The organism is Streptomyces sp. NPDC021562 (genome assembly GCF_040640875.1).
Lineage (GTDB): Bacteria > Actinomycetota > Actinomycetes > Streptomycetales > Streptomycetaceae > Streptomyces.
In genome coordinates this window covers 173,015-228,884 of record NZ_JBFACN010000005.1, presented here as the reverse complement: position 1 = coordinate 228,884, position 55,870 = coordinate 173,015, and the positions used below count along the sequence as shown (strand labels likewise).

Annotated in this window: 53 protein-coding genes (2 of these 53 cut by a window edge); 27 read left to right on the top strand and 26 right to left on the bottom strand. The window is 72.5% G+C overall.

Translation table 11 applies throughout. The features are described from left to right. Both AB0G52_RS10005 and AB0G52_RS10000 read left to right on the top strand, forming a co-directional pair. Window positions 1-672, top strand: the final stretch of a protein-coding gene (locus tag AB0G52_RS10005) for an aldehyde dehydrogenase family protein (protein WP_361335489.1). 789 nt of this gene lie to the left of the window's left edge; only the last 672 of its 1,461 coding nucleotides appear in the window; its start codon lies off the left edge, out of view; its stop codon occupies window positions 670-672. Between the two features lie 211 nt (window positions 673-883). Next, on the top strand, window positions 884-1,438 hold the full coding sequence (locus AB0G52_RS10000) for a DUF3455 domain-containing protein (protein ID WP_361335486.1): 555 nt from the start codon (window positions 884-886) through the stop codon (window positions 1,436-1,438). 22 nt (window positions 1,439-1,460) lie between these two features. Here the strand turns inward: AB0G52_RS10000 and AB0G52_RS09995 are convergent, their stop codons facing one another. Then, complete coding sequence (locus tag AB0G52_RS09995) at window positions 1,461-1,847, bottom strand: nitroreductase/quinone reductase family protein (RefSeq protein ID WP_132891589.1); 387 nt, start codon at window positions 1,845-1,847, stop codon at window positions 1,461-1,463. 166 nt (window positions 1,848-2,013) lie between these two features. Between AB0G52_RS09995 and AB0G52_RS09990 the strand changes: the two genes are divergently transcribed. After that, complete coding sequence (locus AB0G52_RS09990) at window positions 2,014-3,663, top strand: alkaline phosphatase family protein (RefSeq protein ID WP_361335483.1); 1,650 nt, start codon at window positions 2,014-2,016, stop codon at window positions 3,661-3,663. A gap of 52 nt (window positions 3,664-3,715) precedes the next feature. Here the strand turns inward: AB0G52_RS09990 and AB0G52_RS09985 are convergent, their stop codons facing one another. Both AB0G52_RS09985 and AB0G52_RS09980 read right to left on the bottom strand, forming a co-directional pair. Further along, window positions 3,716-3,898 carry a DUF397 domain-containing protein gene (locus AB0G52_RS09985; protein WP_361335480.1) on the bottom strand — a complete coding sequence of 61 codons (183 nt, stop codon included), beginning with the start codon at window positions 3,896-3,898 and terminating at the stop codon, window positions 3,716-3,718. 9 nt (window positions 3,899-3,907) lie between these two features. Continuing rightward, on the bottom strand, window positions 3,908-4,762 hold the full coding sequence (locus tag AB0G52_RS09980; protein WP_361335477.1) for a Scr1 family TA system antitoxin-like transcriptional regulator: 855 nt from the start codon (window positions 4,760-4,762) through the stop codon (window positions 3,908-3,910). A 201-nt stretch (window positions 4,763-4,963) separates the two neighbouring features. Between AB0G52_RS09980 and AB0G52_RS09975 the strand changes: the two genes are divergently transcribed. From AB0G52_RS09975 to AB0G52_RS09965, 3 genes are read left to right on the top strand one after another with little or no spacing between them, the layout of a single operon-like run. Next, window positions 4,964-5,404, top strand: a complete 441-nt coding sequence (locus tag AB0G52_RS09975) for an ATP-binding protein (protein ID WP_361335474.1) — start codon at window positions 4,964-4,966, stop codon at window positions 5,402-5,404. Window positions 5,405-5,430: 26 nt separating this feature from the next. Continuing rightward, the gene (locus AB0G52_RS09970; RefSeq protein ID WP_361335471.1) at window positions 5,431-5,730 is read left to right on the top strand and encodes a hypothetical protein; all 300 of its coding nucleotides are present in this window, start codon (window positions 5,431-5,433) and stop codon (window positions 5,728-5,730) included. Next, window positions 5,727-6,008 carry a hypothetical protein gene (locus tag AB0G52_RS09965; protein ID WP_361335468.1) on the top strand — a complete coding sequence of 94 codons (282 nt, stop codon included), beginning with the start codon at window positions 5,727-5,729 and terminating at the stop codon, window positions 6,006-6,008. Before AB0G52_RS09970 ends, AB0G52_RS09965 begins: the two co-directional genes overlap by 4 nt. Window positions 6,009-6,052: 44 nt before the next feature. Here the strand turns inward: AB0G52_RS09965 and AB0G52_RS09960 are convergent, their stop codons facing one another. Beyond that, complete coding sequence (locus AB0G52_RS09960; protein WP_361335465.1) at window positions 6,053-6,637, bottom strand: 3'-5' exonuclease; 585 nt, start codon at window positions 6,635-6,637, stop codon at window positions 6,053-6,055. A gap of 68 nt (window positions 6,638-6,705) precedes the next feature. Between AB0G52_RS09960 and AB0G52_RS09955 the strand changes: the two genes are divergently transcribed. Continuing rightward, window positions 6,706-7,308 carry a hypothetical protein gene (locus tag AB0G52_RS09955; protein WP_361335462.1) on the top strand — a complete coding sequence of 201 codons (603 nt, stop codon included), beginning with the start codon at window positions 6,706-6,708 and terminating at the stop codon, window positions 7,306-7,308. Between the two features lie 136 nt (window positions 7,309-7,444). Here the strand turns inward: AB0G52_RS09955 and AB0G52_RS09950 are convergent, their stop codons facing one another. Next, the gene (locus AB0G52_RS09950; RefSeq protein ID WP_361335459.1) at window positions 7,445-8,029 is read right to left on the bottom strand and encodes a helix-turn-helix domain-containing protein; all 585 of its coding nucleotides are present in this window, start codon (window positions 8,027-8,029) and stop codon (window positions 7,445-7,447) included. Window positions 8,030-8,223: 194 nt separating this feature from the next. Between AB0G52_RS09950 and AB0G52_RS09945 the strand changes: the two genes are divergently transcribed. Further along, window positions 8,224-8,988 carry an SDR family NAD(P)-dependent oxidoreductase gene (locus AB0G52_RS09945; protein WP_361335456.1) on the top strand — a complete coding sequence of 255 codons (765 nt, stop codon included), beginning with the start codon at window positions 8,224-8,226 and terminating at the stop codon, window positions 8,986-8,988. Window positions 8,989-9,051: 63 nt separating this feature from the next. Here AB0G52_RS09945 and AB0G52_RS09940 read toward each other — a convergent pair whose 3' ends face one another. Beyond that, window positions 9,052-10,554 carry a CehA/McbA family metallohydrolase gene (locus AB0G52_RS09940; protein WP_361335453.1) on the bottom strand — a complete coding sequence of 501 codons (1,503 nt, stop codon included), beginning with the start codon at window positions 10,552-10,554 and terminating at the stop codon, window positions 9,052-9,054. A gap of 154 nt (window positions 10,555-10,708) precedes the next feature. On the opposite strand from AB0G52_RS09940, the gene AB0G52_RS09935 reads away from it, so the two are divergent. From AB0G52_RS09935 to AB0G52_RS09925, 3 genes are all read left to right on the top strand, one after another. Beyond that, window positions 10,709-11,554: an LLM class F420-dependent oxidoreductase gene (locus tag AB0G52_RS09935; protein ID WP_132891575.1), complete on the top strand. Its 846-nt coding sequence runs from the start codon at window positions 10,709-10,711 to the stop codon at window positions 11,552-11,554. Between the two features lie 272 nt (window positions 11,555-11,826). Then, complete coding sequence (locus tag AB0G52_RS09930; protein ID WP_361335450.1) at window positions 11,827-14,412, top strand: bifunctional FO biosynthesis protein CofGH; 2,586 nt, start codon at window positions 11,827-11,829, stop codon at window positions 14,410-14,412. An 88-nt stretch (window positions 14,413-14,500) separates the two neighbouring features. After that, complete coding sequence (locus AB0G52_RS09925) at window positions 14,501-15,067, top strand: hypothetical protein (RefSeq protein ID WP_361335447.1); 567 nt, start codon at window positions 14,501-14,503, stop codon at window positions 15,065-15,067. A gap of 18 nt (window positions 15,068-15,085) precedes the next feature. Here the strand turns inward: AB0G52_RS09925 and AB0G52_RS09920 are convergent, their stop codons facing one another. Both AB0G52_RS09920 and AB0G52_RS09915 read right to left on the bottom strand, forming a co-directional pair. Continuing rightward, window positions 15,086-16,099 carry a hypothetical protein gene (locus AB0G52_RS09920; protein WP_361335444.1) on the bottom strand — a complete coding sequence of 338 codons (1,014 nt, stop codon included), beginning with the start codon at window positions 16,097-16,099 and terminating at the stop codon, window positions 15,086-15,088. A gap of 134 nt (window positions 16,100-16,233) precedes the next feature. Further along, entirely contained in the window at window positions 16,234-16,683 is a 450-nt protein-coding gene (locus AB0G52_RS09915; RefSeq protein ID WP_132891571.1) for a peptidase inhibitor family I36 protein, read from the bottom strand. Window positions 16,684-16,919: 236 nt separating this feature from the next. Between AB0G52_RS09915 and AB0G52_RS09910 the strand changes: the two genes are divergently transcribed. After that, window positions 16,920-17,894 (top strand): helix-turn-helix domain-containing protein, encoded by a 975-nt coding sequence (locus tag AB0G52_RS09910; protein ID WP_132891570.1) that lies wholly within the window; start codon window positions 16,920-16,922, stop codon window positions 17,892-17,894. Window positions 17,895-17,918: 24 nt separating this feature from the next. Here the strand turns inward: AB0G52_RS09910 and AB0G52_RS09905 are convergent, their stop codons facing one another. Next, window positions 17,919-18,434, bottom strand: coding sequence for a DUF2165 domain-containing protein (locus AB0G52_RS09905; RefSeq protein ID WP_132891569.1), 516 nt, complete (start codon window positions 18,432-18,434; stop codon window positions 17,919-17,921). 129 nt (window positions 18,435-18,563) lie between these two features. On the opposite strand from AB0G52_RS09905, the gene AB0G52_RS09900 reads away from it, so the two are divergent. Further along, entirely contained in the window at window positions 18,564-20,990 is a 2,427-nt protein-coding gene (locus AB0G52_RS09900) for a tetratricopeptide repeat protein (RefSeq protein WP_361335440.1), read from the top strand. Window positions 20,991-20,994: 4 nt separating this feature from the next. On the opposite strand, the gene AB0G52_RS09895 is transcribed toward AB0G52_RS09900, so the two are convergent. Both AB0G52_RS09895 and AB0G52_RS09890 read right to left on the bottom strand, forming a co-directional pair. Beyond that, the gene (locus AB0G52_RS09895) at window positions 20,995-21,351 is read right to left on the bottom strand and encodes a hypothetical protein (RefSeq protein WP_132891567.1); all 357 of its coding nucleotides are present in this window, start codon (window positions 21,349-21,351) and stop codon (window positions 20,995-20,997) included. A 197-nt stretch (window positions 21,352-21,548) separates the two neighbouring features. Then, the gene (locus AB0G52_RS09890; protein WP_132891566.1) at window positions 21,549-22,145 is read right to left on the bottom strand and encodes a L,D-transpeptidase family protein; all 597 of its coding nucleotides are present in this window, start codon (window positions 22,143-22,145) and stop codon (window positions 21,549-21,551) included. Window positions 22,146-22,442: 297 nt separating this feature from the next. Here AB0G52_RS09890 and AB0G52_RS09885 point away from each other — a divergent pair, with 297 nt between their 5' ends. From AB0G52_RS09885 to AB0G52_RS09875, 3 genes are all read left to right on the top strand, one after another. Further along, the gene (locus AB0G52_RS09885; RefSeq protein WP_361335436.1) at window positions 22,443-23,207 is read left to right on the top strand and encodes a peptidoglycan-binding protein; all 765 of its coding nucleotides are present in this window, start codon (window positions 22,443-22,445) and stop codon (window positions 23,205-23,207) included. Further along, complete coding sequence (locus AB0G52_RS09880) at window positions 23,204-24,094, top strand: DUF2690 domain-containing protein (protein WP_361335433.1); 891 nt, start codon at window positions 23,204-23,206, stop codon at window positions 24,092-24,094. The genes AB0G52_RS09885 and AB0G52_RS09880 overlap by 4 nt, the downstream gene beginning before the upstream one ends. A 170-nt stretch (window positions 24,095-24,264) precedes the next feature. Beyond that, a complete protein-coding gene (locus AB0G52_RS09875) occupies window positions 24,265-25,377 on the top strand; it encodes an ADP-ribosylglycohydrolase family protein (protein WP_361335801.1) in 1,113 nt (370 codons plus the stop codon). 25 nt (window positions 25,378-25,402) lie between these two features. On the opposite strand, the gene AB0G52_RS09870 is transcribed toward AB0G52_RS09875, so the two are convergent. From AB0G52_RS09870 to AB0G52_RS09860, 3 genes are all read right to left on the bottom strand, one after another. Beyond that, complete coding sequence (locus AB0G52_RS09870; RefSeq protein ID WP_361335430.1) at window positions 25,403-26,191, bottom strand: hypothetical protein; 789 nt, start codon at window positions 26,189-26,191, stop codon at window positions 25,403-25,405. 94 nt (window positions 26,192-26,285) lie between these two features. Then, on the bottom strand, window positions 26,286-27,851 hold the full coding sequence (locus AB0G52_RS09865) for a sodium:solute symporter family protein (RefSeq protein ID WP_132891563.1): 1,566 nt from the start codon (window positions 27,849-27,851) through the stop codon (window positions 26,286-26,288). Window positions 27,852-28,068: 217 nt separating this feature from the next. Continuing rightward, complete coding sequence (locus AB0G52_RS09860) at window positions 28,069-28,854, bottom strand: SDR family oxidoreductase (RefSeq protein WP_132891562.1); 786 nt, start codon at window positions 28,852-28,854, stop codon at window positions 28,069-28,071. 74 nt (window positions 28,855-28,928) lie between these two features. Between AB0G52_RS09860 and AB0G52_RS09855 the strand changes: the two genes are divergently transcribed. After that, on the top strand, window positions 28,929-29,777 hold the full coding sequence (locus AB0G52_RS09855; protein ID WP_361335425.1) for a hypothetical protein: 849 nt from the start codon (window positions 28,929-28,931) through the stop codon (window positions 29,775-29,777). Between the two features lie 309 nt (window positions 29,778-30,086). Here AB0G52_RS09855 and AB0G52_RS09850 read toward each other — a convergent pair whose 3' ends face one another. Beyond that, window positions 30,087-31,952, bottom strand: coding sequence for an MFS transporter (locus tag AB0G52_RS09850; RefSeq protein ID WP_207921853.1), 1,866 nt, complete (start codon window positions 31,950-31,952; stop codon window positions 30,087-30,089). A 197-nt stretch (window positions 31,953-32,149) separates the two neighbouring features. Then, window positions 32,150-34,846 (bottom strand): D-alanyl-D-alanine carboxypeptidase, encoded by a 2,697-nt coding sequence (locus tag AB0G52_RS09845; protein ID WP_361335798.1) that lies wholly within the window; start codon window positions 34,844-34,846, stop codon window positions 32,150-32,152. A gap of 192 nt (window positions 34,847-35,038) precedes the next feature. On the opposite strand from AB0G52_RS09845, the gene AB0G52_RS09840 reads away from it, so the two are divergent. The 3 genes from AB0G52_RS09840 to AB0G52_RS09830 all read left to right on the top strand — a co-directional run bounded on the left by AB0G52_RS09840 (window position 35,039) and on the right by AB0G52_RS09830 (window position 37,336). Further along, window positions 35,039-35,791 (top strand): GPP34 family phosphoprotein, encoded by a 753-nt coding sequence (locus tag AB0G52_RS09840; protein ID WP_361335422.1) that lies wholly within the window; start codon window positions 35,039-35,041, stop codon window positions 35,789-35,791. A 293-nt stretch (window positions 35,792-36,084) separates the two neighbouring features. Next, window positions 36,085-36,942: a Scr1 family TA system antitoxin-like transcriptional regulator gene (locus AB0G52_RS09835; protein ID WP_132891558.1), complete on the top strand. Its 858-nt coding sequence runs from the start codon at window positions 36,085-36,087 to the stop codon at window positions 36,940-36,942. A 202-nt stretch (window positions 36,943-37,144) separates the two neighbouring features. Next, window positions 37,145-37,336 carry a DUF397 domain-containing protein gene (locus AB0G52_RS09830; RefSeq protein WP_132891557.1) on the top strand — a complete coding sequence of 64 codons (192 nt, stop codon included), beginning with the start codon at window positions 37,145-37,147 and terminating at the stop codon, window positions 37,334-37,336. A gap of 138 nt (window positions 37,337-37,474) precedes the next feature. Here AB0G52_RS09830 and AB0G52_RS09825 read toward each other — a convergent pair whose 3' ends face one another. The 3 genes from AB0G52_RS09825 to AB0G52_RS09815 all read right to left on the bottom strand — a co-directional run bounded on the left by AB0G52_RS09825 (window position 37,475) and on the right by AB0G52_RS09815 (window position 40,674). Beyond that, window positions 37,475-38,344 (bottom strand): MerR family transcriptional regulator, encoded by an 870-nt coding sequence (locus tag AB0G52_RS09825; protein WP_361335795.1) that lies wholly within the window; start codon window positions 38,342-38,344, stop codon window positions 37,475-37,477. 817 nt (window positions 38,345-39,161) lie between these two features. Beyond that, complete coding sequence (locus tag AB0G52_RS09820; RefSeq protein ID WP_361335418.1) at window positions 39,162-39,668, bottom strand: glutathione peroxidase; 507 nt, start codon at window positions 39,666-39,668, stop codon at window positions 39,162-39,164. Further along, entirely contained in the window at window positions 39,655-40,674 is a 1,020-nt protein-coding gene (locus tag AB0G52_RS09815; RefSeq protein ID WP_361335415.1) for a winged helix-turn-helix domain-containing protein, read from the bottom strand. Before AB0G52_RS09815 ends, AB0G52_RS09820 begins: the two co-directional genes overlap by 14 nt. Before the next feature lie 115 nt (window positions 40,675-40,789). Between AB0G52_RS09815 and AB0G52_RS09810 the strand changes: the two genes are divergently transcribed. After that, window positions 40,790-41,992, top strand: a complete 1,203-nt coding sequence (locus AB0G52_RS09810) for an MFS transporter (protein WP_361335412.1) — start codon at window positions 40,790-40,792, stop codon at window positions 41,990-41,992. Here the strand turns inward: AB0G52_RS09810 and AB0G52_RS09805 are convergent. Continuing rightward, complete coding sequence (locus AB0G52_RS09805) at window positions 41,937-42,977, bottom strand: slipin family protein (RefSeq protein ID WP_361335409.1); 1,041 nt, start codon at window positions 42,975-42,977, stop codon at window positions 41,937-41,939. The two genes, AB0G52_RS09810 and AB0G52_RS09805, sit on opposite strands and share 56 nt — an antisense overlap. Before the next feature lie 468 nt (window positions 42,978-43,445). Here AB0G52_RS09805 and AB0G52_RS09800 point away from each other — a divergent pair, with 468 nt between their 5' ends. Beyond that, window positions 43,446-44,015: a GNAT family protein gene (locus AB0G52_RS09800; protein WP_361335406.1), complete on the top strand. Its 570-nt coding sequence runs from the start codon at window positions 43,446-43,448 to the stop codon at window positions 44,013-44,015. Between the two features lie 261 nt (window positions 44,016-44,276). Here AB0G52_RS09800 and AB0G52_RS09795 read toward each other — a convergent pair whose 3' ends face one another. The 3 genes from AB0G52_RS09795 to AB0G52_RS09785 form a co-directional block, all read right to left on the bottom strand. Continuing rightward, complete coding sequence (locus tag AB0G52_RS09795) at window positions 44,277-45,461, bottom strand: flotillin family protein (protein WP_132891551.1); 1,185 nt, start codon at window positions 45,459-45,461, stop codon at window positions 44,277-44,279. A 12-nt stretch (window positions 45,462-45,473) separates the two neighbouring features. Then, window positions 45,474-45,725, bottom strand: coding sequence for a hypothetical protein (locus AB0G52_RS09790; protein ID WP_132891550.1), 252 nt, complete (start codon window positions 45,723-45,725; stop codon window positions 45,474-45,476). A gap of 136 nt (window positions 45,726-45,861) precedes the next feature. Further along, complete coding sequence (locus AB0G52_RS09785) at window positions 45,862-46,431, bottom strand: ATP-binding protein (RefSeq protein ID WP_361335402.1); 570 nt, start codon at window positions 46,429-46,431, stop codon at window positions 45,862-45,864. Window positions 46,432-46,649: 218 nt separating this feature from the next. On the opposite strand from AB0G52_RS09785, the gene AB0G52_RS09780 reads away from it, so the two are divergent. Continuing rightward, a complete protein-coding gene (locus AB0G52_RS09780) occupies window positions 46,650-47,243 on the top strand; it encodes a TetR/AcrR family transcriptional regulator (RefSeq protein WP_361335399.1) in 594 nt (197 codons plus the stop codon). 138 nt (window positions 47,244-47,381) lie between these two features. Continuing rightward, on the top strand, window positions 47,382-48,629 hold the full coding sequence (locus AB0G52_RS09775; protein ID WP_361335397.1) for a serine hydrolase domain-containing protein: 1,248 nt from the start codon (window positions 47,382-47,384) through the stop codon (window positions 48,627-48,629). A gap of 47 nt (window positions 48,630-48,676) precedes the next feature. Here AB0G52_RS09775 and AB0G52_RS09770 read toward each other — a convergent pair whose 3' ends face one another. After that, a complete protein-coding gene (locus AB0G52_RS09770) occupies window positions 48,677-48,841 on the bottom strand; it encodes a hypothetical protein (protein WP_165939484.1) in 165 nt (54 codons plus the stop codon). A gap of 243 nt (window positions 48,842-49,084) precedes the next feature. Here AB0G52_RS09770 and AB0G52_RS09765 point away from each other — a divergent pair, with 243 nt between their 5' ends. Next, entirely contained in the window at window positions 49,085-50,125 is a 1,041-nt protein-coding gene (locus AB0G52_RS09765) for a substrate-binding domain-containing protein (protein ID WP_361335394.1), read from the top strand. 148 nt (window positions 50,126-50,273) lie between these two features. Continuing rightward, window positions 50,274-53,012 (top strand): protein kinase, encoded by a 2,739-nt coding sequence (locus tag AB0G52_RS09760; RefSeq protein ID WP_361335391.1) that lies wholly within the window; start codon window positions 50,274-50,276, stop codon window positions 53,010-53,012. Here the strand turns inward: AB0G52_RS09760 and AB0G52_RS09755 are convergent. Beyond that, entirely contained in the window at window positions 52,981-53,559 is a 579-nt protein-coding gene (locus AB0G52_RS09755; RefSeq protein WP_361335388.1) for a fasciclin domain-containing protein, read from the bottom strand. The two genes, AB0G52_RS09760 and AB0G52_RS09755, sit on opposite strands and share 32 nt — an antisense overlap. A gap of 243 nt (window positions 53,560-53,802) precedes the next feature. After that, entirely contained in the window at window positions 53,803-55,086 is a 1,284-nt protein-coding gene (gene eno, locus AB0G52_RS09750) for a phosphopyruvate hydratase (protein ID WP_361335386.1), read from the bottom strand. A gap of 100 nt (window positions 55,087-55,186) precedes the next feature. Here eno and AB0G52_RS09745 point away from each other — a divergent pair, with 100 nt between their 5' ends. Then, window positions 55,187-55,870, top strand: partial view of a winged helix-turn-helix transcriptional regulator gene (locus AB0G52_RS09745; protein ID WP_361335383.1) — the 5' portion only. The gene runs 207 nt beyond the window's last position; 684 of the gene's 891 nt are visible here — the first part of the coding sequence; it begins with the start codon at window positions 55,187-55,189; its stop codon lies beyond the right edge, outside the window.

The following is a 55,870-nucleotide window of genomic DNA, read 5'->3' as shown; positions in this document are numbered from 1 at the left end:
GGCGCGGCGGTGGTCTTCGACGACGCGGACGTCGGCTCGGCCGTCGCCGGGATCGGCACCACCTACTCCTTCTACAGCGGGCAGATCTGCACGGCGCCGACGCGGGTGCTCGTGCAACGCGGCCTGTACGACCGGCTGGTGACCGAACTGGCGGCGTACGCGCGCCGGTTGCCGGTCGGGGACCCGGCGCGACCCGGCACCGTGGTGGGGCCGGTGATCACCTCCGAGCACCGGGCGCGCGTCGAGTCGTACGTCGAACTCGCCCGCAAGGAGGGGGCGACGGTGTTGGCCGGTGGCGAACGCCCCTGTCTGGACCGCGGGTTCTATGTCGCCCCCACCCTCCTCGCCGACTGCACCAACGACATGCGGGCGGCCCGTGAGGAGATCTTCGGCCCGGTCGTCTCCGTGGTCCCCTTCGACGACGAGGAGGAGGGCATCGCCCTCGCCAACGACTCCGACTACGGCCTCATCGACTACGTCTGGTCGGGGGACGTGGCGCGGGCCTTCCGGGTGGCGCGGCGGCTGCGGGCGGGCGGGGTCGGCATCAACACGGTGGGCCGGAACATGGAGGCGCCGTTCGGCGGGTTCAAGAAGAGCGGGGTGGGCCGGGACGTGGGCTCGTACGCGCTGCACGCCTACAGCGAGGTGCAGGCGATCGTCTGGCCCGGATGAGGTGTTACCGGCCGGTCACCTGCCCCTTCGGGCTCGGGGAGGTGTCCTCGGCGGGCAGAGATCGTGAAAGTGGCCGCACGGGCGGGAACGGGTCCGTAGCGTCCGGGGCACAGGGGGGACGGCTGGTTTCCGGTTGATCGACGTCCGGCCGTCCCCTCCCCTGCACACGCACGTCCCTTGCACACGCACGGAATCCTCCGGAGACCACTCCATGAAGCTCGCCAAGAGAATCGCCCTGACCACCACGGCCGTCGCCGCCACCGCGGCCGCCACCGCGCTGGGTACGACCGCCGTCCAGGCCTACTCCGCCCGGCCCGCCCACTTCCCGGCCGTCCACGCCCCCGCCGCCCTCGCGGTGCCCGACGGCAACAGGCTGACCGGCGTCTACGCCGCGCACGGCGTGCAGACCTACACCTGCACCGACGGCGCCTGGAAGCTCCTGGAGCCCGCCGCCACCCTCTCCGACAAGCGTGACCGCGCCCACCGCCCGGTCGCCCTGCACTCCCGTGGCCCGGTCTGGGTCTCCACCGTCGACGGCAGCGCGGTCAACGCCTCGGCGATCGCCAACTCCCCCAAGGACGGCGCCGTCCCCGAGCTGCTCCTGAAGGCCACGGCCACCCGCGGCGCCGGCACGTTCGAGGGCGTCACCTACGTCCAGCGCCTCGACACGGAGGGCGGCGTGGCCCCGGCGGCCGCCTGCACCGGCACGGACCAGATCTCGGTGCCGTACGCGGCGACGTACGCGTTCTACAAGGCCGCCAGCTGAACCAGCGGCCGTCCTGGTCGTCCTAGTCGGTGAGATCGACCCGGATCGTCAGGAGCTGCGTGCCCAGGGCCTTCACGGCCATGCTGTTGCCCTTGGGCAGGGTGCGCAGCCGGGCGACCGGGTCGTCGTCGGGCAGCAGGTGGGCGGTGCCGTGGTGCCACCGCCCGCCGATCCGCACCCGTACCCGCGGATCGGCCTGGATGTTCCGCACGTACTGCGACTTCGTCCCGAACTCCGACACCAGCCAGAAGCTGTCCCCGACCCGCCGCCCGCCGAGTGGCGTCCGCCGGGCCTGCCCGGACACCCGCCCGGTGGTCTCCAGCAGGGTCTGGAAGGGCATGAGCCGGGTCAGCGGGTTGGCGACGTGCCGCTGGAAGGCGGTGGTGATCCGGAATCTGCGGTCGGACATCGTTCCCCTGCCTACAGGTTGGTGAGCCGGTGGGCTTTGCGCGCCGACATGACGTTCTTTGACAGAATCGGGCACGCAGGCCCGGTTCCGTACACGTTCTCCTTCTCGAATGTCGGTGCGCCCCCCGCAGGATCACAAGCTCCGCACAGTTTCGAGGAGAACCACCGTGTTCCGACACCCCCTCCGTCCTGTCGCGGCCGCCGCCGCCGCGCTCGCCGCCGTCGGCGGCCTGACCGCCGCGACAGCGGGCCCCGCCTCGGCCTCCCCGGCGTCCCGTTCCCGGCACGTGCTGCTGCTGTCGGTGGACGGCCTGCACCAGTCCGACCTGGCCTGGTACGTGGCCCGGCACCCGCGTTCCGCGCTCGCCCGGCTGGCCGGCGGCGGCGTGGAGTACACCCATGCGAGAACCACCGTCCCCTCCGACTCCTTCCCCGGCATGGTGGGCCAGCTGACCGGCGGCGACCCGGGCGTCACGGGCGTCTACTACGACGACACCTACAGCGACGCCCTGCTCCCGGCCGGCACCACCCACTGCGCGGGCGTCAGGCCGGGCGCCGAGGTCGACCTCACGGAGGACCTCGACAGGAACCAGAACTCCCTCGACGCGGGCCAGGGCCTGTCCGACCTGCCCGGCGGCATCCTGAACATGACCGGTGACGCCGCCCGCCTCATCGACCCGGCGAAGCTGCCCGTCGACCCGAAGACCTGCAAGCCGGTCTACCCGCACTCCTACCTCAAGGTGAACACGGTCTTCGACGTGGCCCGCGAGGCCGGGCTGCGCACCGCGTGGTCGGACAAGCACGTCGCCTACGAGATCCTCGACGGGCCGTCCGGCAAGGGCGTCCAGGACCTGTTCGCACCCGAGATCAACAGCCAGGCCGTCGGCTACCCGGCCGGCCAGGACTGGACGAAGGACAACGCGGCCACCGAGCAGTACGACGCGTACAAGGTGAAGGCCGTCCTCAACGAGATCGACGGCCACGACCACAGCGGCGCCCACCGCACCGGCGTCCCGGCGGTCTTCGGGATGAACTTCCAGTCGGTGTCCACCGCCCAGAAGCTGCCGGCCTCCGACGGCCTGCCGGGCGGTTACACCGCGCCCGGCACCCCCGGCCCGCTCCTCGCGAAGAACCTCGCCTTCGTCGACCGGGAGGTCGGGGCGTTCCTCGCCGAGATCCACCGGCGGGGTCTCGACGGCAGCACGACCGTCATCCTGTCCGCCAAGCACGGCCAGTCGCCCACCGACCCGAAGGCGCTGACCCGCATCGACGACGGGCCGCTGCTCGACGGGCTCGACGCCGCCTGGAAGGCCGCCCACCCCGGCGCCGGTGACCTGGTCGCCCACGCCGTGGACGACGACGCCATGCTGCTGTGGCTCAGCGACCGTTCCCAGGCGGCCACCGCGTTCGCCAAGGCCTACCTGCTCGCCCGGTCCGGCACCGGCAACGGCATCGACGGAGCGGCCAAGCCGTTCACGGCGAGCGGCCTGAAGACCGTGTACGCCGGTGCGGCCGCCGCCCGGTACTTCCACGCCCGGCCCGGCGACCCGCGCGTGCCCGACCTGTTCGGCATCGCCCAGTACGGCGTGGTGTACACGGGCGGCAAGGGCAAGATCGCCGAACACGGCGGAGCAGCCGCCGACGACCGCGACGTGCCGCTCGTCGTCTACGGCGCCGGCACCCCGCACGCCGTGCGCGTCGACGCCCCGGTGCGGACCACGCAGATCGCACCGACGATGCTGCGCCTGCTCGGCCTGGACCCGCACGCCCTGGACGCCGTCCGCATCGAGCACACCCGGTCGTTGCCGGTCCGCTGACCAGGCAGGGGAGCGCCTCGCCGGCCGCCGTCGTCTCCGGCGGCCGGCACGGTCACCGTCCGCCGGACGACTTCACCATGTCGAGCAGACCACCGAAGGCCTTGGCACCGACGGTGAGGACGCTCCGGGGCGGGTCGGCGTCGGCTATGCGGACGAGGGCGGGGGTGGTGGATATGTGGACGCAGGCCTCTCCTTCTTGGCAGTAGGACGACTTCCGCCAGGGGGGTGTGGGCATGCCGACTCCTCACATGTTCTGGATGATGGCGTGGATCAGGTCACGGGACTTCTCGGGGCTGAGGGCGGTGGCTTCGACGACGTCCAGGAGGCGTCGGTACTTCTCCAAGTGGGCCTCGGCGTCGAGCAGTACGGGACCGTGGAACTGGTCGAGTTGGACCGTGTCCAGCTCCGCCACGGGACCGCACAGGTAGTTGATGGACTGTCCTGATCCCGGGAAGGCGCCGACGTCGAAGGGAAGCACCCGCAGGGTGATGTGATCCCGCAGGCTCATGCTGATCAGGTGCCTGAGCTGGTCGCGGGCCACTTTTCGGCCGCCCACCCGCATGTGCAGGGCGGCTTCGTGGATGACGGTGCTGTACGGGTTCGGGTCCTTCCGGAACACCACGTCCTGGCGTTTGATCCGGTGTGAGACGCGGTGCTCCACTTCCGGCGGGGTGGGAGCCGGGATCGCCTTGCTGAAGATCTCCCGGGCGTGTTCGGCGGTCTGGAGCATGCCCGGGATGTGAGCCGTGAAGGCGGTACGGACAGCTGTCGCGTGGTGTTCCAGTTCGGCGAGGGTGAGCAGTCCGGAAGGAAGCACCTCGCGGTACGTCTCCCACCACCAGCCGCGTGTCTTCTCCGCGGCCATGTCGGCGAGGGCGTCGACGTAGGGCTGGTTCGTGCACGAGTAGAGGTTGGCCATGGCCCGGACACGGTCAGGGCTCACTCCGAACCTGGCCGACTCCACATTGCTGAGTTGACCCGAGCTGGTACCGAGCATCTGGGCCGCCTCCGTGGAGGTCAGGCCCGCCCGCTCACGGAGTTTGCGCAGCTCGGTGGCGAGCCGGACGCGTCGGGCCGTCGGCGCGGGCCGTGGCGTCATGAGTGCTTCCTCCTAGCGGACGTACAGCGAGCTTGTCACTCACACGAGGGAGATGAGGGCGAGATCCTTCGAAAGCTCGCAAAGCTGCTTTGCGGAGCCCCTATCTTCGTCTCAGGCGCCACGCCTGGAAGCGCTCCGTGGGACGCCACGGCACAGACACCAGGCATCTGTGGAACTCCCCTCTGCGACCGGAGACTTCCCGTGGCCACCGTATCCCCGTCCTGGGCGTACACCCTGCACCTTCCGCACGATCCACGCGCACCGGGTATCGCGCGGGGCACCCTGAGACTGGTCCTCGCCGCGCACGGGCTCCCGGAGCTGGCCCCGACCGCGGAGCTGGTGGCGGCGGAGCTCCTCGCGAACGCGCACTGTCACACGAAGGGACCGTACGCGCTCCGGCTCCGCTCGGCCGACAACGGCCGCCTCCGCGTGACCGTATGGGACACGGATCCCCACCTCCCGCCCGGTTTCTCGACCGCCCCCGCCCCACCACCCCCACCCGACGCCGAGCACGGCCGCGGCCTGCCCCTGGTGCGGGCCTGTGCGGACCGGTGGGGCGCGTCGGTCCTGCGTGAACTGGGCACGTCGAAGGGCGGCAAGGTGATGTGGGCGGAGTGCGGAGCCGGGGCGGGGGCGTGGTGACCAGGGCCATACTGGGAGCTGGAGCGATGTCCGTCCCTCAGGAGCTGATCATGAGCGCACAGCCCGAGCACGGCTGGGGAGCGATGCCCCTCCCGGAGATCCGGACCGTGGACGACCTGCGCAGCGCGCTCAGCCGCTACGGCTTCCCAGGCGATCGCGAGCGCTTCGAAGCGGAGCTGGCGGCCGCCATAGGAGCCTCCCCGACCAATGACTTCGCAGGCGCGGCGGCGGTGGTCCGCGCCTATCGGCACCGCGTCCTGATCAGGAACTCGGCCGAGATCATGACGGCTCTGGAAGAGGCGCGAGCCGAAGGCGGCGACGGGTGAAAGAGGTCCCGCTGGAGGAGGCCGAGCCCGCGAGGAAGGCGTTCGGGGACCTCACGGAGGGGGAGCGGGAAGTGGTCCGGGAGGCGCTCGCCGCCATCGCCCAGAACCCGGCGACAGGCCGCGAGATCCCCGGGTGGCGGCCTCCGTCCGTGGAGTACACGTACACCACTCCGCTTGCCCGCGACTCCGCAGAGGCGATTACGGTCGTGTACACGCACACCCCGGGCATGGGCGTGACCGTCGTGTACTACTTCCGAGATCCACAGGTAGTGGACTGACACCGTGACCCGTTCCGCGAACTCCCCCGGTTCTTCTCATGGCGTCACGCGAGGTGTTCCACCTGGGCCGGCCAATGGCCGCGCGCGGAGAGGAGAAGCACGAGGGACGCGATGTTCCAGGCGTCGTCCTCGCCCCGGTGGTGCCGTCCTTCGAGCGGCAGCCCGGCGATCTCCAGGGCCTGGGCCATACCGGGGCGTCTGCGCAGGCCGTACGCCTCGGTGAAGACGGCCTTGGCGTTGGTGTGGCGGTGGTTGAAGGGATAGGGCGTCCGGGTGGCCTGGCACTGCCGGGTGAACTGGTGGCGGTCGTAGTCGCCCCAGCTGGCCCAGGGCCGGACGCCCGCGTGGTGCTCGGCCGCCAGCAACCGGCACGCCTCCGCGAAGCCGACCCCCTGGTCGACCTCGGACTGGGTGAGGCCGGTCAGCTCCGTGCAGAACGCGCTGACCGCCGACCGGGCGGGCCGCACCAGGATCCGGTGGCGGGCCGGCCGCTCGCCGGCCGCCAGGTCGACGACGGTCAGCCCGACCTCGATGATCTCGCTGACCTCGCCGGGCGGCGGGGCCCCGGTCCAGCAGGTCGCCTCGACGTCCACGACGTTGACGAGCCCCTCGGCCCGGGCGCTGTCCATGACGGGCAGCGTAGGACGGCGCGGCGACCGGGGCACGCGGGTTTCGGCGCGGATGGCACGATGCCCCGGTGAGCTACTTCTCGTATCACCGTGTCGGTCCTGGTGACGACCGGCCGCGTCGCCCGGAACCCAGGGCGGCCGAGCCCGGTGAGTGGCCGAAGCTGGAGGCCGCGCTCGCCGTGGTGAACCGCGACCTGACGGCGACCCTGCCGGGGCAGGACGCGCTGATCCTGATGGTCGACCCATCGGAGTCCGAGAGGGGGCAGGTCCACGTGGCGATGTCCGACGGCCGTTGGCAGGGCAACCAGGTGAACGCGTGGGACCCCGAGGAGGGCGACCCGCTGGAGCCGGACGACGAGGCGACGGTGCTGACCGTGGTGGCGGACGCGGCGCAGGAGACCCTGGTGGAGCTGCTCTGGCAGGTCTGGCCGGTCTGCGGGGAACACAAGCTCGGCATGCACTCGCGTCCCGCGGGGACCGCCGACGACTGGTACCCGGGTGCGACGGACGCGGCGGGGCCGCCGGTGTGGTGGTGCCGGGGCGGCCGGGACGGCGAAGGTCACGACGTCGCCCCGGTGGGCGAGCTGGCCGCCACCCTGCCGGGAAAGCAGCGGCGCGCGCTGCGGCGCGAACTGCGGCGCAGCGCGCGCGGACGGGACGGCCGCCGATAGCCGCCTGCCCGGACGTCGAGCGCCCCGTCATCCCTGGGACGGACCGTCGGGCCGGGCGTTGCGGCGGGGGCGGCGGTCCCGGGCATGCCGGGCGTGCCGGGCGTGTGGCGGAGTCGCCCGGAGAACACGGGGTGCGTCAGTCCGCGATGATGCCGTGCAGGAGGAGGTCGATCAGTCTGGTGGCCAGGGCGCGCTGCTCCTCGTTGGCGGCGATGAGACTGATCCCGCCCAGGGCCATCAGCACGTCCTGCGCGGCGACGCCCGGCCGGGTCACCGACTCCCCTTCAGCTGCGGTCAGCAGGTGCGTGAGCGCGTCGGCGAGCAGAGCCCGGGTGTGCAGCTTGTCGCTCTCGTCGGTCAGCACCACGGCCAGCGCCTCGGCCATGCCCTGCTTGGCGGCCATGAAGTCGATGAAGCGCTCCATCCAGGCCCGCAGCGCCTCCGCCGGTGGCTGTACGGCAGTGAGCTCCGGTGCCGCCTCGCACAGGCGCCGCACCTCCTGCCGGTAGGTCGCCTCGACGAGGAGCTCCTTGGACGGGAACCGGCGGTAGAGGGTGCCGACTCCCACCCCTGCCGCGCGGGCGATGTCCTTGACCGAAGCCCCCGCCCCCTGGCTGGCGAAGGCGGCCGCGGCCGCCTCCAGCAGTCGGTCCTCGTTGCGTTGCGCGTCCGCGCGCAGCGGTCTGTGAGGCCGCGCCGTCTCCTCTTCGTGGCCGGTCACCGCCGACTCCCTTTCTGCCGCCCTTGCAAAGCGGAACTGGTTCCGCTTACTCTCCGAAAGGTGAACCGGAACCGGTTCCGGATGTGAGGGTACGGCGGCCCGCGTGCGTGCGCCACCGGCTGCCCGGACCCACCCCTCCTCCATCACCCGCCCTTTCGCACCGAACCCTCCTGACCCGAACCAAGGAGACAGCCATGCCCCCACGTCTGCAGAACACTGTGGCCCTCGTCACCGGCGCCAGCAGCGGTATCGGCGCGGCGGTCGCCGTGGGCCTCGCCGCCGAGGGCGCCGCCGTCGCGGTCGTCGCCCGGCGCCGCGACCGGCTGGAGGAGCTGGCCGGGAAGATCCGCGCCGAGGGCGGATCGGCGTTCGTGGTGGCGGCCGACATCACGGAGCGGGAGCAGGCGGCGGCCGCCGTGGAACACGTGGTCGGCGAACTCGGCCGCCTGGACGTCCTGGTCAACAACGCCGGTACGGGGCTGCCCGGACCGGTCCTCGACGCGCCTGCCGGGGAGTGGGACCGCATGGTGGCGGTGAACGTGCACGGCCTCCTGTACGTCACCCGAGCCGCACTGCCGCATCTGCTGCGTGCGGCGCAGGACTCGCCCCGGCGGGTGGCGGACCTGGTCAACATCAGCTCCACCGCCGGGCGGGTGGCCCGGCCGGGCACGGCGGTGTACAGCATGACGAAGTTCGGCGTGAACGGTTTCACCGAGGCCCTGCGCCAAGAGGTCATGCGACAGCGGCTGCGGGTGAGCGTGATCGAACCGGGGACGGTGGACACCGAGTTCGTCACGCACTCGCGGGACGACATCAGGGCGTCACTGGATCAGCAGCTGGCCGGGATGGAGATGCTGCGTCCCGAGGACATCGCGGACACGGTCTCCTACGTGGTCACCCGCGACCGCCGGGTCTCCGTCAACGAGGTCCTCGTCCGCGCCTCCGAGCAGACCTGGTGATTCCTGCGCCACCTCGTGCCCCACGTCCGGGGCCGGATGCGGGGGTGCCGAGGTGAGGCGCCGTCACCGTCCCAGGAAGATCGGGTTCGTCAGGGCCGCCAGGGCGCCCGGGACCGGGCCCGCTGCCGTCTCGTGGCGGATCTCGGCGCGGACGTACGCGGCGTAGGAGGGCGTGGTCCTCCATTCGACCGTGCCCGAGCCGGTCACCGGGAAGGGGTCGGTGGTGAGCAGGACGCCCTCGTCGGTGACGAGGCGGACCGTGCAGCGCGGGACGCCGGAGGCCTCCAGGCGGACGGTCACCGGGGTGTCGGGGGCGACGGCGAGCCGTTCGCCGATGCCCGCGCGCTCGCCCCGCCCGCCCGTCGCCGTGAAGCTCAGCGTCACGTTCTTCGACTCGGCGATGTAGGAGCGGCCCGCGCGCAGGCCCTCCTGGATCGCCTCGCGGCTCAGGTCGTCGGCGAGCACGACGGTCTGGGGTGAGCCGACGGCGTCCGGGTCGCGGTGCGCGTCGCTGTTGCCCATGCCGGGCAGCCACCGCCGGTCGTTCCGGACCGAGGCGACGAGCGTGGCGTCCCAGGCGGCGAGGGCCACCTCGTCGTCGGGGGTGTACGGCCCGTTCCAGACCTCGACGGCGTCCGCGTCCCCGAACCCGAACTTCCAGGCGCAGCCCACGCACGTGGCGTGCGGGTGCGCCGGTACGACCAGGCCGCCGGCCCGGTGGATCTGCTGGGCGAAGTGGCCGAAGCGGTTGTCCCGGGCCCGGTAGCGCCAGTCGACGAACGTGCCCGGGTCGGTGCCGAGGGCGACCACGTGGCCGTTCCTCGTGGTGATCTCCTCGCCGAGCATGATCAGCAGGTCGTCGCCGGCCTGGTCGGCCCAGTGCGCGTGCGCCGCGTGCGTGTTGTGCTCGGAGGAGTTGATGAAGTCCAGGCCGGCGGCCCGGGCGAGGGCCGCGATCTCGGCGGGGGTACGGCGGCCGTCGGAGTACCAGGAGTGCAGGTGGCAGTCGCCCCGGTACCAGTCCCGGCCGCGCCCCTTGGCCCGCTGCGGCGGGTAGACCGGGCGGACGGGGGTGCCGGGTGCGCCATAGGTCAGGGTGATCGTCAGCTCGTACGACAGTCCCTGCGGGGCGACCGTGTAGGGGCCCAGCGCGATGTGCCAGGTACCGGCGCCCACCGGGCCGGGGAGGTAGCCGGGGGTCGCGTCGTCGGCGCGGACGAAGAACTCCGTGCGGGCGCCGCCGGACCAGCCCCGGAAGCCCTTGCCGCCCAGCTCGGTGCCGCGCTGGTCGAAGACGCCGATGTCGAGCGCGTTGCCCGGGGTGCCGGCCGGGACGCTGGGTCGGTCGTAGGTGTAGGAGACCTTGATCTCCCGTACGCCGGGCGGTACTTCGACCGGCACGTACACGAAGTCCGGGCAGCCGGGTGGCAGCGTGCCGCGTACCGTGCGGGTCTCCTGGTGTTGACCGTCCGCCGCTGCGAAGCTCACGGTTCCCAACGTAAGGGCTGTGGTGGCGCCCGTCACGATCAGCGCGCGTCTGCGGATGCCGTGCGTGTCCTCACACATGCCGCTCACTCTCCCCGCCGGACGTGAACTCCCCCGGAAGGGCAGGGAATCCCGAGGCATCCGTACGCCGTGTGCCGGGCGGTGTGACAGGTGGGGAAGGTGATGCCGACCAGTCGGTATGGACAGATCGAGCCACCACCGGTACAGATGGGGCATGCGTATAGCCGTCACGATCTTCCTCACCGACGAGACCGTCGCCCCCGTCCGCCTCGCCCGGGAGCTGGAGGCGCGCGGTTTCGCCGGCCTGTACCTGCCCGAGCACACCCACATCCCGGTCGAGCGGACCACCCCGTACCCGGCGGGCGGGGAACTGCCGCGCGAGTACGGCCGCACCCTCGACCCCTTCGTCGCCCTCGGCCAGGCCGCCGCCGTCACCGAGCGCCTCGGTCTCGGCACCGGCATCACCCTGGTCGCCCAGCACGATCCGATCGACCTCGCCAAGCAGATCGCCACGCTCGACCACCTCTCCGGCGGCCGTTTCACCCTCGGCGTCGGCTTCGGCTGGAACGTGGAGGAGGCCGCGGACCACGGCGTGACCTGGCGGACGCGGCGGGAGCTGACCCGGGACCGGATGGCCCTGATGCGGGCGCTGTGGGCGGCGGAACCGACCGGGTACGAGGGCGAGTTCGGGAGCGTACGGGCCTCCTCCGCGCACCCCAAGCCGGTGCAGAAGCCGCGCGGGCCGGTGGTCGGTCCGCGCACGCTGGTCGGCGGGGCGGCGGGGCCGAAGCTGTTCGCGCACATCGCGGAGTACGCGGACGGGTGGCTGCCGATCGGCGGGCGCGGGCTGACGGAGTCGCTGCCGGTGCTGCGGGGCGTGTGGGAGGACGCGGGGCGGGACCCGGCGGCGCTCCAGGTGGTGCCGTACGCCGTGTGGCCGACGCCGGGGAAGCTGGCGCACTACGCGGAGCTGGGCATCGAGGAGGTGGTGGTGCAACTGCCGCCGGCGGGGGAGGGGGAGGTGCTGGGCGTGCTGGACGCGTGCGCGCAGTATCTGTGAGCGGGGGAGCCGTCGCGGCTGCCGGGCCGGGGTGACGGGGGAGTGCGGGTCCGTCGTGGTTCCTCGCGCAGTTCCCCGCGCCCCTGAGGGGGCGCTCATCGTGGCGCCTGTTCTTCCGCCGGGTCCGCGCCCCTGAAAGAAGGGCGCCGCAGTAGGCGCCCCTTCAGGGGCGCGGGGAACTGCGCGAACGGCCACGACGCACCCGCACCCGGCCCCGCACCGCACGCCCCCGGCCCCACCGGCCCCGCGGAGCCCCTACGTATGCTCAAGGAATGACGACTTCCGCGACCTCCGGAACCGGCCCCACCGAGAACTCCATGCGTCGCGCCCTCAAACGCGCCCGGGACGGCGTCGCCCTCGACGTCGCCGAGGCCGCCGTACTCCTCCAGGCGCGCGGCGAGGCCCTGACCGACCTCGCCGCCTCCGCCGCCCGGGTCCGGGACGCGGGCCTCGAAGCGGCGGGCCGCCCCGGCGTCATCACGTACTCGAAGAGCGTCTTCATCCCCCTCACCCGCCTGTGCCGGGACAAGTGCCACTACTGCACGTTCGTCACCGTCCCCGGCAGGCTGCGCCGGGCCGGGCACGGGATGTTCATGTCCCCCGACGAGGTCCTGGACGTGGCCCGCAAGGGCGCGGCCCTCGGCTGCAAGGAAGCCCTGATCACCCTCGGCGACAAGCCCGAGGACCGCTGGCCGGAGGCGCGCGAGTGGCTCGACGCGCACGGGTACGACGACACGATCGCCTACGTCCGCGCCATCTCCATCCGCATCCTGGAGGAGACCGGCCTGCTGCCCCACCTCAACCCGGGGGTGCTGTCCTGGACCGACTTCCAGCGCCTGAAGCCGGTCGCCCCGTCGATGGGGATGATGCTGGAGACGACCGCGACCCGGCTCTGGTCCGAGCCCGGCGGCCCGCACCACGGCTCCCCGGACAAGGAGCCCGCCGTCCGGCTGCGGGTCCTGGAGGACGCGGGCCGCTCCTCCGTGCCGTTCACCTCCGGGATCCTGATCGGCATCGGCGAGACGTACGAGGAGCGCGCCGAGTCGCTCTTCGCGCTGCGCCGCGTGGCCCGGTCGTACCACGGCGTCCAGGAACTGATCATCCAGAACTTCCGGGCCAAGCCGGACACGGCGATGCGCGGCATGCCGGACGCCGAACTGGACGAGCTGGTGGCGGCGGTGGCGGTGGCCCGGCTGGTGATGGGCCCGGCCGGCAACATCCAGGCCCCGCCGAACCTGGTGGACAGCGAGTACGAGCGGCTGATCGCGGCCGGGATCGACGACTGGGGCGGGGTCTCCCCGCTCACCATCGACCACGTCAACCCCGAACGTCCCTGGCCGCAGATCGAGGAACTGGCCGCGAAGTCGGCCGCCGCCGGTTTCGAACTGCGCGAACGCCTCTGCGTCTACCCGGAGTTCGTCCGACGCGGCGAGCCCTGGCTGGACCCGCGGCTGCGCCCGCACGTCGCCGCCCTGGCCGACCCGGCCACCGGCCTCGCGGTGCCGGACGCGGTCGTCGAGGGGCATCCGTGGCAGGAGCCGGAGGAGGTCTTCGTCGCCACCGGCCGCACCGACCTGCACACCGCGATCGACACCGAGGGCCGTACGGCCGACCGCCGCGACGACTTCGACGAGGTGTACGGCGACTGGGGAGCCCTGCGCGAGGCGGCGGCTCCCGGCATGGCACCGGAGCGCATCGACACCGACGTCCGGGCGGCCCTGGCCACCGCCGCCGACGACCCCACGAAACTCACGGACGCCGAGGCCCTCGCCCTCCTGCACGCGGACGGCCCGGCGCTGGACGCGCTGACCCGGATCGCCGACGACGTCCGGAAGGCGGCCGTCGGCGACGACGTGACGTACATCGTCACCCGCAACATCAACTTCACCAACGTCTGCTACACCGGCTGCCGGTTCTGCGCCTTCGCGCAGCGCCGTACCGACGCCGACGCGTACACGCTCTCCCTCGACCAGGTCGCCGACCGGGCGCAACAGGCGTGGGACGTCGGCGCGGTGGAGGTCTGCATGCAGGGCGGGATCCACCCCGACCTGCCGGGCACGGCCTACTTCGACATCGCGAAGGCGGTGAAGGAGCGGGTCCCCGGCATGCACGTGCACGCCTTCTCGCCGATGGAGGTGGTGAACGGCGCGACCCGCACCGGCCTGTCGATCCGCGAGTGGCTGACGGCGGCGAAGGAGGCGGGCCTGGACACCATCCCCGGCACCGCCGCCGAGATCCTGGACGACGAGGTCCGCTGGGTGCTGACCAAGGGCAAACTGCCCACCGCCACCTGGATCGAGGTCGTCACCACGGCCCACGAGGTGGGCATCCGGTCCTCGTCCACGATGATGTACGGGCATGTCGACCAGCCCCGGCACTGGCTGGGCCACCTGCGCACCCTGGCCCGCATCCAGCAGCGGACCGGCGGTTTCACGGAGTTCGTGACGCTCCCCTTCATCCACACCAACGCGCCGGTCTACCTGGCGGGCATCTCCCGTCCGGGACCGACGATGCGCGACAACCGCGCGGTGACGGCGATGGCCCGGCTCCTCCTGCACCCCCACATCCCGAACATCCAGACGAGCTGGGTGAAACTGGGCACGGAGGGGGCGGCGGAGATGCTCCGCTCGGGCGCCAACGACCTCGGGGGCACCCTCATGGAGGAGACGATCTCGCGGATGGCGGGGTCGTCGTACGGCTCGTACAAGTCGGTACGCGACCTGGTCGCGGTGGCGCGGGCGGCGGGCCGTCCGGCGCGGCCGCGGACGACGCTGTACGGCGAGGTGTCCGAGGAGCGGCGGCGGGCGGCGGAGGCGTCCGACGGGCACCTGCCGGAGCTGCTGCCGGTGCTGGACTGAGCGGCCGGGTGCCCGCGCACGGCCCGGTACGATGATCCGACCTCTGTCGTCTGTACAGGGGGCCTCACAGCGGAGGAGATACGTACCCGTGGCTGCCCTACTGCCCTCCTGGGTCACGGTCACCGGACTGACGGCGGGGGCGACGGTGGCCGTCGCCTTCCTCGCCGTACAGGCCGACAAGGGGCCGCACCCCACGGCCGCGCAGGTCCGGCCGTCGGCGAGCGCGTCGGCGGGCGTCCATCCCTCCGCGTCCCCGGCCCCGGCGAAGACCCCGGACGTCCCCGCGGCCTCCGGCACCGGCCGCCGGGTCGTCTACGCGCTGGGCGACAAGCGGGTCTGGCTGGTCGACGCGAGCGACAAGGCGACCCGTACGTTCACGGTGTGGCCGGGGACGGTGAGCCCCGACCCCGGCACCTACACGATCTCCAAGACCCTGGCGTCCACGACCGGCTCGGACGGCGTCCAGATCGAGCACATCCTCTACTTCGCCGCGAAGTCGGGCCTGTCGATCGCCTTCTCCAACGCGGTCGACGGCGCCTCCCCGCCCCCTGCCGCCGGCAAGCAGACCAGCGGCATCCGCATGCGCAAGGCGGACGGCACGGCCCTGTGGACCTTCGGCACGGAACCGGACACCAAGGTGACGGTGGTCAAGTAGACGGTGGTCACGTAGGCGTCAGCCGGCGGCGCCGGACCGCCGGACGATCCGTCGCGCGGTCGCCGTCGCCCGCTGCCAGTCCTCCGTCAGCGCCGCCATGGCGGCCCGCTGCCGTGCGGTGAGCGCGGAACCGGCCAGCCGCTTCCTGATCGTGACGACCTCGGCGGGGATGCGCAGCCGCAGCGCGCAGGTGCCGTCCGCCACCGCGGTCGCGATCTCCTGCCTGCGCAGCGCCCCGGTGGCACCGGACCGGGCGTACGACGCCTTGAGCCGGGCCTGGGCGTCGCTCGGCAGCGCGTAGTGGAAGCCCCGGGCCGCCATGCACGTGCTCCACGCGCGCATCAGGGCCAGGTAGGCGCCGTCGCGCTGCACCCGGGTGGTGAGCGCGGCGTTCAGGTTCTGGGGGATCACCGCCAGCTCCGCGTACGTGGTCAGGCTCCCGTACAGCCGTCGGCGGCTGTCCGCCTCGCAGCCCTTCACCGAGAACTCCAGGGTGCCCTCCGCCATGCGGAAGGTGCGCAGGTCGGACGTGCCGCCGCGCAGTGCCGTCATGTAGGCGGCCGCCGCGGCGGTGGGCAGCCCGCGGACGTACGCGTCGTTCGCCGAGGCCACCTCGCGGGCGGCGGCCGGTGGCTTCTTCCCGGCGGTGGCCGCGTACTGGTCGTACAGCCCGTACCCCTGGCTGCGCCGCCGCCGGAGGTCCACCTGGGCGCTCGGGGCGGTCGCGGCGGCGGACGCGGGGTCGACGACCACGTAACGCAGCCCCCTGGCCGTCATGCAGGAGGCGACGAGCTGGGACTCCGCGCGGGTCAGGGACCGCTCGGCGGCCGGGTAGGTCCCGGAGTCGGTCAGCAGGTCGAGACCGGCCGGCGTGACCACGGGGGTCCGGGCGGCGGCCCGCGGGGCCGGGGAGCCCGCGCATCCCGTGAGCGCGAGAGCACCCGCGGCGACGCAGGCGAGGAGGCCGCCGAGGCCGGGCGTACGGAAGGGGGAGGCGGTGGGGCGGGTGGCGTGCGGGGTGGCCGTCGGCATCGTGGAGGTGCTCCTGCGACTGGGACCGGCGAGGGGGACGAGCGGTGCCCGCGGTGGGCGACCGGGGGTGCCCGCGACGGGCGGCCGGGGTGGAGCCGGCCGCCCGTCACGGCGTCACCGGGGACGGGGCGCGGTCAGGGCGCCACCCACGAGTTGGACGAGATGACGTCGTTCCAGGCCGCGCTGACGTCTCCGCCGGTGCCCCTGGCGATCGTTCCGGAACTGCCCGAGTAGTTGGCGTCGGTGTACACCACGGCGTTGTCGTTCACGCCGTCGTTGTAGAGCGACGAGGCGCAGTCGTTCCACGTCTTGGTCTGGCAGGTCGAGTGCGGGAAGGCGGTCCAGTTGGCGTTCGACCCGGACAGCTTGCCCGGCCCGTCGTTGTAGCCGGCGTTGACCCAGAAGCACAGGTAGCCGGCCGAGCACCCGGCGGGGACGGCCGCGGGCTTGGCGACCTGCGCGGACAGGGCCGACGACGCGGAGCCGGCGAGCACGGAACTTCCGGACGAGTCGGCGGCGGCGGTACCGACCGCCGTGCCGAGCAGCAGGACGACTCCGGCGGCGACGGCTGACATTCTCTTCATGTTCTCGCTCCCTGAACGGTTGCTGAGCAGGGTGGGGACGGCATGGACGGGATTCACGGTCGCAGAGGTGCCCAGCGGTGGCCATGATGTGTGGCGTGGCCTGAAAGGAGCAGGTCAAGGGGGAGGAACCCGGTGCTCCAGAAGTTTTTCGGGTTTCGTGGTGTTCAGTCGCGGACGGCGCTGGCCATGCTGGGGGAACCGGCTCCGGACCAGGGCCCATGGGGGTGGGGACCGCCATGCTCCGCATTCACTTCACGGACGTCGATCTCGCCCGGACCCGTGTCGTCCACGAGCCGGACCCGCTGTGGGAGATCGGGCAGAGCCTGCACCGCTTCCAGACCAGGCAGGGCCGCTGGGCGTACGCGCCCTGGTACCGCGGCACGTGCCAGCGCTTACGGGAGGGCGGACAGCAGCGGGTCCTGCGGGAGATGCTGCTGCCGCTCTTCCACCGCGGGCCCTACTACCCGGACTTCCTCAACCCGGCCGAGGCGTCCGAGGGGCTGGCGGCGGGCCTGGAGGCCGTCCTCGCCACCCCGGCCCGACGGGTGCTGGGCGAGCTGCGCACCCTCGCCGAGTTCTCGGGGGCCCCGCCCGGGCTGCGGGAACTGGGCCGCCCGGACGGCCGCCGTGAGCTGGTCCGGGCGCTGCGGGACTACCACGACACCGCGATCGCCCCGTACGGCGAGGAGATCCAGGCACGCATCGACGCGGACCGGGCCGTCCGGTGCCGGGCGCTGCTGGACGGTGGCGTCGAGGCCGTGCTCGCCGGTCTGGGGCCGGACATCCGCTGGCGCCGACCGGTCCTGCACGTCGGCCATCCCACCGTCGACCGGGACCTCCGGCTCGGCGGTCGCGGCCTGAAGCTCATACCGTCCTACTTCTGCTGGGGGACCCCGACCACGATGGCCGACCCCGCGATGGAGCCGGTCCTCGTGTACCCGCTGCACCAGCAGCCGAGCCCCGTCCGGAGCGCCGGGGCCTCCCTGGCCTCGCTGCTCGGCGGCACCCGGGCCACCGTGCTGCGCGCGGTCGCGGCCGGCGCGACCACCGGTGAACTCGCCCGCGTCGCCGGGGTGTCCGCGTCCTCGATCAGCCAGCACACCACCGTGCTGCGCGACGCGGGCCTGATCACCAGCCAGCGGCAGGCCGCGAGCGTCCTGCACACCCTGACCCCGCTCGGCGCGTCGATGCTCCGCGCGAACCTCGGCTGACGAGGCGGCGGCAGGGCCGGGCGCTCAGTCCTTCGTGGCCGGTTCCGTGGCCGGCCGGCCCGACAGCTGGACGACGACGAGCGCGAGGCCGGTGAGCACCAGCACCCGGGTCGCGGCGTCCAGGCCGTTCCAGGTCTTGGACTGCCACATGGAGAACCACTCACCGCCGATCCCGATGAACCCGGCGCCGAAGAGCAGGACGAGCATCAGCAGACCGTAGGTGGAGACGCGCCGCGCACGGCCGTCGTCGCGCCGGAACCACAGCACGGTCCCGGCGATCAGCACGAGCGCGGCCAGCGTCTCCCACACGATGATGGCGACGTAGGCGGTGTTCTCCAGCCCCTTGTCCGTGATGGCCCGCCACATCAGGTCGTCGTCCTTGAACGTGGTGTCCATGGCCAGCACATGCTGGACGAAGGCCTGGTTGGTGCCGAAGTCGGTGATGTTCCCGAAGGCGACGAGGGCGATGTAGAGCGCGACCGTACCGGTGAGCACGGCGGCGGCAAGCGAGAGCGCACGGGGCGCATGGGAGGTGGACATGACACCGTCCTTTCCCCGCCCCGCCCGATTACACCCCTGACCGGGGCGGACAAGCGGTGCTTCGGCACCTCAAGTCGCTCGCGGCCTCTGCCAGACTGGGTGTGGGCCGGCTGCGGGGGTGGAGGGCGGATGGGGTCGACACGGCCGTCGATGCAGGAGCTGATCGGGCGCCGGCGCAGAGCCGGGTTCGTCGGGCGGGCCGAGGAGCGGGCCGCGTTCCGGCGGAACCTCGAACTGCCGCCCGAGGACGAGCGGCACCGGTTCCTGTTCCACGTGCACGGCGACGCGGGCGTCGGAAAAACCTTCCTGGTAAGGGAGTTGGAGCAGCTGGCCCGGGAGGCCGGGGCGCTGACCGCCTACGTCGACGAGAGCGCGGACAGCGTGCCCGAGGCAATGACGGTGATGGTGCGTCAGTTCAGCGCCCAGGGACGCCGGTTCAAGGAACTGGACCGGCTGCTGGCCGCGCACCGCGAGCGGCGGCACGAGGCGGCGGCCGCCCTGGCGATGGACGGACCGCAGGACCGGGAGGCACCGTCGGCGGGCAGCCTGGCCGTGGCCCGGGCGGCCCAGGTGGGCCTCGGGATGGTCCCGGTGGCCGGCGCCTTCGCGGCGACCCTGGACACCGACCGCCTCGCCCAGGGAGCCGACCGGATCCGGGCCCGCTTCCGCAGCCAGGAGGACGTCCAACTGGTCCTGTCCCCCGAGCGGGTGCTGACCCCGGTACTGCTGGCGGAACTGACCGCGGCCGCCGACACCGCCTCCTGGATCGTCCTCTTCCTCGACACCTACGAGCGCACCGGCCCGTTCCTCGACCCCTGGCTGCACGACGTGATGACCACCGACCGCTACGGCGCCCTGCCCGCCGACGTCGTCGTGGTCACCTCCGGCCAGCGCCCGTTCGACACGGCCCGCTGGGGCGGTTTCGCCGACTTCATGGCCGACGTCCCGCTGCGCCCGTTCACGGAGGCGGAGGCGCGGGGGCTGCTCGCGGACAAGGGGGTGCGGGACGAACCGGTGGTCGCGGAGGTGCTGCGGCTCAGCGGCGGCCTCCCGGTCCTCGTCACCGCCCTCGCCGAACAGCGCCCCACCGACCCCGACGACGTGGGAGACCCCAGCGCCACCGCCGTGGAACGCTTCCTGAAGTGGGAACCGGATCCCGCACGCCGGTCCGTGGCACTCGCCTGCGCGCTGCCCCGCCGCCTCGACCTGGACGTGTTCCGGGCGGCCGTCGACTGCCCCGCCGAGGAGGCCGACGCGCTCTTCGGCTGGCTGCGCGGCCTGCCGTTCGTGACCGAGCGGCCCGACCGGTTGACCTACCACGACCTGGTCCGCGACGCGATGCTCCGGCTGCGGCGGCGACGCTCCCCGCGCGACTGGACCCGCGACCACGAGGCACTCGCCGAGGCCTACGGCGGCTGGCGCGCGGAGACGGCGCACGGGCTGCGCCCCGGCGCGGAATGGGACCACGAGCCATGGCGCGCACTGCTCCTCGAGGAGACCTACCACCGCCTGTGCGCCCGGCCGGGGACGGCACTCGCGGAGGCGCTCGGCACCTTCCTGGCGGCCTGCGCCGCGGACCCGGCGGTCGGCCGCCGCTGGGCGGCGACCGTGGCGGAGGCGGGCGCCGCCGCCGACGCCCCGGCCGTACGGGACTGGGGCCGCCGCCTGAGCGAGGCCCTCGCCGACGGGGTGACCGGCGCCATGGACCTGCTGCTCGCCTGGCCCGCACTGGACAGCGGCGGCCGGGCGCTGGCCCATGTGGTCCGGGGCCGGGAACTGTGGAACGCCGGTGAACTCGCCCGCTCCCTCGCCGAGTACGACCTGGCGATCGAGCTGGACCCGGAGCGGCCGACGGCCCACTACGGCCGGGCCCTGTGCTGCCGGGCCCTGGACGACCTCACCGGGGCCCTCGCCGCCCTGGACCGCGCGGACGCCCTCGCTCCCGGCACCGCGCTGTTCCTGGCCGCCCGCGGCGAGACCCTCCGACTGGCCGGCCGCTTCCCGGAGGCCGTGACCGAGCTGGACCGGGCCGTGGCCCTGGAACCGGCCGACGCGAGCACCCTTGCCTCCCGGGGCGTGTGCCGGCACGCGCTGGAGCAGTACGACGAGGCCCTCGCCGACTTCGACCGCGCGCTGGCCGTCGACGCGGGGCACCTGTGGGCGCGGGTGCGCCGCGGGCGGCTGCGCGGCGCGCGCAACGAGTGGGCGGAGGCCTTCGCCGACCTCGACGAGGCGGTCCGGCGCGCCCCCGACTCACCCTGGATCGCCTCCGAGCGGGGCGACGCCTACCGGCGCGCGGGCCGCTTCACGGACGCGGTCACCGAACTCACCCGGGCCGTCGCCCTGCTGCCCGACTACCCGTCCGCCCTGGCCGGCCGAGGCGTGGCCCTCCACGAACTGGGCCGCACCGAGGAGGCGTTGACCGACCTCGACCGGGCCATCACCCTGGCCCCCGACTTCACCTGGGCCCTGGAGGCACGGGACCGGGTACGTGCGGAGGTCAGGGGCCGGCCGTCTGGCGGCGGCCGGCCCCTGACCTCCCCTGATTCCCCCTGAGCTGTCAGCAGCTGGGGCTGTCCATGATGCGGATCTTGTCGACGGTGCCGATGGAGCGCAGGTCGCTGTTCAGGTCCCCCGGTCCCAGGCACAGCCGTGCCCCGTTGGTGAAGTGGAGCAGCGCCCCGTCGTCGTGGCGCGTGTTCCAGGCCCCGGTGGCGTTCCTGCTGGACGTCAGGGTCTGCCAGCCGGAGGTGATGTCCACGAAGGAACCGGTGCGCTCGTAGCCCTTGAAGAAGCACACGGCCGGGTAGACGCACGCCCACTCGTCGGCGTGGGCCGCGGGCGCGGCCACGGTGACCAGCCCGACGGTGGTGAGCATGGCGGTGGTTGCCAGGCTCAGCGATCGCTTGAGGTTCATCGTCTTTCGCCTTCTTTCGTTCTTGTCCGCGAGTCGGTGGGTGAGACGGCCGCCGTCAGCAGTGCGCGTGCGCGTAGAAGGCGTCGTTGAGCCGGACCCATGTCCGCGGGCCGGTGATCCCGTCCTTCGCCAACGTCGTTGAGTTCGCACTGGGCCTGTTTGACGGCGGGCAGTGGTCGCACACCGCTTCGGACCGGTCAGTGCACGACGAGCTTGTGCGGGTTGGGGTAGCTCGCCTGGAGGTCCCGCAGGGCGCGGATGTCGGACGGCTTGAGCTTGATGCACCCGTTGGACTTGTAGTCGCTGTTGCCGTCCCACCGGTACGGCTCGGAACTGCCGGCCCTGCCGTCGGGGAGCATCTCGCTGTGGATGAACAGGTCGGTCCGCCAGTGGCCGCTGTGGCACCGGTGGTCGCCGAGGTACCAGGAGATGCCGTTGACCCCGTGCGGGCCGCCGTTGTGGTGCGCGTCGTACTTCTTGATGGTGTAGTCGCCGTTGGGCAGCCAGCCGGCGTTGCTCGCGCAGGTGTTCTTGCTGCCGTTGCCCGAACCCGCTCGCCAGCTGCCCAGGGTGTGGATGTGGGGGTGGTCCGAGCTCGCCCCCTGCACGTAGACGAAGTACAGACGGGAGTTCTGCGGATCGGAGCCCTTCTTGAACTCCAGATAGGTGTAGTTGCCGCTCACGGCGGCCGTGACGGGCGCCGCCGGCTGGGCGTGCGCGGTGGACGCCATCAGACCGCCGCTCAGCGCCGCGGCCGCCGCGCACAGCAGCAGGCGGCTCTTTCCCTTGCTCATGGGTCTCCCCTTCGTGGTGGACGTCGTGCTGATCGCCCTCGGGCGGCCGTCGACCGGACCGGCTGCGGGGCGGTGATCCGATGATGGCGAGGAGACGCGAGGCGGCGACAGGACATCGGGGCAGCATGGGCAAAGACGGGTAGTCAGGTCCCTGACCAGCGGTTCTACGAGGACCGCTGACGCATTTCTGGGACGCGGCGCATCCCTTGATGGCCGAAAACCCGGCTCGCAAAGCCCGCACGGGATCGGCCCGGTACGGGAAGGTTGGGGGAGAGCACCGGACACGAGGGGGACAGCATGGGGCAGTGGAAGCCGTTACCCGAGGGAATGGAACCGGCGGCACGCCGACTGGTCGTCCGCCTGCGGGAGCTCAAGGACCAGATGAACCTGAGCACCACGGCTCTGGCGGCCAAGACCGCCTACAGCAGGTCGTCCTGGGAGCGCTACCTCAACGGCAGGACGCTGCCGCCGCGCCAGGCAGTCGAGGCCGTCAGCAGGGTCTCCGGCGCCGACCTCACCGCACTGCTCGCCCTGTGGGAACTGGCCGAGCACGCGCGCGTGCAGGGACGGCGGGAGGGCTCGGCGGGGGCCGCGCCCGACGCCGGCCCGCAGCACCGGGCGGCCGACCCCGCGGAAGGCCGGCCCCGCCCGCGTCACCGGCATCCGGCCATGGTGTCCGTCGCCGTCGCCGCGACCCTCGCCGTGCTGGCCCTGGCGGTATGGACGGCACTGCGCACCACCTCGGCACCCGCGTCGGCCGACCGCGCCCCGGGGACCCGCGTCGCCGTACGGCCGTCCGGCTTCCCCTGCCACTACACCCGCCGCAGCGGCCGTCTCTTCGCGGGCCACAGCACCTCCGAACCGCTCGTGCTCCTGAACGCCGGCGGTGAGCAGGTGGTCGAGGTGCAGTGCCTGCTGGCCGCCCACGGGCACTCCCCGGGCCGGATCGACGGGCTCTTCGGTGAGCACACGGAGTCGGCCGTCAAGGAACTCCAGCGGTCCGGCGGCGCCGCCGTCGACGGCAAGGTGGGTCCCCACACCTGGGCCCTGCTGCGGGCGTGAGCGACTCCGGCCGGCGTCCGCTCCCGCCGCCCCTCGACCCGGGGACCGCCTACCTGGCCCGGGTGCTGCGGCAGTTGAAGGACCGTTCCGGGCTCAGTCTGACCGCCCTGGCCGCCCGGACCCCGTACAGCAGGTCGTCCTGGGACCGCTTTCTGCGGGGGCAGAAGCTGCCCCCGCGGGAGGCCGTCGAGATGCTCGGGCGACTCGCCGGAGAGCCGGTCGAGAGACTCGTGGCGCTGTGGGAGCAGGCCGAGGAACAGTCCAGCGGGCGCGATGCCGAAGCCGCGGCCCGCACGGGAACGACGCGGAGCACCGGACGTCAGGCCGGCACCGAGCCGTCTGACGTCCCCGGCCCGGTGGTCCGTTCCGCGGTGGCCCGCCGCCACCGTCTCTGGGCGGTCGCGGCGGCGGTCGTGTGTGCCGCGTCGGCCTGGGCCTGTGTGCAGGTCTTCGGCCCGCGGGCGGGGCCCGCGTCGTCCGGCGGCACCGCCCCTTTCCCACCGGTCCCGCTGACCGTCGGCTGCCGGGGGGCCTCCTGCGAGGGCCGGGAGGCGGGTGGGATGGCGTGTGACGTGGACGCGGCGTCGTATGCCGAACTGAAGGCCGGCCTGACCCTCGTGGAACTCGTGATGAGCCGCAACTGCGCCGCCGCCTGGGCACGGATCTCCTACTCCTCCGTCGGCGACCGGGTGAAGGTGCAGGACAGTGCCGGGCCCGAGGAGACGGCCACCGTCGTCGACCGCGCGACAACCGACCGGTACGTCGTCACCCCGATGCTCCCGGCCGGCTCGTCCGCCCGGGTACGAGCCTGCTGGGAACCACGCTCGGGCGTCCGCCGCTGCACGGCGTGGGGCCGACTCGGCGGCGCCGGACGACCCCGACCGTGACAGGCGCCGCCAGGGCGCCGCGCCGCCGACCACTGACCGGTCGAAACCCGGTCAGCCGGGCGCACACAACCCACACCTCGCATACCCAACCGGCCCCTGAACCGACCGTTCCCGGTCGATTACAGTGCTCAGCGCTCGTATGTACGGACGGTGCCCGTGAGGAGGTCATGGTGAGTGCGACGTCGGGTGCCGTCTGGGGGCGTGTGGAACAGCAGGACTTCCGCAGCAGGGTGCGCGGCACCCTCCTCGGCGGCGCGGTGGGGGACGCGCTCGGCGGGCCCGTGGACGGGCTGACGCTGGAGGAGATCCGGGCGGCGTACGGGCCCGAGGGGATCGTCGATCTCGGGGCCGGGTACGGACGGCGCGGGACGGTCACGCATCACACGCAGCTCACCCTCTTCACCGTGGACGGGCTGATAAGGGCCCAGGTGAGAAGGGACACCGGCGCCTGGCATCCGCCGACCGACCTGCACCGGGCCTATCTGCGGTGGGCGGCCACGCAGCGCGACTGGGGGCCCGACGAGCGGCGGGAGGAGGACGGGTGGCTGGCCCGGGAGGAGTGGCTGTACGCCCGGCGGGATCCCACGCGGTCGTTGCTGCTCGGGCTGGGGGACGAGCGGATGGGGACGCTGGAGGAGCCCAAGAACCCGGAGGACATGGGCCCGGAGGCGGTCGCCAGGTCGGCGCCGTTCGGGCTGCTGGTGGGGTGGGAGCCGCAACTCGTCATACAGCTGGCCGTGGAGTGCTCGGCGCAGACGCACGGGCACCCCACCGCCTGTCTGTCGGCGGGCGCGTACGCGGTGATCGTGCACGCGCTGGCGCGGGGCGACTCGCTCGACGGGGCCGTCCAGCGGGCCCTCGCGCTGCTCGCCGTCCGGCCGGGGCACCAGCCCGTCTCGGACGCGCTGCAGCACGCGCTCGGCGCCGTACGGCAGGGGATGCCGTCCCCGGCGCGGGTCGAGGAGCTGGCCGGGGACGGGGCGGCCGACGGGATGCTCGCCGCCGCCGTGTACTGCGCGCTCGTCGGCGAGGACGTACGGCACGGGCTGTGCCTGGCCGTCAACCAGGCCGGGCCCTCCGCCGTCGCCGGTGCCCTCACCGGCGGCCTCCTCGGCGCCCTGCACGGTGAGACGGCCCTGCCGCCGTCCTGGGTGGCCGAGTTGGAGGGCCGCCCCACGATCCTCGAACTCGCCGACGACTTCGCGATGGAGATGACCCAGGGCCCCGCCCTGCACAGCCCGGTCGGAGCCGCCCCGGGATGGCTCGCCCGCTACCCCCGTTAGCCGTGGCCGCCCCCGGCAGACCCGCTCAGCCGGCGCGGCGGGGCTGGACGCCGTCGGGTTCGAAGTCGTAGACGACGTCGTTGATGCGCAGGCCGTCGACGGCCCCGTTCCACATGTAGTCGCGGCCCTTGCTCACCCCGGCGGTGTAGACGACCGGTGGTGCGCCGCCGTCGTTCAGCGCCGCCAGCAGGGTGCGGAAGCCGCACGGGTGGTCGGCGGTGCACTTGGCCGCGGCGCCCGCGCTGCCCGTGAGGTACCAGGTGCCGGTCCTGGTGGCGTCGAGGTAGGGGCTCCACTGGTCCACCACCGGGGCGGGCGGCGGGTTCCACACCAGCGAGGAGTAGGTGGTGGCGCGGGCCGCGGCGAGGTTCGGGTCGATCTCGAACCTGATGTTCGGCATGTTCCCGGGGCCGCCGTAGGAGATGTTCTCGCCGGTCTGGAAGACGTGGAAGCCGACCTGGCGCAGACTCAGCACCGGGATGCCGTAGAAGTCGGTCTCGTTGCCGAAGTGGACGGCCTCGCTGGGCGGGGTGAGGGAGGTGGCGCGGTCCGCCACCGAGATGCCGAGGCTGCCCCGGCCGTAGGGCGGTCGCGCGGCCGCCGCCGGCAGGCCGAACGAGCCGAACGGGCCGGCCCGCAGGTCGGCGACGGGCGAGCCGATCGTGTCCCGGGTGATGACACCCCAGTGGTCCGGGCTGCCCGGCTGCCCCGCCGCGTCGGCGGTGGCCGGAACCGGGACTGCGGAAACGACGATCGCGGCCACCGCCGTGACCGCGAGCGCCGTTCTCCTTCTCACCCCGAAGCGAGCCTTCACACCCACTCCTTCCGTGGTCCGTGCGAGGGCAGCCACGGTAGGGACCACCGGTACGCCGACCCGTCACGACGCACCAGTTATATGGGGTGATTAATCACGATGGTGGAGCGACGGTCGCCTCCCCGCCGGCCTGGGCCGGGACCGGTGTCGCCGTCGCGCCGTCGTCGTCCGTGTTGACGGTCTCGATGATCGCCAGGCGGTCCGGGGTGTCCTCCGGCTTCAGGTAGCCGATGAGGATGTACAGGACCAGGGAGACGGCCAGCGGGACCGACACCTGGTACTGGAGGGGGACCCCGCCGTCGACGTTCCAGTTGATCGGGTAGTTGACCAGCCAGAAGGCCAGCAGGCCCGCCGCCCAGCTGGTGAGCGCGGCCGTCGGGCCGGAGCGGCGGAACGGGCGGAGCAGACCCAGCATCATCGGGATCGCGATCGGGCCCATCAGGCCCGCCACCCACTTGATGACGATCGTGATGATGTCCTTGAAGGCGGGGGAGTTGACCTGGGTCGCCACCGTCATCGACAGGCCGAGGAAGACCACCGTGGTCACCCGGGCCGCGATCAGCCCCGTGCGTTGGCCCCATTCCCGGGCCCGCCGGGACAGCACCGGTGCCGCGTCCCGGGTGAACACCGCCGCGATGGCGTTGGCGTCGGAGGAGCACATGGCCATCGTGTGCGAGAAGAACCCGACGATGACCAGGCCCAACAGGCCGTGCGGCAGCAGCTGTTCGGTCATCAGGCCGTAGGAGTCGGAGCCGTCCGGCTTCTTGGCGTGCACCAGCAGCGGCGACATCCACATGGGGAAGAACAGCACCACCGGCCAGACCAGCCACAGCACGGCGGAGAGCCGGGCGCCGCGTTCGGCCTCCCGGGGGCTGCCGGTGGCCATGTAGCGCTGGGCCTGGTTGAGCATGCCGCCGTTGTACTCGAAGAGCTTGATGAAGAGGAAGGCGAGCAGGAAGACGGTCCCGTACGGCCCGACCAGTCCCTTGCCGTGGCCGTGCAGGGCGGGCTGGTTCCAGGCGTCGAAGAAGCCGATGTGCTTGTCGTTCAGCTTGAGGACGACCGCGACGAACATCGAGATCCCGGCCAGCAACTGGATGACGAACTGGCCGAGTTCGGTCAGCGCGTCCGCCCACAGGCCGCCGATCGTGCAGTAGACGGCGGTGATCGCGCCGGTGATGAGGATGCCCTGGTTCAGGGTGACGCCGGTGAAGACGGACAGCAGCGTCGCGATGGCCGCCCACTTCGCGGCCACGTCCACGATCTTCAGCAGCATCCCGGACCAGACGAGGGCCTGCTGGGTCTTCAGGTCGTAGCGGTTCTTCAGGTACTCGAGCGGGGACGCCACGTGCAGGCGGGAGCGGAGGCGGTTGACGCGCGGGGCGAAGAGCTTGGACCCGATCGCGATCCCGAGCGCGATCGGGAAGGACCAGGTGACGAAGGACGTCACGCCGTAGGTGTAGGCGATGCCCGCGTAGCCGGTGAACATCACCGCGCTGTAGCCCGACATGTGGTGCGAGATGCCGGACAGCCACCAGGGCATCTTCCCGCCGGCCGTGAAGAAGTCGCTGACGTCGTCCACCCGTTTGTGCGACCAGACGCCGATCGCGACCATCACGCCGAAGTAGCCGATGAGCACGGCCCAGTCGAGCCCGTTCATGCGCCCCCCTTCCAGGGTCCGCCTTGTGAACTCCGCTCAGCAGGCTGGCACTTCGCATAAGCGGAGCGGGGACGGGGAAGGCCGCGAAGTGCCCGCTCATCGTGGGTTCGTTTACGAGGGCACGACAAGCGGGCGTATGGTCAAGGGGGCGTAAAATCGTTCGGTTCGCTGACCTTGATTTACGTACATGAACGACCGGGATGGCCGGAAAAGGACCTCAGCGCATCAGCTCCCCCGCGTTGACCAGCAGCGACTGCCCCGTGATGGCCCGCGCCCGGTCCGACGCCAGGAACACCGCCGCGTCCGCCACGTCCCCGTCCGTCGCCAGCTCCGGCAGCGCCATCCGCTCGGTCAGCCGTCCCAGCACCTCGTCCTCGGGGACCCCCTCCGTATGCGCCGTGAACTGCACGTACGCCTGCACCGGAGGCCCCCACATCCAGCCCGGCAGCACCGTGTTGACCCGGATCCGGTACGGCCCCAGCTCCCGCGCCAGCGAGTACATCGCGCTGGTCAGTGCGCCCTTGGAGGCGGCGTACGCGGCCTGCCGCACCTGCGAGGGCGCGGCGACCGCCGACTGCGTCCCGACGAACACGACCGCCCCGCCCCGCTCCTTGAGCCCCGGCAGGCAGGCCCGGGTCATCCGCAGGGTGCCCAGCAGGTTCACGTCGACGACCGAGGCCCAGGTCGCGAAGTCCGCGTCCTCGACCCCGCCGAAGTAGGAGTCCCAGGCGGCCACGTGCACCACCGCGTCGATCCCGCCGAACCGCTCCCGCGCCAGCGCGGCCAGCGCCTCGCACTGCGCCTCGTCGGTGATGTCGGTGGCCCGGAACGCGGTCCTGGCGCCCTCCGGATCGATTCCGGCCGCGCTCTTCGCGAGGTTCGCCTCGGTCCGCGCACCCAGTACCGCGTTCCCGCCGTCCCGTACGACGGCCGCCGCGACCTGGTGCCCGAGCCCGGCGCCGACTCCCGAGACGACGACGGTCTTGCCCGCGAGCAGCGACATGGAAGCCTCCTGGACCCTGGCGCTTTATCTGACGGAGCGTCAGAGTATGGGCGACCACCGGAAAGGGGAACCGCATGAGCGACGACACCCGCAGTGACGTCTACGCCGAACTCGCCGCCGTCGGGCCGTACGGCGTCCGCCCCGGCCACGCCCTCATCACCATGGTGGAGCCGCACCCCGGGCACGAGTACGCCTACAACCGCTGGTACGAGGACGACCACTACTACGCGGGCGCCATGGCCATGCCCTGGATGTACGCCGGCCGCCGCTGGGTCGCCACCCGCGACCTCCAGCTCCTGCGCTACCCCGAGAAGTCGGCCGTCGCCCAGCCCGTCACCGCCGGCTGCTACCTCTCCACCTACTGGATCACCGACGGCCGCTACGCCGACCACATGAAGTGGACGGTCGGCATCAACAAACGGCTGAACCGGGACGCCCGGGTCTACCAGGACCGCACCCACGTGTTCACGGCGTTCCAGGACCACGAGGCGACCGTGTACCGCGACGGCGCCGCCGGACCGCGCGACTTCCACGCCCTCGACCACCCCTACGCCGGGCTGGTGCTGGAGGTCGTCGACAGCGAGACGCCCGAGCAGCGGGCGGAACTGGTGGAGTGGCTGCGCGGCCGGCACCTGCCGAAGCGGCTGGCGGGTTCGCCGAGCGCCATGGTGACCGTCTTCCGGCCGACCCCGCTGCCCGGCGACCGGATGACGTACGTGAAGCAGGTCGAGGGGGTGGACACCCGGCTGACCCTGCTGTGGTTCCTGGAGGCCGACCCCCGCGACGTGTGGGAGGAGCACTTCACGGCCCTGGACACCGAGGTGGCCGCCACGGAACTCGGCACCGTCCAGTTCGCCGCCCCGTTCATCCCGACGATCCCGGGCACGGACCGCTACGTGGACCAACTGCGCTCAGTGCAGTAGCCGGGGCTGCGGGGCATGCTCCCGGGCCGACCGTTCACCGCCGGGGCGGGTCGGCCGACGTTCCCGGGCCCGGGCGGCTGCGGGGCGTGTTCCCCTGGGTCGCCCCGCACCGGCCGGGGGCGGGTCCGCCGACAGCGCCCGGCATGGGCGGGTACGGGGACCGGCTGCGGTCGGCTCGGTGGCCGGGGCTGCGGGGCGTGTTCCCCGGGTCGGCCGGGCATCGCCGGGGCGGGTCGGCCGACGGGTTCCGGCACGGGCGGGTGCGGGGGTGGGGGCCCGTGGTGGTCGTGCCGGTGGTCGGGGCCGCGGTCACTTCAGTTCGTCGGGGCAGGGTGTGCCGCGGGGGAGCTGGTACGGCGCCGCCAGGCGGTACGTGCCCGCCTTCGGTGCCAGCAGCACCGTCCACTTGTCGCCCTTCGCGTCCTCGGGGGTCTCCGCGAGGCAGCCGTTGACGTTGACGTACGTCTTCGGCGTGCCCTCGGCCCGGTGCTTGGACGCCTCGGTCTCCTGCGGTGGCTTCAGGCTCTTGCCCTTGGCGTCGACGATGCTCAGCCAGGGCGAGTACGGGATCCGGATCAGGATCCGGCCGGCCTTGCGGACCTCGATCGTCAGTTCGCCCTGCTCGGCGCTGTCCACCACCGCGTTGGGCTCGGCCAGCGGGACCGGGTCGGTCACCTTGAACAGCTGCCAGTTCGCGTCGCCCCAGATCTGCTTCAGGTACGGCATCCCGCGCCGCACCAGCGCACGCTCCCGCTCGCCGCCGTCACCGTCCGGTTCCCCCTTCGGCAGGACCACGAAGTGCACGGCCCACCGCTGGAGCCACTCGTGGTAGTTCGCGGAGTTGAGGGTGTCGTCGTAGAAGAGCGGGTTGCGCTCCATGTCGGCCTGCCGGTTCCAGCCGCGGGCCAGGTTGACGTACGGCGCGAGCGCGGACGCCTCCCGGTGGGAGCGGGCCGGGACCACCTCGACGCGGCCCTTCTCGGCGCCGACCTGCTGGAGCTGGTGGACCAGCGGGGCGAGCTCACGGGCCCAGGACGCGGCCGGGGTGGTGTGGATGATGTCGTCGACCGACTTGAAGCCGATCCAGCCCACGAAGCCGAGGAAGGCGAGGACGGTGACGTAGTACTTGCGCGAGCGCGGGACCGTGTACGGGAGGGCGGCGATCAGGGTGGCGCCGGCGAACAGCATCGGCAGCCGCGAGATGTTCGAGCCGATCTGCGAACTGACCAGCCACACCAGCACCACCCCGAGGCTGTACACGGCCGCCGTCAGCCGGACCGTCCGCCACTCCTTGGGAACGAGGAACAGGCACAGCAGACCGTAGGAGAGGGGCAGGATCACCGAGCCGATGGTCATGGGCTGGGTGCCGGAGAACGGGAACAGCCACGCGGACACCGCCACCACGGCCGCGGGCGCCAGACCCAGCGCCCAGGCACCCGGCCGCCGCTTCTGCAGGAACAGCGCGACCGCGACCAGGCCGACGAAGAGCCCGGCGACCGGCGACGACATGGTGGCGAGCGCGGCCAGCGGCGCCGCGACCAGCGCCTTCGCCCACCGTTTGAGGCGCCAGCGGTACGGCCAGCAGAACACCGCGCCCACCGCGCCCAGCGCGAACACCGTGCCCAGACCGAAGGTGACCCGCCCGGAGATCGCGTTGCAGATCAGCGCGAAGACCCCGGCGGACGCCGCCCACAGCGGGTTGCGCACCGCCCGGCTGCGGATCAGCAGCAGGGTCAGCAGACCGGCCGAGGCCGTGCCCGCGATCATCATCGTGGTACGGACGCCCAGCACCGACATCAGGTACGGCGACACCACGCTGTACGACACCGGGTGCATGCCGCCGTACCAGGCGAGGTTGTACGCCGAGTCCGGGTGCCGCCCGACGAACTCGGCCCACGCGTCCTGCGCCGCCAGGTCCCCGCCGCTGTTCGCGAACGTGAAGAACCAGATGACGTGCAGGATCCCGGCGATGACGGTCATCGAGAGCACCGGATGGCTCAGCAGCCGCCGGCGCAGGGGTTCGGCGGCGCGCAGCAACCGCGCGGTGCGGCTGTTACTCTCCGTACCGCCCGGGTCGGCTGTGACGCCCGGGTCCGCCGGGGTCCGGGCTATTCGCCGGCCGGACACCGGACCCGGATCGGCGTTGTCGGCGCGTGTCGGCTCCGCTGTGGCCACCTGAAGGCACTCCCCGTGTCCCGTCTTCTGTTCTCGGCCGCGTTCCACGGTGTTGGCGGCCGCTTCCCGTCCAGTTCGCGGCCGCGTCACGGCGTCCGGCGACCTGCCCCGATTCGCGACGCTAGCACGCACCCCGCCGTGGGGCCCTGGGGTGGGCCGCCATCAGCGGGGTGCGGTGACGGAATGCCGGTTATGGGTCAGCCGAGGCGGGTCAGCTTGGCGGCGAACCCGGGCTCCGCGAGATCCTTCTCCAGGGCCACCGGAACCTGGACGGCGGAACCGGAGCCGTCACCCACGGTGAGGGTGCCGACCTTGGTGCCCGCCTTCGCGGTGTGCGGGACGTCGTCGGCGGCGAACGTCAGCTTCACCTTCAGCCCGGACCAGCCGACGGCGGTGACGTCCTTGGTCGCCACCACCGGGGTACGGCCGCCGAGACGGTCGTCCACGTAACCGACGACATCGCCCTTCTTGTAGATCGTCGCCGACTTGAGGGCGCCCTGGGCGGCCCGGATCAGCCGGTCGCCGGCGTTCAGGGCGGCCTTGAGGATGCTGTTGTCGTTGCTGGCGTTGGCCGGCTGCCGTATGACCGCGCCGATGACCGTGCGGGTCTCGCCGTTCACGTCCTTCTTCGCGGCGAAGACCAGGTTGCCGAGGGCGGAGGTGGTGGTGCCGGTCTTGATGCCGACCACGTTGTTCTGGCCGACCAGCTGGTTCCAGTTGCCGTGGTTGACGCCCTTGTAGTCGTTGTACGACATCATCGCGGCGACCTCGCGGAACACCGGCTCGCTCGCCATCGCCGCCTTCGCCAGCTTCACCTGGTCCACGGCGGTGGACACCGTGGAGTTCGTGAGGCCCGACGGGTCCGTGTACGTCGTGTTGGTCATGCCGAGCTTCTTCGCCGTGGCGTTCATCTTCGACACGAACGACTTCTCCGAGCCGGCGTCCCAGCGGGCGAGCAGCCGGGCGACGTTGTTCGCCGAGGCGATCAGGATGGACTCCAGGGCCTCGCGCTGGGTGATCGAGTCGCCCGCCGTCACGTCGACGGTGGACTCCTGACCGGCGTTCGCCTGGTCCTGGGCGGCCTGGTCGATCTTGATCTTCGGACCCGCCGCGCCGCTCTTCAGGGGGTGGTCGCGCAGGATGATGTACGCGGTCATCACCTTGGCGACGCTCGCGATCGGCACCGGCTTCTGATCACCGGAGGAGCCGAAGGTGCCGATGCCCTGCACGTCGAGCGCGGCCTGTCCGTCGGCCGGCCAGGGGATGTCCACCTTGCTGCCGTCGAAGGTGTACGTGTCCTTCGCGGTGAGGTCGAGGGTGGGCTGGGGGAGCGGGCGCAGGGTCTGTACGACCGCAAAGACGATCAGCAGGACGATGACCAGGGGCGTCCAGATCTTGACCCGGCGCAGGGCGGTCCTGACCGGGGTCTCCGGCGGCCGGGGCGTGTTGGTCAGCTCGGCGAGCAGGTCCAGCGGGGGCTTCGGGGGGAGCGGCTGCTGGGTGGTGCGCTCGGGGCCGACCTGGGGGATGACCGAGGTACGGGTGGTGGACGCGGTCTCGGGTCCGCCCTCCGGGCCGCTGTCCGGCTTGGCCTCCGGCTTGGCACCCGGCTTGGCCGACGGGGTCGAACCCGGCTTTATGTCCGACTTGAGGGCGACGAACTTGCTGGTGCGCTCGGCCTCGGCCTCGGGGGTCTTGGGCTTGGGGGCGCCGCCCAGCTTGAGCATCGTGGTGGGCTGGTCGACCTGCTGGGCGCGCGGGGCCTTGAGCGTGGTGGTCGGCTGATCCACCACCTTCTTCCCCGGCCCCCGGCCATCGTTGTCAGCACCGCCGCCGTCGGCCCCGGCACCGACTCCCGCGTCTTCCTCGGACTCGGCTTCTTCGGCCGCGGCGTCGGTCTTGGGCCGGTCCTCGGGCTCGGCGTCTTCGGGTTCGGCGTCGGTCTTGGCCTGGTCCTCGGGCTCGGCGTCGGCGGGCGTGGTGCTCGGCTTGCCTTCGGCTTCGGGGGTCGTGTCCTCCGGGGTGGCCGACGGAGTCGTCGTGGCCGGCGTGGCCTTGGCGGCTTCGGTGGCTGCCTTCGGCCGGGCTTCGGGCTCGCGGGCCGGGCGGGCGTCCTCGGGCTCGGTCGCGGCCACCGGCTTGGCGTCCTCGGGCTCGGCGTCGGCCGTGAACTCGCCCTCGGCGTCGGCCTCTTCGGGCTCGGCGTCGGCGGGCGTGGTGCCCTGCTTGCCTTCGGCTTCGGGGGTCGGGTTCTCCGGGGTGGCCGGCGTGGCCTTGGCAGCTTCGGTGGCTGCCTCCGGCCGGGCTTCGGGCTTGGGGGCCGGGCGGGCGTCCTCGGGCTCGGTCGCGGCCACCGGCTTGGCGTCCTCGGGCTCGGCGTCGGCCGTGAACTCGCCCTCGGCGTCCGCCCCTTCGGGCTCGGCGTCCGCCGGTACGCCGCTCTCGGGCTTGGCGTCCTCGGGATCCGCCTCCGGCTCGGCCGCGCCCTTCGGGGTGGCCGTCGCCTCAGGCTTCGCGTCGGGGGTGTCGGTGGCGTCCTCCGGGGCCCCGAGGGCCTCCGGGGCCTCCCGGCCCTCCTGGGGGCGCTCAGCGCCCTCCGCGGCCTCCGCGCCCTCCTTGGCCGCCTCCGGCCCTTCCGACCCCTCCGGGTCCTCGTCGGGGGTACGCACCCACGTCGCCACCGCCTCGCGGAGCTCCGTGTCGTCGTCCCCGGCCGCCTTCGGGTCCCGTACCGAGAAGACCCGGGTGGCGGTGTCCACACCGCCGGCCGTCTCCTTCGCGGCGGCCACAGCCAGCCGCGGATCGCGTGCTTCGGGAACCGAACCCGCGCTCCCCGACGTCGGTTCTGCCGACGACTCGCGCTGCTTCGACCTGTCGGGGGACTCGCCCGCCACCGATGCCTCCTCCACGCTTCGCACGTCTCCGTGCGCTGTCCGAACCATGTACCAGTGTCCTGTGTGCGGGCTTAACCCCTGGCGTAGACGAGAACGACATACCTACCGGTTCCCTCACGAACCGGTCACGCACCCTCGACAGACCAATGTGAGAGGGGTCACCCTGTCATTCATCCACGCGGGGAGGCATGGATGGGCAGGAGCCGCAGAACACTTCCGGAGGAGCTTCTGCTGCTGGCACTGGACCCGGCCACGGGTACCACTGCGCAGCCGCAGTCGCTCGACCTCGGTCTGGCCGGAGCACAGCTAGTGGAGCTGGCGCTGGCCGGACGGATAGCCCCAGACGGGGATCGTATCGCCGTGGTGCAGCCACGGCCGACTGGAGATCCGACTTTGGACTGCGCGTTGGAGTTGCTGCGAAGGCGTGGCGCTCCCGTGCGGGCTGTGCACTGGATCGGCGGACCCCGCCTGGGGCTCCGTCAGGTCTACCTCTCGCATCTCGAACGGTGCGGCATGGTCGCCGCCGTGGCGGGCCAGATGTGCGGGGTGCTGCCGACCACTCGCTACCAGGCGACGGACAACGCCGTCACCCGGGAGATCCGTGGCCGGCTGGACTCGGCGATCCGCACCGGCGTACCGCCGGACCCGCGGACCGCGGCGCTCGCCGCCCTGGCCCACGCGGTCGGCCTCGGCAAGCACCTGTACCCGGGCAACGAGGGGCGGTCCTCTCGTTCCAGGCTGCGGGACCTGATCCGGCACGACCCGATGGGTGGGCTCGTGGCCCACGCCGTCATGGACGTGCAGAACGGCGCGGGCGCCCAGCCACGCCGCAACCAGGCGCCGGCTCCGGCCGGTCCGGGCCCCAGGTCCGGTGCGCCGGAACCCGCACGCGGTGTTCCGATGCAGCCGCGCCGAGGCGCGATGGCCCGCGCCGTGGTGCACTGAGCGACCGGCACCGGCTCGGCACCAACTCAGCACCAAATCAGCACCCTTGAGACCCGGTTCGGGAGCCGCTGGTCCGAGCGGGGCGGCGAGGCACACGCGGCAGTGCGTGCCCCGCCGTCCCGCTCGGCCGTCTCCGGTGCCCCGGTCCGGGGCTTCCGGAACGTGCCCGAACTGACGCGTACGCGCTGCATATCCGGTGTTTCCCAGCGGTAGGAAGCACCTTGGTGGCAGTCTGCTCAACAGCAGATACGCAAAGTGGTAGTTACAGGCAGGCAGCCGGAGGTGCACGTCCCGTGGCGTCCAATGTCAATCCCACCGTCAGGCGGCGCCGGCTGGGCCAGGAGCTGCGCAGGCTCCGTGAGCTCAAGGGCATGACGGCGGAGGAAGTCGCCGAGCGGCTGCTCGTCTCCCAGTCGAAGATCAGCCGGCTGGAGAACGGGCGCCGGAGCATCAGCCAGCGTGACGTCCGCGACCTGTGCGGGGTCTACGAGGTCGAGGACCAGCGGGTCGTCGAGTCCCTGATGGAGATGGCCAGGGATTCGCGGCAGCAGGGATGGTGGCACGCGTTCGGCGACATCCCGTACAGCGTCTACATCGGCCTGGAGACGGACGCCGAGTCGCTGCGGGTGTACGAACCCCAGTTGGTCACGGGCCTGTTGCAGACCAGGGCGTACGCCGAGGCGCTGGTGCAGGGCGCGTTGCCGGAGACCTCGGCCGCCGACATCGAGAAGCGGGTCCAGGTCCGGATGCGGCGACAGGAACGTATCACCGCGGAGAGCAACCCCCTTCGACTCTGGGTGGTCCTCGACGAGGCCGCGCTGCGCCGCCTGGTCGGCAACAGGCTGGTGATGCGCGAGCAGCTGGAGTACCTCATCGAGATGTCCCAGCAGCCGCACATCACCGTCCAGGTGCTGCCCTTCGAGTGCGGCGCCCATCCCGGCGTCACCGGCCAGTACGCGATCCTGGAGTTCGCCGACACGGCCGACTCCAGCGTCGTCTACCTGGAGGGCGTCACCAGCGACCTGTACCTGGAGAAGGCCCACGACGTGCAGAAGTACGCCGTGATGTACGAGCACCTGCGCGCCCAGTCGCTGAACGTCGAGCAGTCCCGGCAGTTCATCGCCGACGCGGCCAAGGAGTACGCCCGTTGAGCCCCCTTGGGCTGTGAGCGCCGGATAGTACACGGAGGACACGCTCCAGCGGAAGTCTCCAATGGAATATGCCATCCGGTCGAGTGAACGGGTACTCCAGGTGGGGAAGTTGCCTAGTAGCGTCGATCACGCCAACCGGTCAGAAAGGTTGGCGTGATTCGCACTACAGCAAGCACCACTGCAACTCGCTACAGGAGTGGACATGGCACTGCTTCAGGGCGCCACGGAGACGTGGACGAAGTCCTCCTATTCCGCAGGGAACGGGGCGTGCGTCGAGGTCAAGTCGCCGACGACCGCAGGACTCGCCGTTCGCGACTCCAAGGTCGAGGAGGGCCCGGTCCTCGCGTTCCCGGCCACCGCTTGGAACACCTTCGTGGCCTCGGTCAAGGGCTGAGGGGGCATTCCCTGACCTACCGCTCACGCATCCGGCTACGACAACTGCACAAGCGTCACCCACAGAGCCCTCTCGACTAGCCCGCCGTCCTTGCCGAGGGGGCTCGGCTTGTGCCCGTGAGCCGTCACCTGTGAGCCGTCAGTCGTCCGAACGGCGGACCGGGAAGGCGACGTCGCACACCGGGTCCTCCGGCCCCGCGGCGTCCCAGTCCGCGAAGTAGACCTCCCGGCACGGGCCGTCGTACGACAGCCCTTCCTGCCCGGCGATCCACCGCTCCACCGCCTCGAAGGCCGCCATGATCTGCGGGTTGGCCACCTGCGCCTTACGGATCCGGGTGTACGCCAGCGTGCGCGCCGGTTCGACGTGCACCTGCGTCTCCCAGGGCCGCCCGTGCCGCTCCGCCCACGTCCGGGCCGCCGCCTCGTCCGCCACCGGGACACAGGCCTGGGCCGGGCCGTCGCTCTCCAGGGACACCTCCGCGTGGTACACGACGAACGGCGCCCCGGTCACACCCCCGCACTCGCGTGCCGCCGCCTCAAGGCGCCCCAGCGAGGCGCCGATCCAGGCCGGCAGCTCGTCCGCCAGCGTGTGCCGCGTCTCGGTGATCACCACCTGCGCGGGCACCTCCACCGTCTCCACCGCGAACGACTCACCCATCTCCGAACTCCTCCCGGAAAGCTGTCCTCGGAGGTATGCGGCAAGGGTCCGCTGCCCGGCGAACCGCTGCTCCACGTCCGCCCAGTAGGCGGCCAGCAGCCCGGCAGCCGTGTCCCCGTCCGGCGCCGCCACCACCTCGGCGATCCCGGCCAGCGGCATGTCCAGCCTGCGCAGCAGCGCCACCAGCCGGGCGCGCTCCACCTGGCCGGCGCGGTAGTAGCGGTAGCCGGTCGCCCCGTCGACGTGCGCCGGGGCCAGCAGGCCGAGGCGGTCGTACAGCCGCAGGGCCTTCGCCGAGAGCCGGGACCGGGCTGCGAACACGCCGATCGGAAGCAGTTCCTCGTCCTCCATGCCCACATCCTCCGACACCGGACGGTTTCCCTCCCGCCCGACGACCAGGAGACTCCCCCCTGCCCCAGGGTCAAGGTCAACCCACCCCCAGAGCCGGGCGATCCCCCCGAGCCCGATGCCAGCACACCCCTCCGCACCCGAAGGCGGCGGACCACCTCTGCCGGGCGGGACGGCAACCTCCGTCGGGAGGTGCCGCGGCCCTGCGGCCGGGAGGTGCCGCGGCCCTCCGGCCGGGAGGCGGCACGGCCCTCCGCGCCGGGAGGTGGTGCGGCCGTCCGGCCGGGAGGCGGTGGGGTCACCTCTGCAGGGAGGCGACGCCGCAACCCCTGCCGTGAGGTAGCGCGGCCACCCGCGCGGGGAGGTGGTGCGGACTTCCGTGCGGGGAGGTGGTGGGGCCTTCTGTGCGGGGAGGCGGTGGGGTCACCTCTGCCGGGCGGGACGGCAACCTCCGTCGGGAGGTGCCGCGGCCCTGCGGCCGGGAGGTGCCGCGGCCCTCCGGCCGGGAGGCGGCACGGCCCTCCGCGCCGGGAGGTGGTGCGGCCGTCCGGCTGGGAGGCGGTGGGGTCACCTCTGCCGGGAGGCGACGCCGCAACCCCTGTCGTGAGGTAGCGCGGCCACCCGCGCCGGGAGGTGGTGCGGACTTCCGCGCGGGGAGGTGGTGGGGCCTTCCGTGCGGGGAGGCGGTGGGGTCACCTCTGCCGGGCGGGACGGCAACCTCCGTCGGGAGGTGCCGCGGCCCTCCGGCCGGGAGGTGGTGCGGTCACCCGCGCCGGGAGGCGGCGCGGGCGCCTCTGTAGCGAGGCGGGGTGGGGGCGGGTCAGCCGATGGCTCGTTCCACCGCTGCCACCACCTCCGCCGACCCCGGCTCGGTCTGCGGCGAGAACCGGGCGACGACCTGACCGTCGCGGCCGATCAGGAACTTCTCGAAGTTCCAGCGGATGTCACCGGTGTGGCCCTCGCCGTCGGCGAACCCGACCAGGCGGTCGTAGAGCGGATGCCGGCCCTCCCCGTTCACCTCGACCTTCTCGGTCATCGGGAAGGTCACCCCGTACGTCGCCGAGCAGAACTCGGCGATCTCCTCGGCGCTGCCGGGCTCCTGGCCCAGGAACTGGTTGCAGGGCACCCCGAGCACGGTGAACCCCTGCCCCGCGTACTGCTCCTGGAGCTTCTCCAGGCCGCTGTACTGCGGGGTCAGACCGCACTTGGAGGCCACGTTGACAATGAGCACGGCCTGGCCGGCATAGCGGCTCAGGTCGGCGGAGCCGCCCTGCAGCGCCCCGATCTCGACGTCGAGCACGGACCCGTTGTTCTCAGTAGTCGTCATGAGCGGATGCTAACTCCGTCAGACGACCCCCCAGGGTTCCCGGCCCCCTCCCGGCCTCGACCAGCACGTCCCCCGCCGCCGTCCGCGAGTACAGCACCGACCGCCCGGCCCGCCGCCGCTCCACCAGCCCCGCGTCGAGCAGCACCCTCAAGTGCCGGCCGACCGAACCCAGCCCCTGCCCGGTCACCGCGGTCAGCTGGGTCGTGCTCATCGGCGCGTCCAGCAGCACCAGCACCCCGGCACGGGCGGCCCCCAGCAGCGCGGTCAGGGCCGCCGGGACCTGCTGCGCGGTGGGGTCGGCGAGGGCACCGGCGCAGGAGTAGACCAGGGCGTAACGGTCCGGCTCCTCCCAGGACACCCACCCGGACTTCGGCGTGACCGGGACGAGCAGGAGATCCGCGCCGGAGATCGCGCGCGGCGGATACTCGTGCAGATTGACCTGGAGCCGGTTGGAGCCCAGCCAGCGGGTCCGGCCCGGCCGCAGCGAGTCCAGCACCTCGGCCCAGCCGCCCCGGCTGACCTGCGTGGTCCTGGCCACCACATCCGCCTCCAGGATCCGCCGCCGACGGTCCCAGTCGGGCCGTACGGCCGTCTCCCACACCCACGTCAGCAGCTCCGCGGCCCGGCCGGGCAGGTCGTCGCGGTCCAGGGCGGCGGGAAGGGGTCCGCCGAGGGAGACCCGCAGGTGTGCGCGGGCGGCGTCCGCGGGGGCCGCCCCCACCCGCGCGATACCCGCCTCCGCGCTCTCCCCGTCCCGCGGTGTGGGGGTGAGGAAGTCGGCGATCCACTCCCGTCCGAGCCCGGCCCGGACGAGCAGCGCGGTGACGGGGTCGGCGGCGAGCCGCGCCCGGTACGCGGGCAGGTACGCGTCCAGCCAGCGCCGCTCGCCGGGGTGCGCGGGCGCGCGGACGTGCAGCAGCCTGAGGCTCGCGAAGGTCTCGGCGAGCGGCGACAGCACGAACCGGCTCCGGGCGAGCGTGTCCGCGTTCAGCTCCCACCAGCCCATGGCGGCCTCTCCCCGTGTCGGAGCCGCTCCCGGCCGCCCCCCGCGGGAGCCGAGAACCTTTCGCGCTCACGCGAAACAATAACGCCCGCCGCACCCTCCCCCGAGACTCCCGACCATGCCCACCGCACCCACCGGCTACCGGTCCCTTTTCCGCACCGCCGAGTTCACCCCTCTCTTCCTCGGCTCCGCCGCCCACAACGCCGGCGGCACCGTCGGAGGCCTCGCCCTCGGCACGCTCGTCTACCGCAGCACCGGCTCCCCGCTGCTCTCCGCCCTCAGCATGTTCGGCCCCTCGCTCGCCCAGGTGCTGGGCGCGACCTTCCTGCTCTCCGGCGCCGACCGGCTGCCGCCCCGTACCACCCTCGCGGCGATCTCCCTCACCTTCGCCGTCGCCACCGCGGCCATGGCGCTGCCCGGTCTCCCGCCCGCCGTGCTGCTCACCGGCGTCCTGCTGCTCGGCCTGGTCGCCGCGCTGGGCGGCGGGGTCCGCTGGGGGCTGCTGACCGAGATCCTCACCAAGGACGGCTACCTGCCCGGGCGTTCGCTGTTCAACATGATGAGCGGGCTGGTACAGGTCGCCGGGTACGCCACCGGCGGCGCCCTGCTCGCCACCGTCTCCCCGCGCACCTGCCTGCTGCTCGCCGCCGCCCTCTACCTGACGGCCGCCGTCGTGGTCCGCCTCGGCCTGAGCACCCGCCCGCCCCGTGCCGCGGGCCGCCCCTCCGTCGCCGCGACCTGGCGCACCAACGCCCTGCTGTGGTCGTCCCGTCCACGCCGGCTCACCTACCTGGGCCTGTGGCTGCCCAACGGCCTGGTGGTCGGCTGCGAGTCGCTGTACGTGTCGTACGCCCCGAAGTCGGCCGGGACCCTCTTCGCCTGCGCGGCCCTCGGCATGCTGGCCGGTGACCTGGCCGTCGGCCGGCTGCTCCCGCCTGCCGTCCGCACCCGTCTCGCGACGCCGCTCCTGCTGCTCCTGGCCACGCCCTACCTGGTCTTCTTCCTGCACCCGGCGCCGGCGCTCGCCGCGGGCTGCGCCGCCGTCGCCTCCGTCGGCTTCGGCGCGAGCCTGGTGCAGCAGGAGCGGCTGATGAAACTGACGCCGGACGAACTCAGCGGCCACGCCCTCGGGTTGCACTCGGCGGGCATGCTGACCATGCAGGGCGTGGCCGCCACGCTGGCGGGCTCGGTGGCTCAACTCACCTCGCCCGCCGACGCGATGACACTGGTGGCGGGCGTCTCGCTCGCCGTGACGCTGCTGCTGGCTACGGCCGCTCGGCAGCACCGGACTGCTCCGGTGCCGGCTCCCTCGGGGCCGTGATCTCCGGAGCTGTGGTCTCCGGAGCCGTGGTCTCCGAGGCCGTGATCTCCGAGGCCGTGATCTCCGCGGCCGGGGCGAACCTGTCGGCGACGCCGGCGATCTGCTCGATCCCCGCCTTGAGCGCGGCCCGCCCGTCCTCCGCACCCCGCCCGTCCGCCGCGTGCCGCCCGTGCGGGTCGTCCGGCGCGGCCTGCTCACGGTCGTTCTTCTCGACCTCCTGGTCCAGCCGCTTGGTCGCCCGGTCGAAGTAGCGCAGCAGCTCCACCGGGAAGGGCATCACCAGCGTGGAGTTCTTCTCGGCGGCGACCTCGACGACGGTCTGCAGCAGCCGCAGCTGCATCGCCTCAGGGGTGTCGGACATGATCCGGGAGGCGTTGGCGAGCTGCTGCGCGGCCTGGAACTCACCGTCCGCCGTGATGACCCGGGCCCGCCGCTCCCGCTCCGCCTCGGCCTGCCGGGACATGGACCGCTTCAGCGACTCCGGCAGCTGGACGTCCTTGATCTCGACGCGGTCGATGTGGACGCCCCACGCCGCGGCCGGGCTGTCGATCATCAGGGCCAGCCCCTCGTGCAGCCGTTCCCGGTCGGTCAGCAGGTCGTCCAGGTCGCTCTTGCCGATGATGGAACGCAGCGAGGACTGGGCGACCTGGCCGACGGCGAAGACGTAGTCCTGCACCTCGATGGCCGCGCGCACCGGGTCGGTCACCCGGAAGTAGACGACGGCGTCCACCTTCACCGACACGTTGTCCTTGGTGATGCCCTCCTGCGTGGGCACCGGCATGGTGACGACCTGGACGTTCATCTTGCGCATCCGGTCGGCGAAGGGAATGAGGAAGGTGACGCCCGGCTGCCGGTACCCCGGCAGCGCCTTGCCCCACCGGAACACGACCCCGCGCTCGACCTGGTTGACCACGCGCATCCCGCTGCGCAGCACGAGCAGGACCGCCGCGACCACCAGTACGACCCCTACAACGGCGCCGTCCATGGGCACACTCCATTCTCGACGTGATCCGGACAAAAATCCGGCCAACAGGAACGACACCGGCCGGGCCCGCCCGGATGCGGCCCCGGGCGTCAGGAGTGTGCAAAGAAAGCGGCTCGGACCCGCGGTGGTGCCGTCCGACGGGCCCGAGGCGGGGCGGCCGGAGCTGACCCCGGCCCAGCTCGCCGACGCCCCTGATCACCTACGGCCCCGACAGCGGCCTGCGTCCTCATCTGCGCGCCGCGTTCGACTCGGCGGGCGTGCCCTTCCAGCCGGCCTACGCCACCAACCACGGCCCTGCGGATCGAACTGGTCGCGGCGGGCGTGGCATCGCGCCGGCGACGGCGCGGACCTGGTCGTCGTCGCCGACCCCCGGGTCACCACAGTCCCCCTGGCCCCCCGGGTCCCCACACCTCGGCCCCCCTGCGAGCCTTGCTCTCGACGACGACCACGGAAGGGACGTGAGCGGACGTGAGGGACGTGACCGACCTGATGGAGACGGAGAGGCTGCTGTTGCGGAGGTTCGGGCCGCAGGACGCGCCGGCGCTGGCGGCGTACCGGTCGGATCCGGACGTGAGCCGGTACCAGTCCTGGGCCGCGCCGGTGCCGTCGGCGGAGGCCGAACGGCTCGTGGCCCGGTTCTCGGCGGGAGATCCCCGGGCCCCGGGTTGGTTCCAGTACGCCGTCCAACTGCGGGACGCCCCCGGGCTGATGGGCGACGTCGGGGTGCGCCGCGGCGAGGACGGGCGCCAGGCCGAACTGGGCTTCACGTTCGACCCGGCGTTCCAGGGACGCGGGTACGCCACCGAGGCGGTGACCCGGGTGGTCGAGTTCCTGCTCCTGGAGGAGGGACTGCACCGCGTCTCGGCCACCTGCGACGCACGCAACGTCCGCTCGGCGAACCTCCTGGAGCGCGTCGGCTTCCGCCGTGAGGGCCACCTTCTCCAGAGCACCTGGATGAAGGGGGAGTGGACCGACGACCTCCTCTACGGCCTGCTCGCCTCGGAATACCGAACCAAGCCGCCCGCCCGCCACCACTGACAGCGACGACCGACCCCCGCGCCGCGCGGCACCCGCCCCAGACCGCGACGGCCCGGCCCGGCAGCCCGCGGCGCCCGGCTCCTCTGACCGCGAGGCCCGGATCCCGCACCCCGCGGCGCCCGCTCCTCTGACAGCGGCGGGGCCAGGGCCCGTGCCGCGCGGCGCCCGCTCCTCTGACAGCGACGGCCAGCCCCCGCACCCCGCGGCGCCCGCTCCTCTGACAGCGACGGTCGACCCCCGCGCCGCGCGGCGCCCGCTCCTCTAGTCGACGTCCACCGGGCCGTCGTCCGACTTCTTCCCCTTGCCACCGGGCAGTTGCAGCGCGCCGCTGCCCCTGCCGTCCTCGGACCGGTGGCCGTCGGAGTCCTGGCCGCCCAGGTTCTGCCGCACCGAGTCGAGGATCGTCAGGCCCTGGGAGACGAGACCGGCGGCGATCTCGCCGAGCCCGTCCGCGCCGTTGAGGACGTTGACGTTGGCGCCGGCGAGACCGCCTGCGGCCTCCTTGACGATCTGCGGAAGCTGGTCGATCAGCATCCGGTCGAGGGCGACCCGGTCGTACGACGCCGCGGCCTCCGCCTGGATCTTCATCCGCTGCGCCTCGGCCGCCGCGAGGATCCTCACCCGCTCGGCCTCGGCCTCGGCGGGCTTCACCACCTCGGCGACCAGCTGCTGCTGGCGCAGCTTGGCCTGCCGCTGGGCCAGCTCGGTCTGGGCGGCGAGCACCTCCTGCTGGGCGTGCGCCTGCGCCAGCGGCCCGGCCTGCCCGGCCTGCGCCTGGGCGCGGTCCACCTCGGCCGAGTACTCGGCCTTGACGATCGCGGTCTGGCGGGCGTACTCGGCCTGCTTACGGGCCGCCGCCTGCTCCGCCTCGACCGCGGCCTGGGTGGCCTGCGCCTGGGCGATCTGCGCCTGCCGCTGGATGGCGGCCTTGTGCGGCGCGGACATGGCGTCGATGTAGCCGGTGTCACCGTCGTCGATGGACTGGATCTGCAGGGAGTCGACGATCAGACCGATCTTCGCCATCTCCGTCTTCGAGGTGTCCAGCACCTCCGCGGCGAGCTTCTGCCGTTCGGTGACGATCTCCTCGACGGTCATCGAGCCGATGATGGCCCGCAGGTGGCCGGCGAAGATGCGGCCGGTCAGCACCGACATCTGCTCCTGGTCGGACAGGAAGCGCTGGCCCGCGTTGATGATGCTCTCGTGGTCGTTGCCGACCTTGAAGGCGATGACCGCGCGGACGTGCAGCGCGATGCCCTGCCTGGTCACACAGGTCTCGGTGACCTCGGACTCGCACATGGACAGAGTCAGGAACCGGACCTTCCTGAAGACCGGCAGCACGAACTTCCCGTGCCCCGTGACCACTCGGAACGGCGCGCCCCCCAGTCCCCGCCTGCCCCCCGAGATCAACATCGCCTCGTCGGGAGCGGGAACGCGGTATCCGAACATTCCTGTTACTCCTCAGCCTGCCTCGGCGGTGTCCCCGCCGAGCGCGTCCAATGGATCCACCCACTCGATGACGCCGACCTCTCGGCATCCCCGTGATTCGATCACGAGCACGGTCGCACCCACGGGCAGGGGCTCCTCCGACCAGGCGAGGAACGTCTCCGAACCGCCCCGGACCCGTACCAGGACTTCACCGGGGCCACCGGAACCACGCGTTCCGATGAGGACCTTCCCCATGCAGCCGATCACGGCCTCATCCTGCGGCATCAGCGACCGTCCTCCTCGCCCTGGCCTCGTGATTCCGACGATAGACCCAGCGACGCCCCTACCCAACGCCCGGTGCACTTCCGCAGGCACGGCACACCGGCCCGCGTCGACCCCCGTCGACCGGTGCGGGTAGGGATCAGGTGGCCGGCGGCCCCGCCGGATCCGCCGGCTCCGCCGGGAACCGGTCCACGGGCCCCAGCTCGAACCAGACGGTCTTGCCGGTGGCCGTCCGCGTGCTGCCCCAGGCGTCCGCGAGGAGGTCGACGAGTTCCGTGCCCCGGCCGCCCTCGTCGTCGGGTTCGGCGGCGCCGAGCACCGGGCCGGTCGACTCGGTGTCCTCGACCTCGCACAGCAGCCGGCCCCGGCACAGCTGGAGGTTGAGCCTCAGCGGCCCCCGCGTGTGGCGCAGGGCGTTGGTGACCAACTCGCTGACGAGAAGTTCCGCGGCGTCCGCGAGGTCACCCACGTCCCACTCGCTCAACTGGGCCGTCACCAGCCGCCGGGCCCGGCGCACCGAGGTGAGCTCCCGCGCCAGGGGCCAGGAGGCGTCCCACGCGGTGGCCCGCCCCCGGGGGGCGTCGAACGGCCGCAGGGGTGCGAGCACACGCGACCACAGCGCCCACTGCCTGGCGAACCAGGAAGGAGCGGCGCCGTGGACGGGCCGGTCCTCCCCGGGGGCGGCGAAGTCGAAGGCTTGGGCGGTCATGGCGAATCAATCCTTGAGGGAGGACGACGGTGGCAGCGTGCGTCGTGCGTGAAGCGGCCGCTACATTCAAATATAGACGTAATGGATGCTACGGTAAATACCTTCACAAGAGTTACTAAACGGTCACCTCGACGTCCACCGCTCACGCATCGCGCGCATCTCATGTATCTCCGGCCCCTCACGCATCGCCAGCACCACCTCACGCACCAGGAGCCCGCATGCCCCGCCCGTCCGACCCGGCGAAACGGCAGGCCCTGCTCGCCGGCATCCGCGCATACGTCCTGCGCAACGGCCTCGCGGACCTCTCGCTGCGTCCGCTCGCCCAGGCGCTGGGGACCAGCGACCGCATGCTGCTGTACTACTTCGGCACCAAGGAACGCATGATCACCGAGGCGGTCTCGCTCTACGATCGCCGCCCCCTCCTGCGCGCCCGCACCCTGCTGGACACCGTCGGCACCCCCTCGGACGTCCAGGGCCTGCGCCGTTTCATGGAGGAGCTGTGGCGCAACTTCAGCGACCCCGAGGTGCGCGCCGCGCTCCCCCTCTACCTGGAGGTGATGAGCGCCAGCGTGCTCCACCCGGACCGCTACGGTCCCGTCATGCGCGACATCGTCACCGAGTGGACCGACATGATCGCGTCGATCCTGCGCAACCTGGGCCTGTCCGAACACCGCTCCCGAACCCAGGCCACCCTCCTGACGGACGCCTCCCTGGGCCTCCTGCTCGCCCCTCTCGCGGACGGCCACTGGGGCCGGGCGGAGGCGGCCTTCCACGCCCTCCTCGACACCCTGGAGCCGGGCTGGACGACCTGACCCGCAGTCAGGTGTCGGGGGCCGATCAGGGTCTGCTCAGGGGCGTTCCCTGATGAGGCGGACCGCCGGCGCGGACGAGACTGATGGCCGGGCCGCTCGACCGCCGGTCCGACCCTCACGAGTACGGAGCCCCTCATCGTGAACAACTCTGCCCGCCGGACCCGTTGGGCCACCCTGGCGGCCTGCTGCGGCCTGCTGGCCACCCTGGCCACGGGGGTGGCCCGGCCCGCCTCCGCCACCCCGTCGGAGACGGCCCACGCCTCCGCCACCGCACCGTTGCCCGGCCTGGACCCGGTCGCGCTGCAGGCGGCCATCGGCGGCCTGCCGAACGCTGACGTCACCGGCGCGCTGCTACGGATCACCGGTCGTGCGGGCCACTGGTCGGGCACCTCGGGTGTGGGCGACCTGGAGACCGGCCGTGGCGTGCCGCCCGACGCCCACATCCGCATCGGCAGCATCTCGAAGGTCTTCACCGCCACGATCGTTCTCCAGCTCGCCGCCGAGCACCGGATCGACCTGGACGCGCCCGTCCAGCGGTACCTGCCGGGCGTCCTGCCCAAGGGCCTGCCTCCCGTCACGGTCGGCCAGTTGCTCAACCACACCAGCGGCCTGCCGCGCGGCGCCGACACCCCGGACTTCGGCGACGGCAGCCCCGAGTGGTTCGCCGCCAACCGACTGAAGAGCTTCTCCCCGCAGCGGGTGATCGACCTGATGGCGGGCCGGCCGATGCAGTTCACGCCGGGCACCGCACAGCAGTACAACGGGGAGAACTACTACGTCGCCGGTGTGCTGATCGAGAAGATCACCGGCCGCACCTTCGCCGACGAGGTCCGCTCCCGGATAACCCGGCCGCTCGGCCTGCGCGACACCTACGTCCCCGACGCCGACGACCCGCGGCTGCCCAGCCCGCACTCCCACGGCTATCTGACGGTGAGGTCCACGGACGGCACCACGCACCCGGTGGACGTCACCGAACAGAGCCCGTGGCCCTGGGCCGAGGGCGGCATGATCTCCACCCCCGGCGACCTGGACCGTTTCATGACCGCCCTCTTCCGCGGCCGCTTCCTGCCACCGGTCCAGGAGGCCGAGCTCTTCACGGTCCCCGACGTCCCCAGTTTCCACAGCAGCCAGTGCCGCACCGAGGCCGACGCCGGCCGGGCCTGCATGACCATGGGCCTGATGCGGGTCCAGGCCTCCGACGGTGTTGTGGTCTGGGGCAAGACGGGCTCCCGCCCCGGCTACACCAGCGGCGTGTTCGCCACCCGCGACCTCTCCCGCAAGATCATCTACTCCCTCAACCCCAGGAACCTCGACGGCACCGAGATCCGCTACGTCCAACGGATAGCCGCCGCCTCCTTCGGCACCGTGGTCCCGGCGGGCGGCTGACCCCGAAGCCGGTCCGACACCTGGCCGTCGGCTGCCCGCGCGGCGCCTCAGCGGGCACGTTTCCAGGCGGCGACCGCCGCCCAGCCGAGGAGTGCGCTGATGAGAAGGTCGCCGACGACCGAGACGGTATCCGCTTCGTCGACGGCGCTGACGACACCGCCGATCGCGACACTGGCGAGGAGCAGTCCGAGCAGCAGCCAGACGAGTTTCACGGGTCCCCCAGAAAAGCGGCGAGCTCGACACCTTAGCGGTTGGGTGCGCATCGGATTTCGAACCCCTGGGCGGCGGCGAAGGAGGCCCTGACCCGGCCCTCCGGCCTGCCGCAGGGACCCCAAGGAGGCCGGCGGCCCGCGGAAGCCCACCGGTCCCCTGGAGCCCAGGCCCCGCCGAGCCACCGGGAGCCCGCCGTTCGAGAGAATGTGACCTGTTCGGAGACGGCGACGTGGGAGACGGCTATGGCGGGCGACAGCGGTCCGGTGACACTGCGCGGGATCGCGGACCGGCTCGGGCTGCACGTCTCGACGGTCTCCCGGGTCCTCAACGGCCCGTCCGGGGAGCAGGGCCGCGCCGCGTCGGGCGAGACGGCGCGACGGATCCGGGAACTGGCCGACGAACTCGGTTACCGGCCCAACCCGCACGCCACCAGCCTGCGCACCCGGCGCAGCAACGTGGTGGGAGTGCTGTTCCCCCGGCTGTCGGAGATCGTGGTGGCCACCATCTACGAGGGCGTGGAGGAGGAGGCGACCCTGCGGGGACTGTCCACCTTCGTCACCAACACCCATGACGATCCCGCCATCCAGCGCGAGCGGATCGGCATGGTCCTCGGGCGCCGGGTGGACGGTCTCGTCATCGGCGACGCACACCTGGACGGGGCCGTGCTCGCCGACCCCGCCCTGGACGGCACGCCCTTCGTGCTGGTCAACCGCCGCACGGACACCGGCCTCCCGGCGGTCACCTGTGACGACCCGCTGGGCGGCAGGCTCGTGGCCGAGCACTTCCTGGCCCTCGGCCACCGCCGGGTGGCCGTCGTCGCCGGTGAACCCTTCGCCAGCACCGGCACCGACCGCACCACCGGCTTCACCGACCGCTACCGCGAGGCGGGCCTGCCGCTGCCTCCGCACCGGGTGCGGCACTGCCGCTTCGACACCGCAGGCGGGCACCAGGCCGCCGTCGAACTGCTGAGCCTCCCCGACCGGCCCACCGCGATCTTCGCCGTCAACGACCTCGCCGCGATCGGCGTCATGGGCGCCGCCCGCGACCTGGGCCTGCGGCTGGGTGAGGACCTCGCGCTGGCCGGGTTCAACGACACCCCGCTCGCCGCCGAACTGCCCGTCCCGCTCACCAGCGTGCACTCCCCGATGGCCGAACAGGGGCGCCGTGCGGTACGGCTGCTCCTGCGCCGTATCGCGGGCGAGCCCGTCGCCTCGGAGGCGCTCACACCCGAACTCGTGGTGCGGACCTCCACCGGCACACCGATCGGCCCGAGCCTGCGGTGAGCGACGCGGCCTAACTCGACTACCGAACCCGCCCGTTGGATTCAGCGGAACTCCATGGGCAAGGTCGCCCAAACGATTGGCGCAATCGTTTGGGTAGCGCATACTGGCTACTCGGCGCACGTCCGGATCCGGCGTTGGGGGAGACTCGATGAGGTGGTTGGGCAGAGGGCACGGAACGCCGTCGGGCCGTCGCGCGCTCGTCGAGGCGCTGCGCGAGGGCGGCGAGGCGGCTGAGCTGACCGGCCGCCAGGGCGACGCGCGCAGGGCCGCCGAGCGATACGGAGAACTCGTCGCGCGGGCGGAGGACGTGCTGGGACCGCGGAACCCGCAAACCCTGGCGCTACGACACCAACTCGCCCACTGGACCGGTGAGTCGGGTCAGCCCGAGGCCGCGGTCCAGTTGTTCGTACGCCTGCTGGCCGACCGGGAGCGGATCCAGGGACCACGCCACCCGGACACCGAACTGGCCCGGCACCAACTCGCCCACTGGCACGGCCGGTCGGGCCGGCCCGAGGAGGCCGTGCGCCGCTACGAGGCGATGCGCCGGGCCGCCGAGCGGGAGAACCGCACCGAGACCGCCCTCACCCTGCTGTGCGAGGTGGGCTACTGGCAGCAGAAGAGCGGCGACAACGCGGCCGCGCTGCGCGCCTTCTCCCAGATGCTGGCGACCGCCCAGCAGAACTTCGGCCCCACCCACCAGCTGGTCAGCATCGCCCGCCAGCGCTACGTCGAGGTCGCGGGCGTACTGCCGTTCGGCAACGAGGGCGGTGAGGAAGGACTGCGGGACTTCTTCGCGACGGCCGCCGCGGTCGAAGCCGCCGGGGACTTCGCGCGCGCCGGCCGGATGTACGGGCAGATAGCCGTACGGGCCGAGGAGCTCCACGGCCCGGCCGGCTCCGAGGTCCTCTCCGCGCTCGTCGCGCAGGCGAAAGCGGCGGTGCGGGCGGAGGACCACGCCACGGCCGTCGAGTGCTTCGACAAGGTGCTCGCGTGCCTGGAACTCCAGGGCCAGTTGCCGGGCTCGCCGGTGTACGACACCTTGCGCGGGCAGCGCGACGGGCTCGCCCGGATGGTCGGCCGCACCGTACTGCGCGTCGCGCAGCGGACCGCGACGCTGCTGGCGGAGACGGTGCAGACGGCGCCGGACACGGCGTGCGCGGTGCTGGCGTGCGCGGCCGGCGCGGCCGTCGCGAACCGCCTCGCGGTCGTGAACGACATCGCGGACGAACCGGCGTGGCGCGCCTGGACGGCGGAGCAGTGGAAGGACGTGCTGCGGGGCCTGACCGAGCAGGGGTACGAGGTGGCGGCCCTGTGCTTCACCCGCGACGACCTGCGGCCGACCCCGCAAGAGGGTTTCGTGTGCGCGGAGTTGGGACTGCCGGGCGTCTTCGTGTCCCGGATGAGCGACGAGAACGTGCAGATCCAGGCGTACGTCTTCGAGGACGGCGGCCCGGAGCCGGCGCGGACGCAGCAGAAGGCGGCGTTCGTCGTGGTGGAGGACGAGCAGGCGGAGCGGACGGCCACGGGTGAGGAAGGGCCGCGCGAGCGGGCGTCGGCCGCGCAGGACGGCCGGATCGCGTTCCACCCGCAGGCGGCCGCCATCGGCACCTGGCGGGAGATGGAGCGGGCGCGGCCCGCGGCTGGTGCGGGCGGGGCGGACCAGCCGACGGTCTTCGGTACGTACGAGGTCCTGGAGTGCGTCGGCGAGGGCGGTTTCGGGCGGGTCTACCTGTGCCAGGACGCCGACGGGCTGATGGTCGCCGTCAAGACGCTGCACGCGCACCTCGCGGCGGCTCCCCCGATCAAGCGGGGCTTCGCCCACGAGGTGCGGGCGGCCCAGCGGGTCGACGGACGGTTCACCGTGCCGGTGATCGCGGCGGACACGGACGGTGCGACCCCGTGGATGGCGGTGCCGTACGTGGCCGCCCCTTCGTTGCAGGAACTCGTCGAGCACTGCGGCCGGTTGGAGCCCGGCCTGGTGCGCTCGCTGGGGGCGGGCATCGCCGTCGCCCTGAGCGCCATCCACGCCCAGGGCATCGTGCACCTCGATCTCAAGCCGGCCAACGTGCTGCTGACCGAGGACGGACCGCGCGTCATCGACTTCGGCATCGCCCAGATCGAACGGCTCACCGAGCCACGGCGCGGCTTCGCCGGCACGTACGCGTACGCCTCGCCCGAGCAGTTGCGCGAACAGGCCGCCTTCACTCCTGCGAGCGACGTCTTCTCCCTGGGGACCGTCCTCGCCCGCCTGGCCCTGGGACGCAGCCCCTGGGGCCGGGACACGCCGTCCGTGGTCGCCCACATTCGATCCGGCACCCCCGATCTCGCCGGGCTGCCGAAGGACCTCGCGGAATTGGTCCGCCGGTGTCTGCACCCCGACCCGGAACGGCGGCCGACGGCTGGTGAGGTGGCCGAGGCGCTGGTGCCCGGAGCCGGTGCGGGCAGGCTCGGTCCGCCGTCGCTGCCCGAGCGGGCGCGGACCCTGGTCGCCGAGCACGCCACCACGCCCACCACCCGCCGGGCGAGAACCCAGGCCCTCACCCGGCCCCTCACCACCGAGGACACCACCTGGCCCACACCGCACCCGCCCCCCACCCCACCCGCCCCCACGGCCCCGGCCCCGGCCACGCCCGCAACCACCGTCCCGGCCACCCCCGCCGACACCACGCTCCCGGCCCCGACCCCGAACACACCCGCCGACAGCACAGTGACGGCGCCGGCCAGCCCCGCCGACACCACACTCCCGGCCCCGACCCCGGCCGCCCCCACGGCCCCCACCCCGACCACCCCCGCCGACACCACCGCCCCGGCCCCGGCGGCCGAGTCCTCGCCGGAGCCGGACGGTGGTGCGGGGGTCAGGACGGCGGCTGGAGAACCGAGTCGATGACGTAGATCGTGGCGTTCGCGGCCTTGATGTTGCCGCAGACGATGCTCGCCTTGCCGTTGACCTTGAAGTTGCTGCCCGACCCCGACGTGGTCAGCTTGCCGCCCTCGACCGTCGTGAAGGAGCCGTTGGAGAGCTCACTCGGGGTGATCTGCTTGTCCACGACGTGGTAGGTCAGCACCTTCTTCAGCTGCCCCTCGTTGCTGAGGAGCGAGGAGAGCTGCGACGTGGTCACCTTCTGGAAGGCCTGGGCGTTGGGGGCGAAGACGGTGATCGCGGGTTTCCCGTCGAGGGTCCCGTTCAGCCTGGCCCGGACCAGGGCCGAGACCAGTTGGCTGAGCTGGGGGTAGGCGGCCGCGGCCTCCACGACCTTGTCCTTGGCCGTGTTGGCCTTCTGGGAGAGCGCCGAGCAGCCGGAACCGAACGTCCCCGAGGGGCTGGGAGACGCGCCCTGAGCCTGGCTCGGGGACGCCAGGCCCCCGAACGCGAGCGGGACGGCGACCAGGACGGCCGCCGTTGCCTGGGCGGTACGCATGCGGGTGAACCTCATCGCAACCTTCCTCCCGTGGAAGCCTCCCGTGGAGGCGTGAACACTGCAGAGGTCTGGGACTGCGGAACTCTTCGTTTCCGCGGGCGGGGTGAGGCGCGTGCCGCGCCACGGCCCTGGGCCATGGTCACCCGGCCACTGAGCGAGCGTATCCAGCAGGTGTGGTCACCGCATCTCGAGGTGGCACCCCCGTACGCACATCCCGTCCCACCCGAGATTGCAACCGGACCGGGGCGTGCGCGCGGTTCAGCGGCGCAGGCCCAGCGCGGCTGCCCCCGCGTAGCGGGCCTGCGGACCCAGCTCCTGCTCGATGCGGATGAGCTGGTTGTACTTGGCGGTGCGGTCGGCGCGGGACAGCGAACCGGTCTTGATCTGGCCGCAGCCGGTGGCGACGGCGAGGTCGGCGATCGTGGTGTCCTCGGTCTCGCCGGAGCGGTGGGACATGACGACGGTGTAGCCGGCGCGGTGTGCGGTGGCGACGGTGGCCAGCGTCTCGGTGAGGGTGCCGATCTGGTTGACCTTCACCAGCACGGAGTTGGCGATGCCGTCGCGGATGCCGGCCCGCAGCAGGGTCTCGTTGGTGCAGAAGACGTCGTCGCCGGTGAGCTGGCAGCGGTCACCGAGCCGGGCGGTCAGCTCGCGCCAGCCGGCGTGGTCGTCCTCGGCCATCGGGTCCTCGATGGACGCGACGGGGTAGCGGTCGACGAGCGAGGCGAGGTGGTCGGCGTGTTCGGCGGGGCTGCGGCGGACGCCCTCGCCCGTGTAGTCGTACACCCCGTCGTGGAAGAACTCCGAGCTCGCGGGGTCCATGACGAGGGTGATGTCGGTGCCGGGCTTGTAGCCGCTCTCCTCGACGGCGCGTACGACGAAGTCGAGGGCCTCCTCGGCGGTGCGCAGGTCGGGGGCGAACCCGCCCTCGTCGCCGACGTTCACGCTGTGGCCGGTGGCGAGCAGGCCCCGGCGCAGGGTGTGGAACACCTCGGAGCCCATGCGGACGGCCTCGGCGAAGGTGGCCGCGCCGATCGGGGCGATCATGAACTCCTGGAAGTCGAGCGGGTTGTCGGCGTGCGCTCCGCCGTTGACGATGTTCATCATCGGTACGGGCAGGAGGCGGGCGTCGACCCCGCCGACGTAGCGGTAGAGCGGCAGGCGGTGCGCGGCCGCGGCGGCCTTGGCGGTGGCCAGGGAGACGCCGAGCAGCGCGTTGGCGCCGAGGCGGGCCTTGGTGTCGGTGCCGTCCAGCTCGGTCATCGTACGGTCGACGGTCGCCTGGTCCTCCGCGTCGAGCCCGGTGACCGCGTCCGCGATGCTCTCGTTCACGGCGTCGACCGCGCGCCGTACGCCCTTGCCGTGGAAGCGGGCCGGGTCGCCGTCGCGGAGTTCCACGGCCTCCCGGGCTCCGGTGGACGCGCCGGACGGGACGGCGGCGCGGCCGAGCGAACCGTCCCTGAGCTCGACGTCGACCTCGACGGTGGGGTTGCCCCGGCTGTCGATGATCTCCCGTGCGACGACCCGGCTGATGGCGGTCATGGTGCAACTCCTCACGCTGGGCCCGCGGATCGGATACCGTCGGGCGGTAAGTTTCGCTCAGAAACAAAGTGAGTCCCGAAAGGGAACTTACTATGGCCCCATGAGGATGCACAACGCGGACGACACCTGCGGCGTGGCTCAGGCCGCCCTGGTGCTCGGGGACTGGTGGAACGTGCTGGTGCTGCGGGAGGTCGCCCGCGGGCACGTCCGCTTCGACGCGCTGGCCGCCGAACTCGGCCTGTCCCGAAAGGTGCTCACCGAGCGGCTCGGCCGGCTGGTCGCCCAGGGAGTGCTGCGGCGCAGCCTCTACCAGCGGCGCCCGGTGCGGTACGAGTACCTGCTCACCGACGCCGGCGAGGCGCTGGTGCCGGTGCTGGTCGCCATGCAGGACTGGGGCGACCGGTGGGTGCTCGGCGACGGCACGCTCACCGCGACGGCGGCGGAAGACGGCGCCGAACACACCCGCGTGCACGCGCTCGTCGGCACCCGCCTGCCCAGGGACCTCCGGCTCCCCGCCACCGGAGCCGAGACGCCCCTCCTCGCCCCCGACGCCCGCGCCACCGTCCTGTTCACCTACCCCGGCACGGGCGCCGAGCGGGACCCGATCCCGGGGGCCGTCGCCCCCGCGCCGGAGACGCGGCTCTTCCGGGACGCCTGGCCGGACTTCCGCCGGGCGGGTGTGGACGTGCGCGGGATCAGCAGCCAAACCGCCGACGAGCAAACGGAGTTCGCGCGGACCGAGGAGATCCCGTACCCGCTGCTGTCCGACATCGACCAACGCTTC

Coding starts and splice junctions, on each gene's coding strand:
- AB0G52_RS10000 (WP_361335486.1), top strand. CDS start 884: ATGAAGCTCGCCAAGAGAATCGCCCTGACCACCACGGCCGTCGCCGCC.
- AB0G52_RS09995 (WP_132891589.1), bottom strand. CDS start 1,847: ATGTCCGACCGCAGATTCCGGATCACCACCGCCTTCCAGCGGCACGTC.
- AB0G52_RS09985 (WP_361335480.1), bottom strand. CDS start 3,898: ATGCCCACACCCCCCTGGCGGAAGTCGTCCTACTGCCAAGAAGGAGAG.
- AB0G52_RS09980 (WP_361335477.1), bottom strand. CDS start 4,762: ATGACGCCACGGCCCGCGCCGACGGCCCGACGCGTCCGGCTCGCCACC.
- AB0G52_RS09970 (WP_361335471.1), top strand. CDS start 5,431: ATGTCCGTCCCTCAGGAGCTGATCATGAGCGCACAGCCCGAGCACGGC.
- AB0G52_RS09960 (WP_361335465.1), bottom strand. CDS start 6,637: ATGGACAGCGCCCGGGCCGAGGGGCTCGTCAACGTCGTGGACGTCGAG.
- AB0G52_RS09945 (WP_361335456.1), top strand. CDS start 8,224: ATGCCCCCACGTCTGCAGAACACTGTGGCCCTCGTCACCGGCGCCAGC.
- AB0G52_RS09940 (WP_361335453.1), bottom strand. CDS start 10,554: ATGTGTGAGGACACGCACGGCATCCGCAGACGCGCGCTGATCGTGACG.
- AB0G52_RS09935 (WP_132891575.1), top strand. CDS start 10,709: ATGCGTATAGCCGTCACGATCTTCCTCACCGACGAGACCGTCGCCCCC.
- AB0G52_RS09930 (WP_361335450.1), top strand. CDS start 11,827: ATGACGACTTCCGCGACCTCCGGAACCGGCCCCACCGAGAACTCCATG.
- AB0G52_RS09920 (WP_361335444.1), bottom strand. CDS start 16,099: ATGCCGACGGCCACCCCGCACGCCACCCGCCCCACCGCCTCCCCCTTC.
- AB0G52_RS09915 (WP_132891571.1), bottom strand. CDS start 16,683: ATGAAGAGAATGTCAGCCGTCGCCGCCGGAGTCGTCCTGCTGCTCGGC.
- AB0G52_RS09910 (WP_132891570.1), top strand. CDS start 16,920: ATGCTCCGCATTCACTTCACGGACGTCGATCTCGCCCGGACCCGTGTC.
- AB0G52_RS09905 (WP_132891569.1), bottom strand. CDS start 18,434: ATGTCCACCTCCCATGCGCCCCGTGCGCTCTCGCTTGCCGCCGCCGTG.
- AB0G52_RS09900 (WP_361335440.1), top strand. CDS start 18,564: ATGGGGTCGACACGGCCGTCGATGCAGGAGCTGATCGGGCGCCGGCGC.
- AB0G52_RS09895 (WP_132891567.1), bottom strand. CDS start 21,351: ATGAACCTCAAGCGATCGCTGAGCCTGGCAACCACCGCCATGCTCACC.
- AB0G52_RS09890 (WP_132891566.1), bottom strand. CDS start 22,145: ATGAGCAAGGGAAAGAGCCGCCTGCTGCTGTGCGCGGCGGCCGCGGCG.
- AB0G52_RS09885 (WP_361335436.1), top strand. CDS start 22,443: ATGGGGCAGTGGAAGCCGTTACCCGAGGGAATGGAACCGGCGGCACGC.
- AB0G52_RS09865 (WP_132891563.1), bottom strand. CDS start 27,851: ATGAACGGGCTCGACTGGGCCGTGCTCATCGGCTACTTCGGCGTGATG.
- AB0G52_RS09860 (WP_132891562.1), bottom strand. CDS start 28,854: ATGTCGCTGCTCGCGGGCAAGACCGTCGTCGTCTCGGGAGTCGGCGCC.
- AB0G52_RS09855 (WP_361335425.1), top strand. CDS start 28,929: ATGAGCGACGACACCCGCAGTGACGTCTACGCCGAACTCGCCGCCGTC.
- AB0G52_RS09840 (WP_361335422.1), top strand. CDS start 35,039: ATGGGCAGGAGCCGCAGAACACTTCCGGAGGAGCTTCTGCTGCTGGCA.
- AB0G52_RS09830 (WP_132891557.1), top strand. CDS start 37,145: ATGGCACTGCTTCAGGGCGCCACGGAGACGTGGACGAAGTCCTCCTAT.
- AB0G52_RS09825 (WP_361335795.1), bottom strand. CDS start 38,344: ATGGAGGACGAGGAACTGCTTCCGATCGGCGTGTTCGCAGCCCGGTCC.
- AB0G52_RS09820 (WP_361335418.1), bottom strand. CDS start 39,668: ATGACGACTACTGAGAACAACGGGTCCGTGCTCGACGTCGAGATCGGG.
- AB0G52_RS09815 (WP_361335415.1), bottom strand. CDS start 40,674: ATGGGCTGGTGGGAGCTGAACGCGGACACGCTCGCCCGGAGCCGGTTC.
- AB0G52_RS09810 (WP_361335412.1), top strand. CDS start 40,790: ATGCCCACCGCACCCACCGGCTACCGGTCCCTTTTCCGCACCGCCGAG.
- AB0G52_RS09805 (WP_361335409.1), bottom strand. CDS start 42,977: ATGGACGGCGCCGTTGTAGGGGTCGTACTGGTGGTCGCGGCGGTCCTG.
- AB0G52_RS09795 (WP_132891551.1), bottom strand. CDS start 45,461: ATGTTCGGATACCGCGTTCCCGCTCCCGACGAGGCGATGTTGATCTCG.
- AB0G52_RS09790 (WP_132891550.1), bottom strand. CDS start 45,725: ATGCCGCAGGATGAGGCCGTGATCGGCTGCATGGGGAAGGTCCTCATC.
- AB0G52_RS09785 (WP_361335402.1), bottom strand. CDS start 46,431: ATGACCGCCCAAGCCTTCGACTTCGCCGCCCCCGGGGAGGACCGGCCC.
- AB0G52_RS09780 (WP_361335399.1), top strand. CDS start 46,650: ATGCCCCGCCCGTCCGACCCGGCGAAACGGCAGGCCCTGCTCGCCGGC.
- AB0G52_RS09765 (WP_361335394.1), top strand. CDS start 49,085: ATGGCGGGCGACAGCGGTCCGGTGACACTGCGCGGGATCGCGGACCGG.
- AB0G52_RS09760 (WP_361335391.1), top strand. CDS start 50,274: ATGAGGTGGTTGGGCAGAGGGCACGGAACGCCGTCGGGCCGTCGCGCG.
- AB0G52_RS09755 (WP_361335388.1), bottom strand. CDS start 53,559: ATGAGGTTCACCCGCATGCGTACCGCCCAGGCAACGGCGGCCGTCCTG.
- eno (WP_361335386.1), bottom strand. CDS start 55,086: ATGACCGCCATCAGCCGGGTCGTCGCACGGGAGATCATCGACAGCCGG.